53 protein-coding genes, 5 tRNA genes and 1 other RNA gene (1 of these 59 running past the window's edge) are annotated in these 57671 nt (G+C 50.1%); 52 read left to right on the top strand and 7 right to left on the bottom strand.

All coding sequences use genetic code 11. The annotated features are described in order from the left end of the window. On the bottom strand, positions 1-950 hold the 5' portion of the coding sequence (gene ackA / locus M979_RS11105) for an acetate kinase (protein WP_034458822.1). 253 nt of this gene lie to the left of the window's left edge; only the first 950 of its 1203 coding nucleotides appear in the window; it begins with the start codon at positions 948-950; its stop codon lies off the left edge, out of view. Positions 951-1286: 336 nt separating this feature from the next. Between ackA and yfbV the strand changes: the two genes are divergently transcribed. The 4 genes from yfbV (at position 1287) to M979_RS11085 (ending at position 4953) form a co-directional block, all read left to right on the top strand. Beyond that, complete coding sequence (gene yfbV / locus M979_RS11100; protein ID WP_034458820.1) at positions 1287-1742, top strand: terminus macrodomain insulation protein YfbV; 456 nt, start codon at positions 1287-1289, stop codon at positions 1740-1742. Between the two features lie 72 nt (positions 1743-1814). Beyond that, positions 1815-2309, top strand: a complete 495-nt coding sequence (locus M979_RS11095) for a YfbU family protein (protein ID WP_034458818.1) — start codon at positions 1815-1817, stop codon at positions 2307-2309. Continuing rightward, a complete protein-coding gene (locus tag M979_RS11090; RefSeq protein WP_157093236.1) occupies positions 2302-2982 on the top strand; it encodes a sugar phosphatase in 681 nt (226 codons plus the stop codon). Before M979_RS11095 ends, M979_RS11090 begins: the two co-directional genes overlap by 8 nt. Positions 2983-3120: 138 nt before the next feature. Continuing rightward, positions 3121-4953, top strand: coding sequence for an SLC13 family permease (locus tag M979_RS11085; protein WP_064554962.1), 1833 nt, complete (start codon positions 3121-3123; stop codon positions 4951-4953). An 82-nt stretch (positions 4954-5035) separates the two neighbouring features. On the opposite strand, the gene yfbR is transcribed toward M979_RS11085, so the two are convergent. Together yfbR and alaA are read right to left on the bottom strand one after the other, a co-directional pair. After that, positions 5036-5635, bottom strand: a complete 600-nt coding sequence (gene yfbR, locus M979_RS11080; RefSeq protein WP_064554961.1) for a 5'-deoxynucleotidase — start codon at positions 5633-5635, stop codon at positions 5036-5038. Positions 5636-5713: 78 nt separating this feature from the next. Then, complete coding sequence (gene alaA / locus M979_RS11075) at positions 5714-6928, bottom strand: alanine transaminase AlaA (RefSeq protein ID WP_064554960.1); 1215 nt, start codon at positions 6926-6928, stop codon at positions 5714-5716. Positions 6929-7940: 1012 nt separating this feature from the next. Between alaA and lrhA the strand changes: the two genes are divergently transcribed. From lrhA to M979_RS23610, 20 genes are all read left to right on the top strand, one after another. Then, positions 7941-8876 (top strand): transcriptional regulator LrhA, encoded by a 936-nt coding sequence (gene lrhA / locus M979_RS11070; protein ID WP_034458808.1) that lies wholly within the window; start codon positions 7941-7943, stop codon positions 8874-8876. Positions 8877-9504: 628 nt separating this feature from the next. Beyond that, positions 9505-9951 (top strand): NADH-quinone oxidoreductase subunit NuoA, encoded by a 447-nt coding sequence (nuoA, locus tag M979_RS11065; protein WP_034458806.1) that lies wholly within the window; start codon positions 9505-9507, stop codon positions 9949-9951. A 15-nt stretch (positions 9952-9966) separates the two neighbouring features. Then, positions 9967-10641 (top strand): NADH-quinone oxidoreductase subunit NuoB, encoded by a 675-nt coding sequence (nuoB, locus tag M979_RS11060; RefSeq protein ID WP_034458804.1) that lies wholly within the window; start codon positions 9967-9969, stop codon positions 10639-10641. An 89-nt stretch (positions 10642-10730) separates the two neighbouring features. Further along, positions 10731-12542, top strand: a complete 1812-nt coding sequence (gene nuoC, locus M979_RS11055) for an NADH-quinone oxidoreductase subunit C/D (RefSeq protein WP_157093235.1) — start codon at positions 10731-10733, stop codon at positions 12540-12542. Between the two features lie 2 nt (positions 12543-12544). Continuing rightward, complete coding sequence (gene nuoE / locus M979_RS11050; protein ID WP_034458801.1) at positions 12545-13045, top strand: NADH-quinone oxidoreductase subunit NuoE; 501 nt, start codon at positions 12545-12547, stop codon at positions 13043-13045. Beyond that, positions 13042-14382 (top strand): NADH-quinone oxidoreductase subunit NuoF, encoded by a 1341-nt coding sequence (gene nuoF / locus M979_RS11045; RefSeq protein ID WP_034458799.1) that lies wholly within the window; start codon positions 13042-13044, stop codon positions 14380-14382. The genes nuoE and nuoF overlap by 4 nt, the downstream gene beginning before the upstream one ends. Before the next feature lie 62 nt (positions 14383-14444). Further along, positions 14445-17168, top strand: coding sequence for an NADH-quinone oxidoreductase subunit NuoG (gene nuoG / locus M979_RS11040; protein WP_064554964.1), 2724 nt, complete (start codon positions 14445-14447; stop codon positions 17166-17168). Next, positions 17165-18142 carry an NADH-quinone oxidoreductase subunit NuoH gene (nuoH, locus tag M979_RS11035; protein WP_034458797.1) on the top strand — a complete coding sequence of 326 codons (978 nt, stop codon included), beginning with the start codon at positions 17165-17167 and terminating at the stop codon, positions 18140-18142. Before nuoG ends, nuoH begins: the two co-directional genes overlap by 4 nt. A 14-nt stretch (positions 18143-18156) precedes the next feature. After that, positions 18157-18699, top strand: a complete 543-nt coding sequence (nuoI, locus tag M979_RS11030; RefSeq protein WP_064554958.1) for an NADH-quinone oxidoreductase subunit NuoI — start codon at positions 18157-18159, stop codon at positions 18697-18699. Between the two features lie 12 nt (positions 18700-18711). Further along, entirely contained in the window at positions 18712-19269 is a 558-nt protein-coding gene (gene nuoJ, locus M979_RS11025) for an NADH-quinone oxidoreductase subunit J (protein WP_064554957.1), read from the top strand. Next, entirely contained in the window at positions 19266-19568 is a 303-nt protein-coding gene (nuoK, locus tag M979_RS11020; RefSeq protein WP_034458791.1) for an NADH-quinone oxidoreductase subunit NuoK, read from the top strand. Before nuoJ ends, nuoK begins: the two co-directional genes overlap by 4 nt. Beyond that, the gene (gene nuoL / locus M979_RS11015; protein WP_064554956.1) at positions 19565-21406 is read left to right on the top strand and encodes an NADH-quinone oxidoreductase subunit L; all 1842 of its coding nucleotides are present in this window, start codon (positions 19565-19567) and stop codon (positions 21404-21406) included. The genes nuoK and nuoL overlap by 4 nt, the downstream gene beginning before the upstream one ends. A 79-nt stretch (positions 21407-21485) precedes the next feature. Beyond that, positions 21486-23015: an NADH-quinone oxidoreductase subunit M gene (gene nuoM / locus M979_RS11010; protein ID WP_034458788.1), complete on the top strand. Its 1530-nt coding sequence runs from the start codon at positions 21486-21488 to the stop codon at positions 23013-23015. Between the two features lie 6 nt (positions 23016-23021). Then, positions 23022-24479, top strand: coding sequence for an NADH-quinone oxidoreductase subunit NuoN (gene nuoN, locus M979_RS11005; protein ID WP_034458787.1), 1458 nt, complete (start codon positions 23022-23024; stop codon positions 24477-24479). A 145-nt stretch (positions 24480-24624) separates the two neighbouring features. Continuing rightward, on the top strand, positions 24625-26064 hold the full coding sequence (phrB, locus tag M979_RS11000) for a deoxyribodipyrimidine photo-lyase (protein WP_064554955.1): 1440 nt from the start codon (positions 24625-24627) through the stop codon (positions 26062-26064). Beyond that, positions 26054-26797, top strand: a complete 744-nt coding sequence (locus tag M979_RS10995) for a type 2 GTP cyclohydrolase I (RefSeq protein WP_064554954.1) — start codon at positions 26054-26056, stop codon at positions 26795-26797. Before phrB ends, M979_RS10995 begins: the two co-directional genes overlap by 11 nt. Before the next feature lie 20 nt (positions 26798-26817). Continuing rightward, the gene (gene pxpB, locus M979_RS10990; protein ID WP_034458784.1) at positions 26818-27474 is read left to right on the top strand and encodes a 5-oxoprolinase subunit PxpB; all 657 of its coding nucleotides are present in this window, start codon (positions 26818-26820) and stop codon (positions 27472-27474) included. Then, positions 27468-28400 carry a 5-oxoprolinase subunit PxpC gene (gene pxpC / locus M979_RS10985; RefSeq protein ID WP_034458783.1) on the top strand — a complete coding sequence of 311 codons (933 nt, stop codon included), beginning with the start codon at positions 27468-27470 and terminating at the stop codon, positions 28398-28400. Before pxpB ends, pxpC begins: the two co-directional genes overlap by 7 nt. 17 nt (positions 28401-28417) lie before the next feature. Then, on the top strand, positions 28418-29209 hold the full coding sequence (gene nei / locus M979_RS10980; protein WP_064554953.1) for an endonuclease VIII: 792 nt from the start codon (positions 28418-28420) through the stop codon (positions 29207-29209). Between the two features lie 103 nt (positions 29210-29312). Then, positions 29313-30008 carry a hypothetical protein gene (locus M979_RS23610; protein WP_064554952.1) on the top strand — a complete coding sequence of 232 codons (696 nt, stop codon included), beginning with the start codon at positions 29313-29315 and terminating at the stop codon, positions 30006-30008. Between the two features lie 145 nt (positions 30009-30153). On the opposite strand, the gene M979_RS10970 is transcribed toward M979_RS23610, so the two are convergent. Next, complete coding sequence (locus M979_RS10970) at positions 30154-31443, bottom strand: citrate synthase (protein WP_064554951.1); 1290 nt, start codon at positions 31441-31443, stop codon at positions 30154-30156. 334 nt (positions 31444-31777) lie between these two features. Next, positions 31778-31936 carry a hypothetical protein gene (locus tag M979_RS24040; RefSeq protein WP_422110230.1) on the bottom strand — a complete coding sequence of 53 codons (159 nt, stop codon included), beginning with the start codon at positions 31934-31936 and terminating at the stop codon, positions 31778-31780. Positions 31937-32214: 278 nt separating this feature from the next. On the opposite strand from M979_RS24040, the gene sdhC reads away from it, so the two are divergent. The 27 genes from sdhC to pnuC all read left to right on the top strand — a co-directional run bounded on the left by sdhC (position 32215) and on the right by pnuC (position 54827). Further along, positions 32215-32619 carry a succinate dehydrogenase cytochrome b556 subunit gene (gene sdhC / locus M979_RS10965; protein WP_034458776.1) on the top strand — a complete coding sequence of 135 codons (405 nt, stop codon included), beginning with the start codon at positions 32215-32217 and terminating at the stop codon, positions 32617-32619. After that, positions 32613-32960: a succinate dehydrogenase membrane anchor subunit gene (gene sdhD, locus M979_RS10960; RefSeq protein WP_034458774.1), complete on the top strand. Its 348-nt coding sequence runs from the start codon at positions 32613-32615 to the stop codon at positions 32958-32960. The genes sdhC and sdhD overlap by 7 nt, the downstream gene beginning before the upstream one ends. Continuing rightward, positions 32960-34726 carry a succinate dehydrogenase flavoprotein subunit gene (sdhA, locus tag M979_RS10955; protein ID WP_034458771.1) on the top strand — a complete coding sequence of 589 codons (1767 nt, stop codon included), beginning with the start codon at positions 32960-32962 and terminating at the stop codon, positions 34724-34726. Before sdhD ends, sdhA begins: the two co-directional genes overlap by 1 nt. A 15-nt stretch (positions 34727-34741) precedes the next feature. Beyond that, on the top strand, positions 34742-35458 hold the full coding sequence (locus tag M979_RS10950; protein WP_034458770.1) for a succinate dehydrogenase iron-sulfur subunit: 717 nt from the start codon (positions 34742-34744) through the stop codon (positions 35456-35458). A gap of 274 nt (positions 35459-35732) precedes the next feature. Continuing rightward, positions 35733-38540: a 2-oxoglutarate dehydrogenase E1 component gene (gene sucA / locus M979_RS10945; RefSeq protein ID WP_034458768.1), complete on the top strand. Its 2808-nt coding sequence runs from the start codon at positions 35733-35735 to the stop codon at positions 38538-38540. A gap of 14 nt (positions 38541-38554) precedes the next feature. Continuing rightward, on the top strand, positions 38555-39781 hold the full coding sequence (odhB, locus tag M979_RS10940) for a 2-oxoglutarate dehydrogenase complex dihydrolipoyllysine-residue succinyltransferase (RefSeq protein ID WP_034458766.1): 1227 nt from the start codon (positions 38555-38557) through the stop codon (positions 39779-39781). A 141-nt stretch (positions 39782-39922) separates the two neighbouring features. Continuing rightward, positions 39923-41089 carry an ADP-forming succinate--CoA ligase subunit beta gene (gene sucC, locus M979_RS10935; RefSeq protein ID WP_034458764.1) on the top strand — a complete coding sequence of 389 codons (1167 nt, stop codon included), beginning with the start codon at positions 39923-39925 and terminating at the stop codon, positions 41087-41089. Next, positions 41089-41961, top strand: a complete 873-nt coding sequence (sucD, locus tag M979_RS10930; protein ID WP_034458762.1) for a succinate--CoA ligase subunit alpha — start codon at positions 41089-41091, stop codon at positions 41959-41961. Before sucC ends, sucD begins: the two co-directional genes overlap by 1 nt. 1156 nt (positions 41962-43117) lie before the next feature. Continuing rightward, a complete protein-coding gene (gene cydA, locus M979_RS10925) occupies positions 43118-44686 on the top strand; it encodes a cytochrome ubiquinol oxidase subunit I (RefSeq protein WP_034458760.1) in 1569 nt (522 codons plus the stop codon). 15 nt (positions 44687-44701) lie between these two features. Further along, entirely contained in the window at positions 44702-45841 is a 1140-nt protein-coding gene (cydB, locus tag M979_RS10920) for a cytochrome d ubiquinol oxidase subunit II (protein ID WP_034458758.1), read from the top strand. Positions 45842-45855: 14 nt separating this feature from the next. After that, positions 45856-45969: a cytochrome bd-I oxidase subunit CydX gene (gene cydX, locus M979_RS10915; RefSeq protein ID WP_064512614.1), complete on the top strand. Its 114-nt coding sequence runs from the start codon at positions 45856-45858 to the stop codon at positions 45967-45969. After that, a complete protein-coding gene (gene ybgE, locus M979_RS10910; protein WP_034458756.1) occupies positions 45969-46262 on the top strand; it encodes a cyd operon protein YbgE in 294 nt (97 codons plus the stop codon). The genes cydX and ybgE overlap by 1 nt, the downstream gene beginning before the upstream one ends. Before the next feature lie 147 nt (positions 46263-46409). Next, positions 46410-46814: a tol-pal system-associated acyl-CoA thioesterase gene (gene ybgC / locus M979_RS10905; protein WP_064554950.1), complete on the top strand. Its 405-nt coding sequence runs from the start codon at positions 46410-46412 to the stop codon at positions 46812-46814. After that, positions 46811-47497: a Tol-Pal system protein TolQ gene (gene tolQ, locus M979_RS10900; RefSeq protein WP_072009447.1), complete on the top strand. Its 687-nt coding sequence runs from the start codon at positions 46811-46813 to the stop codon at positions 47495-47497. The genes ybgC and tolQ overlap by 4 nt, the downstream gene beginning before the upstream one ends. Positions 47498-47507: 10 nt before the next feature. Beyond that, a complete protein-coding gene (gene tolR / locus M979_RS10895) occupies positions 47508-47933 on the top strand; it encodes a colicin uptake protein TolR (protein ID WP_034458750.1) in 426 nt (141 codons plus the stop codon). A gap of 28 nt (positions 47934-47961) precedes the next feature. Continuing rightward, positions 47962-49266 carry a cell envelope integrity protein TolA gene (tolA, locus tag M979_RS10890; protein ID WP_064554949.1) on the top strand — a complete coding sequence of 435 codons (1305 nt, stop codon included), beginning with the start codon at positions 47962-47964 and terminating at the stop codon, positions 49264-49266. A gap of 128 nt (positions 49267-49394) precedes the next feature. Further along, positions 49395-50687 carry a Tol-Pal system beta propeller repeat protein TolB gene (gene tolB / locus M979_RS10885; protein WP_034458746.1) on the top strand — a complete coding sequence of 431 codons (1293 nt, stop codon included), beginning with the start codon at positions 49395-49397 and terminating at the stop codon, positions 50685-50687. A 26-nt stretch (positions 50688-50713) separates the two neighbouring features. After that, positions 50714-51235 (top strand): peptidoglycan-associated lipoprotein Pal, encoded by a 522-nt coding sequence (gene pal, locus M979_RS10880; RefSeq protein WP_034458744.1) that lies wholly within the window; start codon positions 50714-50716, stop codon positions 51233-51235. 9 nt (positions 51236-51244) lie between these two features. Then, positions 51245-52042, top strand: a complete 798-nt coding sequence (gene cpoB, locus M979_RS10875) for a cell division protein CpoB (protein ID WP_034458742.1) — start codon at positions 51245-51247, stop codon at positions 52040-52042. Between the two features lie 164 nt (positions 52043-52206). After that, positions 52207-52282 (top strand) — tRNA-Lys (locus M979_RS10870). Between the two features lie 44 nt (positions 52283-52326). Beyond that, a tRNA-Lys gene (locus M979_RS10865) sits at positions 52327-52402 on the top strand. 43 nt (positions 52403-52445) lie between these two features. After that, positions 52446-52521: transfer RNA gene (locus M979_RS10860), tRNA-Lys, on the top strand. A gap of 15 nt (positions 52522-52536) precedes the next feature. After that, a non-coding RNA gene (locus M979_RS10855) (RtT sRNA) lies at positions 52537-52662 on the top strand. Positions 52663-52686: 24 nt separating this feature from the next. Continuing rightward, positions 52687-52762, top strand: a tRNA-Val gene (locus M979_RS10850). Positions 52763-52765: 3 nt separating this feature from the next. Then, positions 52766-52841 (top strand) — tRNA-Lys (locus M979_RS10845). 185 nt (positions 52842-53026) lie between these two features. Further along, the gene (gene nadA, locus M979_RS10840) at positions 53027-54088 is read left to right on the top strand and encodes a quinolinate synthase NadA (protein ID WP_034458740.1); all 1062 of its coding nucleotides are present in this window, start codon (positions 53027-53029) and stop codon (positions 54086-54088) included. 22 nt (positions 54089-54110) lie between these two features. Then, a complete protein-coding gene (gene pnuC, locus M979_RS10835) occupies positions 54111-54827 on the top strand; it encodes a nicotinamide riboside transporter PnuC (RefSeq protein WP_064554948.1) in 717 nt (238 codons plus the stop codon). On the opposite strand, the gene zitB is transcribed toward pnuC, so the two are convergent. After that, the gene (gene zitB, locus M979_RS10830) at positions 54828-55769 is read right to left on the bottom strand and encodes a CDF family zinc transporter ZitB (RefSeq protein ID WP_064554947.1); all 942 of its coding nucleotides are present in this window, start codon (positions 55767-55769) and stop codon (positions 54828-54830) included. A gap of 120 nt (positions 55770-55889) precedes the next feature. After that, positions 55890-56261 carry a YbgS-like family protein gene (locus M979_RS10825; RefSeq protein ID WP_034458735.1) on the bottom strand — a complete coding sequence of 124 codons (372 nt, stop codon included), beginning with the start codon at positions 56259-56261 and terminating at the stop codon, positions 55890-55892. A gap of 325 nt (positions 56262-56586) precedes the next feature. Here M979_RS10825 and aroG point away from each other — a divergent pair, with 325 nt between their 5' ends. Further along, on the top strand, positions 56587-57639 hold the full coding sequence (gene aroG / locus M979_RS10820; RefSeq protein WP_064554946.1) for a 3-deoxy-7-phosphoheptulonate synthase AroG: 1053 nt from the start codon (positions 56587-56589) through the stop codon (positions 57637-57639). The last annotated feature ends 32 nt before the right edge of the window (positions 57640-57671 follow it).

Below are 57671 nucleotides of genomic sequence, written 5' to 3'. Positions count from 1 at the left end.
TAAGAACCGATGTACTTCGCCAGACGATGGCAGAACACATCCATTGCACGTTTAGCATCTTCTTTAGTAGCGTAGTTGTCTTCAACATAACGGCAGTCGCTGGTGACTTCAGTCAGACCCAACAGGCCAGACTCTTTAGTCAGCATTTTGTTGATGTCGTCAACGCTCATGCCCAGGGAGTCATGCAGGTGGAAGATGATAGCTGGATCGATGTCACCAGAACGGGTGCCCATGACCAGGCCTTCCAGCGGAGTCAGGCCCATAGAGGTGTCAACACATTTGCCGTTACGGATTGCAGAAACAGAACCGCCATTGCCCAGGTGGCAAGTGATGATGTTCACTTCTTCCACTGGCTTGTTCAGCATTTTCGCGGCTTCTTGAGTCACATAGAAGTGGCTGGTGCCGTGTGCGCCGTAGCGACGAACGCCGTGCTCTTTGTACAGTTTGTACGGCAGAGCATAAAGATAAGATTCTTCTGGCATGGTCTGATGGAAAGCGGTGTCAAACACAGCTACGTTTTTGTCAGCCAGTTTAGGGAAGGATTTTAGTGCTTCCGCGATACCGATCAGGTGCGCTGGGTTATGCAGCGGTGCAAAAGATGCGGTATCTTTGATACCCTGAATCACGGTCTCGTCGATAACGACGGAGCTGGTGTACTTCTCGCCGCCGTGAACAACACGGTGGCCGATAGCAGTCAGCTGCTCGGACAATTCAGGTTTTTGTGCCAGAATGGTATTAACCATAAAGTTAAGAGCTTCGCTGTGAGCGGCGCCTGCACCCAAAGCCGCTTCTTGTTTACCGCCATCCATTTTCCACTTGATACGTGCTTCAGGAAGATGGAAACATTCGGCTAAACCAGAAAGGTATTCGTCACCGTTTACTGCATCAATGATTGCAAATTTCAGTGAAGAGCTACCGCAGTTCAGAACCAGTACTAACTTACTCGACATGGAAGTACCTACTATTAATATGTGGCTAAAAAAACGTCAGTTAGTCTCTCAGCGTAGCGCATGATGAGACAGACATTTATGATTAACGTCATGCCAGAAGCGTTTTTTTGGCATGACGAATAAATACTCTAGAGTTTACGCCATGTTGCGCGTTTTTTCGGCAACGGCTGACTGAGCAAAAAATTGACAACCTGCGGTTTCCCTTCTACGGCCATCAAGGCCGGCACAGGATACCCGATTGCAGCAGCTAAAGACAAAAGATTTTGAACCATGTAATTTAGAGTTGTTGTTTTGCACAAAAATTTTATTTTTTATATGTGAAGTTGAGGTAAAGCCATGTCGACACCCCTAAATAGCCACGCCAGCTGGTTTAGCATGTTCAGCCGTGGGCAACACTATTCTAAGACCTGGCCTGTCGATAAACGCCTCGCGCCAGTCTTTATAGAAAATCGTGTTATCCGAGCTACACGTTTTGCCATCCGCTTTATGCCACCACTTGCTGTGTTTACGCTCACCTGGCAGATTGCCCTTGGCGGCCAACTTGGCCCAGCGGTCGCAACCGCGTTATTCGCCTGTAGCTTACCAATGCAAGGTTTATGGTGGCTGGGTAAGCGCTCAGTTACGCCACTGCCGCCGACCATTTTGAGTTGGTTCTACGAAGTGCGTGGCAAATTACAGGAAGCAGGGCAGGCGCTAACACCGATTGAAGGTAAGCCAGACTACCAGGCGCTAGCTGAAGTACTGAAACGTGCGTTTAAGCAGTTGGATAAAACTTTTCTCGATGATTTGTAAAATCCCTGCCGTTACGCATATATAGAAGGATATTTTTTCGCAGGAGTGATTCTGCGCAACAGGAGCTAAGAAATGGAAATGACTAACGCCCAGCGTCTGATTTTATCTAATCAGTACAAAATGATGACCATGCTCGATCCAGACAACGCCGAGCGTTATCGTCGCCTGCAAACGATCATTGAGCGCGGTTACGGCCTGCAAATGCGCGAACTGGATCGTGAGTTCGGTGAGTTGACGGAAGAAACTTGCCGCACTGTCATCGACATTATGGAAATGTACCACGCGCTGCACGTCTCCTGGACGAACCTAAAGGATAACCAGGAAATTGACGAGCGCCGTGTCACATTCCTCGGCTTCGATGCGGCAACTGAAGCCCGGTTCCTGGGATATGTACGGTTCATGGTGAATATTGAAGGCCGTTACGCGCATTTTGACGCGGGCACTCATGGCTTTAACGCGCAGACCCCAATGTGGGAAAAATATCAGCGTATGCTGAAAGTGTGGCAGTCCTGCCCACGTCAGTATCATTTAAGTGTGAACGAGATCGCGCAGATTATTAATGCCTGAGGGGAGACGCGTCGTGAAGTGCAAAGGTTTCTTGTTTGATTTGGATGGGACTTTGGTTGACTCCCTGCCAGCTGTCGAGCGTGCATGGATTAACTGGGCTAAGCGTTTCGATATTTCCCCGCAAGAAGTACTCGGTTTTATTCATGGTAAGCAGGCGATAACGTCGCTGCGTCATTTTATGGCGGGTGCGTCTGAAGAGGATATCCAACAGGAGTTTTTGCGCCTTGAGAAAATCGAGTCTGAAGACACCGACGGTATTGTGGCATTGCCAGGGGCTGTGGAGTTGTTAACTCATCTGAACGAAGCGGGTATTCCATGGGCTATCGTGACCTCTGGTTCATTACCTGTGGCTTCAGCTCGTCGTGCAGCAGGCGGATTGCCAGAGCCTGAAGTGCTTGTTACTGCTGAACGTGTTGCCCGAGGGAAACCTGAACCGGATGCTTACTTACTTGGTGCGCAATTATTGGGTTTCGAGCCTGAGGAATGCGTGGTTGTGGAAGATGCGCCTGCGGGTGTGCTTTCTGGCCTTGCTGCGGGCTGCCATGTTATCGCGGTCAATGCTCCGGCCGATACGCCACGGCTTGAGCACGTCGACTATGCTCTGTATTCGTTGACTGAGCTTCTGGTTCAGAAGCTGCCAGATGGTACAGTTGAAGTACTGAGAAAACACTAAACACATGATTTAGCCCCGCGATAGTGGGGCTTTTTTATGGCATGATTTTATACCCATCATCCTTCAAGCTGCACGGGTGCTAGCTGCAACTTGAGTACTAACGGGTATAACCCTGAGACAACTGCATAAGGATTTGTTTTGAACTCAGAACTCATTTGGGTTTTATCACTATTAGCGATTGCGGTGGTGTTATTCGCCACTGGAAAAGTGCGTATGGATGCAGTCGCTTTATTTGTCATTATTGCTTTTGTCCTCAGTGGCACACTCACTCTCAGCGAAGCCTTTTCTGGCTTTAGCGATCCCAACGTTATCCTCATTGCTGCACTCTTCATTATTGGTGACGGTCTTGTGCGCACCGGTGTTGCCACAAAAATGGGTTCCTGGCTGGTGGATGTTGCAGGCAGCAGTGAAACCAAAATGCTGGTTTTACTGATGCTCACCGTTGCGGGGCTTGGCGCATTTATGAGTTCAACGGGTGTGGTCGCAATATTTATACCCGTGGTACTCAGTGTTTCAATGCGTATGAAAACGTCGCCATCGCGCCTAATGATGCCGCTCAGTTTTGCCGGGTTGATTAGCGGCATGATGACGCTGGTCGCAACACCACCCAATCTGGTCGTAAATAGTGAATTGCTGCGCGAAGGGTTGCAGGGGTTCCATTTCTTTAGCGTAACCCCAATCGGCCTGGTGATTTTGTTGCTGGGTATTGGTTACATGCTGATTGCGCGCTTTGCACTAAAAGGGCAGAACAAAGACGTTGGCAAGCAAGATTGGCGTCGTCGTACTTTTCGTGACCTGATTAAAGATTATCGTCTGACCGGCCGTGCGCGTCGCCTCGCAATCCGTCCGGGTTCACCGATGGTGGGCCGACGTTTAGATGATTTAAAACTGCGTGAGCGTTATGGTGCCAACGTCATCGGCCTTGAGCGCTGGCGCAAATTCCGCCGGGTTATCGTTAATGTCACTGGCGTTACTGAATTTCGCGCACGCGACGTCCTGTTGATTGATATGTCTGCTTCTGAAGTCGATCTGCGTGAGTTTTGTAGCGAGCAGATGCTTGAGCCAATGATTCTGCGCGGCGAATATTTCTCGGACCAGGCGCTGGACGTAGGTATGGCCGAAGTTTCGTTGATCCCCGAGTCCGAGCTGATAGGGCAGACATTGCGCGAGATAGGCTTTCGTACCCGCTACGGCCTAAATGTTGTTGGGCTGCGTCGTAATGGCGAGGCGATGGAAGGGCTGTTGGTCGATGAGGCTCTACAGCTTGGCGATATTTTACTGGTTGTTGGTGACTGGAAACTGATTAGTCAGTTGCAGCAAAAAGGCCGCGATTTCCTGGTACTCAATTTGCCAGTGGAAGAAGGGGAAGCCTCTCCTGCACATAGTCAGGCACCACATGCGATCTTCTGTCTGGCATTGATGGTTGCCTTGATGCTGACCGATGAGATTCCTAACCCAATCGCTGCGATTATTGCCTGTTTGCTAATGGGGAAATTCCGTTGTATCGACATGGAAAGCGCCTATAAAGCGGTGCACTGGCCAAGCATTATCTTGATTGTTGGCATGATGCCGTTTGCTCTTGCGCTCCAAAAAACGGGTGGTGTGGATTTGATTGTAAACGGGTTAATGAACCTGGGTGGCGGCTATGGCCCACACATGATGTTGATTTGCCTGTTCGTGATGTGTGCCGCGATTGGCTTGTTTATTTCAAATACGGCGACTGCGGTGTTAATGGCGCCTATTGCGTTGGCTGCGGCAAAATCGATGGGCGTTTCCCCTTATCCCTTTGCAATGATCGTTGCACTTGCCGCCTCTGCTGCCTTTATGACACCGGTATCATCGCCGGTTAATACGCTGGTTCTGGGGCCTGGAAATTATAAGTTCAGCGATTTTGTGAAGATGGGTGTGCCGTTTACCGTGATTGTGATGGTGGTTAGTGTAGTGATGGTGCCGATGTTGTTTCCGTTTTAGTGTTTAAATGTTGGATGGCGCTTCGCTTATCCGACCTACGAAAGACGATGTAGGATGGATAAGCGAAGCGCCATTCGCCAGATTAAAGCGGAGAATCCTGGCTAATCTCGTCGAGCGACAGTTGAAAACTCGGCACAAACACAGTCATGAAATAGTCCATTTCTTCGCTATGGCGGTCTGCCAGCGTTTTCTCTAAACGGCCTTTCGCCAGTAAAAACTCATTGTTCCCAGCAGAAAGTTCTTCCAGGCATTTCAGATAGGCGCACAACGCATCCGCCTGTTTAACAATGGCCCTTTCTTCATCGCTGCTTTGATGTTCATCAATAAGCGGCGCCCAGATATCACGCAAATCTTCCGGCACCATGTCGATGAGTTTTTGCTGCGCGATCTTCTCAATGGCTTTGTATTCGTGAGCAATTTGCGAATTGAAGTATTTCACTGGGGTGGGCAAATCCCCGGTCAACACCTCACTGGCATCGTGATACATCGCAAGCAGAGCGACATGTTCGGCATTAATTTGCCCGTTAAATTTACGATTCTTAATCACGGCCAATGCATGCGCGACCATTGCAACTTGCAGGCTATGCTCCGAAACATTTTCGGTACGCACATTACGCATCAGCGGCCAACGATTGATTAATTTCAGGCGTGAAAGGTGGGCAAAGAAATGGCTTTGGCTCATAGATACACTCAGTACGTAAGCAAAGAAAACCATTGTGCGGGGAGTTGGGGGAAGATGCAAACATCTCCCCCGTGAGAATTATTGGTGGTAATGACCGAGGAAACGACCAAATTTATTGATAGCCATTTCCAGCTCATCTACGCGCGGTAAGGTCACGATACGTACGTGATCAGGCCACGGCCAGTTAAATGCTGTTCCTTGAACCAAAAGCACTTTTTCTTGCAATAAGAAATCCAGCACCATTTTTTGGTCATCGTGGATGTTAAAACGTTTTGCATCGATTTTCGGGAACATATAGAGCGCGCCCTGAGGTTTCACACATGAAACACCCGGAATATCGTTAATCAACTCCCACGCGCGGTTACGCTGTTCATACAGACGCCCGCCTGGTGCTATAAATTCACTGATACTCTGATAGCCGCCAAGTGCAGTCTGAATCGCATGCTGAGCAGGTACGTTTGCGCATAAACGCATTGACGCAAGCATCTCCAGCCCTTCGATATAACCTTTAGCATGCTTCTTCGGCCCATTAAGAACCATCCAGCCCTGACGGAACCCGGCAACACGATAAGTTTTGGACAGACCATTAAAGGTAACTGTCAGCAGATCTGGAGCCAGTGCCGCAATTGAATGGTGTTGTGCCGCGTCGTACAGAATTTTGTCGTAGATTTCATCAGCAAAAATAATCAAATTATGCTGACGCGCAATTTCTACAACTTCCAGCAACAACTCTTTAGAGTAAACCGCACCGGTTGGGTTGTTCGGGTTAATAATCACGATGCCGCGAGTACGTGGTGTGATTTTAGCGCGAATATCGTCAAGGTCCGGGAACCAGCCTGCCGACTCATCACACAAATAGTGAACAGCTTTACCACTTGAAAGCGAAACTGCCGCAGTCCACAGAGGGTAATCAGGGGCTGGTACTAGCATCTCATCGCCACTGTTCAGTAATGCTTGCATCGATTGAACAATCAGCTCAGAAACACCGTTGCCGATGTAAATATCTTCAACTGTCACGTCCCGCATTTCACGAGCCTGATAATGCTGCATGATGGCTTTACGTGCGGAGTAGAGTCCTTTCGAGTCGCAGTAACCCTGAGCAGTAGGCATATTACGAATCACATCGACAAGAATTTCATCCGGGGCATCAAAGCCAAATGGCGCGGGGTTGCCAATATTCAGCTTAAGGACTTTATTCCCTTCTTCTTCAAGGCGTTTCGCCTCTTTAAGTACTGGGCCACGAATGTCATAACAGACGTTATCAAGTTTGCTGGATTTTTCGATAGGGGACATGAACCTGACCTTAAATGTTAACGCCGCTTCCTGCCGTGGAAGCGACCAGGCAACAAATGTACTCCTGCCACGTCCAGATTTGAAGGCAGTCTGAGCGCCAGACAGTAATTTATCTTTCAATTTAGGACTAAGCAGAAAAACCAATTGAATAGCTAATGATTGGTATAAAGTTTCGATTATTTGATTTAATTCAGACAAAAATATAAATAATTAACCATTTTGCAATTCCATTAACTGCTATGGTGGTTGTGTTGTAGTGGGTAATGCTGAGTGAATTGAGAATTAATTTGAGTGATAGTTAAGGGAAATTGAATGTTTATGCTTGAGTTTAAAAGAAGCTCGCTAATGTGAGTTAATAATATGTATATAAAAATAACTGTGAGTGTCATTAATATAACTGAAGAATAGAGTTAAGTTACTTCTCTTTTGCCTTGTATCGCTTCAGGGATTTTTATGAATAACCCGCTGAAGTGTTAAATGAAAAAGGAGAATGAGATCAGATAATTCGCAACAAAACTTATGGAGTGGCATGATTTGCGGTAAGATATGCCATTGAAAATGACGAGTGTCGTTTTTTGGACATTATGAAACTCTATGTTTTACTGCGGGTTAGTATATAACCATTGTACTTTGGTAATTGTCCGTACTGCAAAAATGGCATAGAGAAAACTTTCATCGCACTTACCCTCGTAACCACAAAAAGTTGAATAAATAAAACTCAGTGCTGAAGCAGGCTTACAATAATTACTCAGTTTTAATTTAAGTGACTAGAACAATAAGACGAATGTTTGTATGTTGGTTATGGCGGTATAATATTCCTGGAATATGTGAACTACATTATTGGTTCGTATACACAGGGATGCATGAAAAATAAAAAATCAGAACGACTGTCAGGATGACGGTTTGGTCCCTCGGGAGACGTTCTGTAAAAGGGAATTGCTTTATCTTTTTGATAAATCACAGCAATAAAACTAAGGCAGACTCGTAAGAGCAACCTACTAGTGAAAAAATTATGATTAACGCAAATCGTCCGATACTAAATCTCGACCTCGATCTGCTAAGGACCTTTGTTGCCGTAGCGGATTTGAATACTTTTGCTGCGGCGGCAGTTGCGGTTTGCCGTACGCAATCGGCTGTAAGCCAGCAGATGCAGCGTCTTGAACAGTTAGTAGGAAAAGAGCTCTTTGCCCGACATGGTCGAAATAAATTGCTGACCGAACATGGCATTCAGCTTCTGGGTTATGCACGAAAAATTCTGCGTTTTAATGATGAAGCATGTACATCACTAATGTTTAGCAATTTGCAGGGTGTGCTCACGATTGGTGCATCTGATGAAACAGCCGATACCATTCTGCCATTCCTGCTTAACCGAATAAGCTCGGTTTACCCAAAGCTGGCGTTGGATGTGCGAGTTAAACGTAATCCATTTATGGTTGAAATGCTTAATCAGCAGGAAGTTGATTTGGTTGTCACCACATCAAAACCCGCGCATTTTGAATCCATTGTGTTACGTACTTCGCCAACTTTATGGTATTGCGCATCGGATTACGTTTTCCAGAAAGGTGAAACCGTACCTTTAGTCATGCTCGACGATCCGAGTCCTTACCGGGATATGATGCTTGAGCATTTGAATGCAGAGCGCATTCCCTGGCGTATTGCGTATGTTGCTTCCACTCTTTCGGCAGTGCGTGCCGCAGTGAAAGCGGGCCTTGGTGTAACTGCCCGGCCTGTTGAAATGATGAGCCCTGAATTACGTGTACTGGGTAATGCTGATGGCTTACCGGTTATGCCAGATACCCAATACTTGCTCTGCCGTAATTTGCAGACCAGTAATGATTTGGCTCAGGCTATCTTTAGCGCTCTGGAATCAAACCCTAATCCATATCGTTACATGGCTTCGTCAGATGAAGATGATGACACTGTGCTCATGGAGCGTGATTTCGAGTAGCGCCTTCGGTTTGTTAGTAACAAAATATGAAATTCGAAAATAGGTCATTGAGGTCATTTTTTGGCTCAATGGCCTATTTTTTAATCATGGCAAGCTGTCATTATTACTAATTTGTAAAAACATGTTTTAAAACAATCTGCTTCACAGCGCCCTAGATACCTACCTTCTACGTACTTTCTTCGAGTCAACACTCGGTTAATTGTTAAAAAATACGCTGCAATGTTGTTGGTTTCCTGGATGGATTAACAGAAGCGTGTCTCAGATCAAGAAAATACTCCCTTCAGGGGGGATGAATAGTTGAGATTTCCTGCCAAAATAGAACGGTAGATATTTTTTTCCTCGTTAATGGACACGATTCACCTTCATTAAAATAGGGTTAATAATTCGGCATTACTGATTTTTAACGCACTAAATGTTAATGAAACTAGGTTCATGTAAATTAATGTGTGGATACTTTTGTTAAAGTTGACAAAAGGTTATAGAAAGGAGTAAAAAACCCCATCAATTTGCTGGTAAAGTTTTGATTCCAGCAGTTATTGTAAGGTTTATTGTTCCTCCCCATGAATCGATGTGGTGTTCATCTGCCAGCAAGAGCAGAGACTTTGGCGCCACTTTTGATGAGTAAGCAATGAGTATGTCAACATCCACTGAAGTTATCGCTCACCATTGGGCGTTCGCAGTCTTTCTTATTGTTGCCATAGGCCTGTGTTGCGTAATGCTTCTCGGGGCCTGGTTCCTTGGCGGGAGAGCTAAGGGCCGGCACAAAAACACTCCCTTCGAGTCAGGTATCGACTCAGTTGGTACAGCGCGCTTACGCCTTTCCGCGAAGTTTTACCTGGTTGCCATGTTCTTCGTTATCTTTGACGTGGAAGCCTTGTATCTCTATGCGTGGTCAGTTTCTATCCGTGAAAGCGGATGGGTAGGCTTCGTCGAGGCCGCAATTTTCATTTTAGTGCTACTGGCAGGCCTGGTGTATCTGGTGCGCATTGGCGCGCTTGATTGGACTCCTGCGCGTTCGCGCCGCGCCCAAATCAACCCGGAAACCGACAGTATTACTAACCGTCATACGCAGTGATAATGAGGCAATAAGATGGACTATACGCTCACCCGCATAGACCCCGACGGTGAGAACGACCGTTACCCCCTGCAAAAACAGGAGATCGTAACCGATCCCCTTGACCAAGAAATCAACCGCAGTGTGTACATGGGCAAGCTCGAACATGCTATGCACGATATGGTGAACTGGGGTCGTAAAAACTCAATCTGGCCTTATAACTTTGGCCTTTCGTGCTGCTACGTTGAGATGGTGACCTCGTTTACCGCCGTGCATGACGTTGCGCGTTTTGGTGCCGAAGTTCTGCGTGCTTCCCCGCGTCAGGCTGACCTGATGGTTATTGCAGGAACCTGCTTTACCAAAATGGCTCCCGTTATTCAGCGTCTGTATGACCAAATGCTTGAGCCAAAATGGGTTATCTCGATGGGTGCCTGTGCCAACTCAGGCGGTATGTACGACATCTATTCTGTAGTCCAAGGCGTGGATAAATTCCTGCCGGTAGATGTTTACATCCCAGGCTGTCCACCGCGCCCGGAAGCCTACATGCAGGCTCTGATGTTGCTGCAAGAATCTATTGGTAAAGAGCGTCGTCCACTGTCTTGGGTGGTTGGCGATCAAGGTGTATATCGCGCCAACATGCAATCAGAGCGCGAGCGCAAACGTGGCGAGCGTATTGCTGTCACCAACTTGCGGACACCAGACGAGATTTAATTTGCGCCTGTAGGCAGTGTGAGTTTACTTCGCATATTAATAATACTAGCGCGGAGTCACTGCTGACAGTCACCACAGTACCATTTGCAATGGTGAGAATTATGACCGATTTAACTGCGCATGATGCCAACCAGGAAGCCTGGCAAACCCGTGACCATTTAGATGATCCGGTTATTGGCGAACTGCGTAACCGTTTTGGGCCGGATGCTTTTACTGTTCAGCCAACCCGCACTGGAGTTCCGGTGGCCTGGGTTAAGCGTGAACAATTACTGGAAGTGGTCGATTTCTTAAAGAAATTACCGAAGCCCTACGTCATGTTGTTCGATTTACACGGCATGGACGAACGTCTCCGTACCCACCGCAACGGTTTACCGGCTGCGGATTTTTCCGTTTTCTACCACCTGATTTCCATCGACCGCAACCGCGATATCATGCTCAAGGTGGCGCTGTCTGAAAACGACCTGAACGTGCCAACGATAACCAAACTCTTCCCGAACGCTAACTGGTATGAGCGTGAAACCTGGGAAATGTTTGGCATCACCTTTAATGGTCACCCGCACCTGACGCGCATCATGATGCCGCCAACGTGGGAAGGCCATCCGCTGCGTAAAGATTACCCGGCGCGTGCCACCGAGTTCGATCCGTTTGAATTAACCAAACAGAAAGAAGACCTCGAGATGGAAGCGTTGACCTTCAAGCCTGAAGATTGGGGCATGAAGCGCAGCAGCGAGCATGAAGATTTCATGTTCCTGAACCTTGGTCCAAACCACCCATCCGCGCACGGTGCATTCCGTATTGTCCTGCAACTCGATGGTGAAGAAATTGTCGATTGCGTTCCGGACATCGGTTACCACCACCGTGGTGCTGAGAAGATGGGTGAGCGTCAGTCCTGGCACAGCTACATTCCGTATACCGACCGTATCGAGTACCTCGGCGGCTGCGTAAACGAAATGCCATACGTGCTGGCGGTTGAAAAGCTGGCGGGTATCAAGGTTCCTGAACGTGTTGACGTTATCCGCGTCATGCTGTCCGAACTATTCCGTATCAACAGCCACCTGCTTTACATCTCCACGTTTATTCAGGACGTGGGCGCAATGACTCCGGTGTTCTTCGCCTTTACCGACCGTCAGAAAATCTACGATCTGGTCGAAGCGATTACCGGTTTCCGTATGCACCCGGCATGGTTCCGTATCGGCGGTGTAGCACATGACTTGCCAAACGGTTGGGAACGTCTGCTCAAAGAGTTCCTCGACTGGATGCCAAAACGTCTGGATTCCTACGAGAAAGCTGCGCTGCGCAACACCATCCTGAAGGGTCGTTCTCAGGGCGTTGCGGCTTACGGTAAGAAAGAGGCGTTGGAGTGGGGCACCACGGGTGCTGGCCTGCGTGCAACCGGTATCGACTTCGATATCCGTAAAGCACGTCCTTACTCAGGTTATGAAAACTTTGACTTCGAAATTCCGGTCGGCGGTGGCATCAGTGACTGCTACACCCGCGTGATGCTGAAAGTTGAAGAACTTCGCCAGAGCTTGCGCATTCTTGATCAGTGCCTGAAAAACATGCCTGCTGGCCCGTTCAAAGCTGACCACCCGCTGACAACGCCGCCACCGAAAGAGCGCACGCTGCAACATATCGAGACCCTGATCACTCACTTCCTGCAAGTTTCGTGGGGCCCGGTTATGCCGGCTAACGAATCCTTCCAGATGATTGAGGCGACGAAAGGGATTAACAGTTACTACCTGACCAGCGACGGCAGCACTATGAGCTACCGTACCCGTATTCGCACCCCGAGCTTTGCGCACTTGCAGCAAATCCCGTCAGCGATTCGTGGCAGCCTGGTTTCTGACCTGATTGTCTATCTGGGTAGTATCGATTTTGTAATGTCTGATGTGGATCGCTAACTATGCACGATAAACAACAACCCCAGGCAGAAGCCTTTGAGCTGAGTCAATTCGAGCGTGATGCGATTGAGCAAGAAAAACATCATTACGAAGATGCTCGCGCAGCCTCTATCGAAGCGCTGAAGATTGTTCAGAAGCAGCGTGGTTGGGTGCCAGACGGCGCTATTTATGCCATCGCTGAAGTTCTGGGCATTCCAGCAAGCGACGTAGAAGGTGTTGCCACATTCTATAGCCAGATTTTCCGCCAGCCGGTAGGCCGCCACGTTATTCGCTATTGCGATAGCGTGGTTTGCCACATTACAGGTTACCAGGGCATTCAATCTGCTATTGAAGCAAAACTGAACATCAAACCGGGTCAAACCACGTTTGATGGACGCTTTACCCTGCTGCCAACCTGCTGTCTGGGTAACTGCGACAAAGGGCCGACCATGATGATTGATGAGGACACTCATAGCCATCTGACGCCGGAAGCGATCCCTGATTTGCTGGAGCAGTACAAATGAAAACCATTATTCGTACTGCCGAAACCCATCCGCTGACATGGCGGTTGCGCGATGATAAACAGCCGGTCTGGCTGGATGAATATCGCAGTAAAAACGGCTACGAAGGTGCGCGTTTGGCTCTGACTGGCCTCGCACCAGATGAAGTCGTCAACCGTGTTAAAGACGCTGGCCTGAAAGGGCGTGGCGGCGCGGGCTTCTCCACCGGGCTTAAGTGGAGCCTGATGCCGAAAGACGAGTCCATGAACATCCGTTACCTGCTATGTAACGCCGATGAAATGGAGCCGGGCACCTACAAAGACCGCCTGCTGATGGAACAGCTGCCGCACCTGCTGGTGGAAGGCATGCTGATTTCTGCATTCGCGCTGAAAGCGTATCGCGGCTACATCTTCCTGCGTGGCGAATACATCGAAGCGGCAGTGCATTTGCGCCGTGCGATTGCTGAAGCAACAGAAGCGGGCTTGCTGGGCAAAAACATTCTCGGTTCAGGTTTTGATTTTGAGCTAATCGTGCACACCGGTGCCGGGCGTTATATCTGCGGTGAAGAAACTGCGCTGATTAACTCCCTCGAAGGCCGTCGTGCGAACCCGCGTTCAAAACCACCATTCCCTGCATCAAGCGGCGTATGGGGCAAACCAACTTGCGTAAACAACGTTGAAACGCTGTGTAACGTACCTGCGATTCTGGCGAACGGCGTGGAGTGGTACCAGGGTATTTCGACCAGTAAAGATGCTGGCACCAAGCTGATGGGCTTCTCCGGTCGCGTGAAAAACCCAGGTGTCTGGGAATTACCGTTCGGCACTACCGCACGTGAAATTCTCGAAGATTACGCGGGTGGCATGCGCGATGGACTGAAATTTAAAGCCTGGCAACCGGGTGGGGCAGGGACTGACTTCCTGACCGAATCGCATCTTGATCTGCCGATGGAATTCGAAAGCATCGGCAAAGCAGGCAGCCGTTTAGGTACCGCACTGGCGATGGCCGTAGACCATGAAATTGGTATGGTTCCGCTGGTTCGTAACCTGGAAGAGTTCTTTGCCCGCGAATCTTGCGGCTGGTGTACACCGTGCCGTGATGGTTTGCCGTGGAGCGTAAAAATTCTGCGTGCGCTTGAGCGTGGCGAAGGCCAGCCAGGGGATATCGAAACACTTGAGCAACTGTGTCGATTCCTTGGTCCAGGTAAAACCTTCTGTGCGCATGCGCCAGGTGCGGTTGAACCATTGCAGAGCGCGATTAAATATTTCCGCGAAGAATTCGAAGCAGGCATTGCCAAACAAGATTTCGGTAACACCCGTGCCATTAGTGGCATTCAACCGAACTTGTTAAAAGCACGCTGGTGATATCTGCGCCGATAAAGGCGCAGGTAAGAAAAATTTTATAATTAACTGGAAGCATGCTGACTATGGCTACGATTCATGTAGACGGCAAAGAATATGAGGTAAACGGGTCAGACAACCTGCTACAAGCATGTCTATCACTCGGCCTCGATATTCCTTATTTTTGCTGGCACCCGGCGCTAGGCAGCGTCGGTGCTTGCCGCCAGTGCGCGGTGAAGCAATATCAGAACGCAGAAGATCTTCGCGGCCGCCTGGTGATGTCTTGTATGACACCGGCCTCGGACGGCACGTTCATCTCTATTGATGACAGCGAAGCCAAAGAGTTCCGTGAAAGCGTCGTGGAATGGTTGATGACCAACCACCCACACGACTGCCCGGTTTGTGAAGAAGGCGGCAACTGCCATTTGCAAGATATGACGGTAATGACCGGTCATAGCTTCCGTCGCTATCGTTTCACAAAACGTACTCACCGTAATCAGGATCTTGGCCCGTTCATCTCTCACGAAATGAACCGCTGTATCGCCTGTTACCGCTGCGTGCGTTACTACAAAGATTATGCTGACGGCACCGATTTAGGTGTTTATGGCGCGCACGATAACGTCTACTTCGGTCGCCCGGAAGACGGCACGCTTGAGAGCGAATTCTCCGGTAACCTGGTTGAAATCTGCCCGACCGGTGTGTTCACGGATAAAACTCATTCCGAGCGTTATAACCGTAAGTGGGACATGCAGTTTGCACCAAGCATTTGCCAGCAGTGCAGCATCGGCTGTAACACCAGCCCTGGTGAGCGCTACGGTGAATTGCGTCGTATCGAAAACCGCTACAACGGCACCGTGAACCACTACTTCCTGTGTGACCGTGGGCGCTTTGGTTATGGCTACGTCAACCTGAAGGATCGTCCACGTCAGCCGATCCAACGTCGTGGCGACGATCTGATCACCCTGAATGCAGAACAAGCGATGCAGGGCGCGGCGGATATTCTGCGCCAGTCGAAGAAAGTGATCGGTATCGGATCCCCACGTGCAAGTGTTGAAAGCAACTTTGCGCTACGTGAGCTAGTGGGTGCGGACAACTTCTACACTGGTATTGCAACCGGTGAGCAAGCACGTCTGCAACTGATGCTCAAATTGTTGCAGGAAAGCGGCATTCACACTCCGGCACTGCGTGAAATCGAAACCTACGATGCGGTTCTGGTGCTCGGCGAAGACATTACTCAGACCGGCGCACGCGTTGCGCTGGCTGTGCGTCAGGCTGTGAAAGGCAAATCACGTGAAATGGCAGCAGCGCAGAAAGTCGCTGACTGGCAGATTGCGGCGATCATGAACATCGGCCAGCACGCAAAACATCCGCTATTCGTCACCAACATTGACAGCACTCGTCTGGATGACATCGCCGCATGGACTTACCGTGCTCCGGTTGAAGATCAAGCGCGTCTGGGCTTTGCGATTGCCAATGCGCTGGATAGCAACTCCCCGGCAGTTGAACTTGATCGTGACTTGAAAAACAAAGTCGACGTGATCGTTCAGGCGCTGGCGGGTGCGAAAAAACCATTGATCGTCTCCGGTACTAACGCGGGTAGCGAAGCGGTGATTCAGGCGGCAGCAAACGTTGCTAAAGCACTGAAAGGTCGTGGTGCCGATGTTGGTATTACGATGGTTGCGCGTGCAGTCAACAGCGTTGGCCTTGGCCTGATCGGTGGCGGCTCGCTTGAAGAAGCGTTGAGTGAACTGGAAAGCGGTGCTGCCGATGCGGTAGTGGTGCTGGAAAACGATCTGCATCGCCATGCTTCTGCGGCACGCGTTGACGCAGCACTTTCTAAAGCGCCGCTGGTGATGGTTATCGACCATCAGCGCACTGCTATTATGGACAAAGCCCATCTGGTGCTTTCCACCGCAAGCTTCGCTGAAAGCGATGGCACGGTTATCAACAATGAAGGCCGCGCACAGCGTTTCTTCCAGGTCTATGACCCGGCTTACTACGACCATTCCGTTGTGATGCTGGAAAGCTGGCGCTGGTTGCATTCTCTGCACAGCACGGTTGAAAGCCGTGAAGTGGACTGGACGCAGCTTGATGATGTTATCGATGCCTGTGTGAAAGCGCTGCCACAACTGGCCGGGATTAAAGATGCGGCACCTGATGCCAGCTTCCGCATCCGTGGTCAGAAATTGTCGCGTTCTCCAATCCGCTCCAGTGGTCGTACGGCTATGCGCGCCAACATTAGCGTGCACGAACCGCGTCAGCCACAGGATAAAGACACGATGTTCGCCTTCTCTATGGAAGGGAACAACAGCCCGTCAGCAAATCGTCAGCAAATCCCATTCGCATGGGCACCAGGCTGGAACTCACCTCAGGCGTGGAACAAATTCCAGGCTGAAGTGGGTGGCAAACTGCGTCACGGCGATCCAGGTGTGCGTCTGATTGAAGCGTCCGAAACGGGCATCGATTACTTCACCGACGTGCCAGAAATCTTCCAGGCAGAAGAAGGGAAATGGCGTATCGCGCCTTACTACCATCTGTTTGGCAGCGACGAAATGTCACAGCGTTCGCCGATCTTCCAGAGCCGTATGGCCGAGCCATATATCAAACTGAACCCGGCTGACGCAGCAAAACTGGGCGTTAACGCAGGTAGCTTGATTTCGTTCAGCTATGAAGGGCAAACACTGAGTCTGCCGCTGCAACTTTCCGAAGGGCTGGCAGCAGGGCAGGTTGGTTTACCGATGGGTATGCCTGGCATTGCCCCGGTACTGGCGGGTGCTCGTCTTGAAAATCTTCAGGAGGCTGGCCAATGAGTTGGTTAACACCGGATGTTATCGACATTCTGCTGAGCATTCTCAAAGCGGTCGTTATCCTGCTGGTCGTGGTGACCTGCGGCGCGTTCATGAGTTTTGGTGAGCGTCGCTTGCTGGGCCTGTTCCAGAACCGTTACGGGCCAAACCGTGTTGGCTGGGGCGGCTCGCTCCAGTTAGTCGCGGACATGATCAAGATGTTCTTTAAAGAAGACTGGACGCCGCGTTTTGCGGACCGCGTCATCTTCACCCTGGCTCCGATGATTGCCTTTACCTCGCTGTTGCTTGCCTTCGCTATTGTGCCGGTAAGCCCAGGCTGGGTTGTTGCAGATCTGAACATTGGTATTTTGTTCTTCCTGATGCTGGCGGGCCTTGCGGTGTATGCCGTTTTGTTTGCAGGCTGGTCAAGTAACAACAAATACTCGCTGTTGGGGGCGATGCGTGCATCAGCACAAACCCTTAGCTACGAAGTGTTCATTGGTCTTTCAATGATGGGCGTTGTCGCACAGGCGGGGTCGTTCAATATGAGCGATATCGTTAATAATCAGGCTGATTTGTGGAACGTGATTCCACAGTTCTTTGGCTTTATTACTTTCGCTATCGCAGGCGTTGCGGTTTGTCACCGTCACCCATTCGACCAACCAGAAGCCGAGCAGGAACTGGCCGACGGCTATCACATCGAATATTCCGGCATGAAATTTGGCCTGTTCTTCGTGGGTGAATACATCGGTATCGTGACGGTTTCTGCACTGATTGTGACGCTGTTCTTTGGTGGCTGGCATGGCCCTTGGTTACCACCGTTCATCTGGTTTGCGCTGAAAACCGCGTTCTTCATGATGATGTTCATTTTGATCCGTGCAGCGTTGCCTCGTCCTCGTTATGACCAGGTGATGTCGTTTGGCTGGAAAGTATGCCTGCCACTGACACTGGTCAATCTGCTGGTGACCGCCGCGGTCATTCTCTATCAGGCACCATAAGGGGTGAAAAAACCATGACATTGAAAGAGTTAGCGGTTGGTTTCGGCACCCAGGTACGCAGTATCTGGATGATCGGTCTGCACGCGTTTGCCAAACGCGAAACGCAGATGTATCCGGAAGAACCCGTATATTTACCGCCACGTTACCGTGGCCGCATCGTGTTGACGCGCGATCCCGACGGTTCCGAGCGCTGCGTTGCCTGTAACCTGTGTGCGGTAGCTTGCCCTGTAGCCTGTATCTCTTTGCAAAAAGCAGAAACGAAAGATGGCCGCTGGTATCCAGAGTTCTTCCGCATCAACTTCTCACGCTGCATCTTCTGTGGCCTGTGCGAAGAAGCGTGCCCAACAACTGCTATTCAGCTCACGCCAGATTTCGAACTGGGTGAGTTTAAGCGCCAGGATTTGGTGTACGAAAAAGAGGACCTGCTGATCTCCGGTCCGGGTAAATACCCGGAATATAACTTCTACCGGATGGCAGGTATGGCAATCGACGGCAAAGATAAGGGCGAAGCGGAAAATGAAGCCAAGCCTATCAACGTCAAAGGCCTATTACCTTAAAGGAGCAAGGCAATGGAATTCGCTTTTTATATTTGCGCACTCGTCGCGGTTGGGACCACCCTCAGGGTGATCACGCATACCAACCCGGTGCATGCCTTGCTGTATTTGATCATCTCGTTGTTGGCTATTTCCGGGGTGTTCTTCTCGCTGGGGGCTTATTTTGCCGCTGCGCTGGAGATTATCGTTTACGCCGGTGCCATCATGGTGTTGTTCGTCTTTGTGGTGATGATGCTGAACCTCGGTGGTTCGGTCATTGAACAAGAGCGTCAATGGTTGAAACCGCAGTTGTGGATTGGACCAGGGATTTTGTCAGCCATCCTGCTTTCAGTACTGATTTACGCGATCCAGGGTCTGAACGACCAGGGAATTGACGGTACACCTGTAAGTGCAAAAGCGGTGGGTATTGCGCTGTTCGGACCGTATGTTCTGGCAGTGGAATTAGCCTCAATGCTGCTGCTGGCAGGTCTGGTTGTTGCCTTCCACCTCGGCCGTGAAGACCGTCCGGGTGAAGTGCTGAGCAACCGCCAGGCTGACGCAGCCGCGAAAAGAAAAACGGAGGAGCACGTATGATCCCGCTGCAACATGGACTAATCCTCGCTGCCATTTTGTTCGTATTGGGGCTGACGGGGCTTGTGATTCGTCGCAACCTGCTTTTCATGCTGATTAGCCTGGAAGTGATGATTAACGCTGCTGCCCTCGCGTTTGTGGTCGCTGGCAGTTACTGGGGCCAGGCTGATGGCCAGGTGATGTATATTCTCGCGATTAGCTTAGCTGCAGCAGAAGCCAGTATTGGCCTCGCACTGTTATTGCAGCTTCATCGTCGTCGCCAGAGCCTGAATATCGATTCAGTAAGTGAGATGCGTGGATGAACCTTCTCTGGTTAACCATTCTTTTGCCTTTTATTGGCTTTTTATTATTGGCGTTCTCTCGCGGTCGTTGGTCAGAAAACCTTTCTGCAACGGTTGGCGTTGGCTCGGTGGGGCTGGCGGCGTTAGTCACCGCGATTGCCGGAGTTGATTTCTTTAACAACGGAAGAGAAGCTTTTAGCCAGCCGCTCTGGACCTGGATGTCAGTTGGTGATTTCAACATCGGCTTTAATCTGATCCTCGATGGTTTATCGCTGACAATGCTTTCTGTGGTAACGGGTGTTGGCTTCCTGATCCACATGTACGCATCCTGGTATATGCGTGGAGAAGAGGGCTATTCCCGTTTCTTCGCTTACACCAACTTGTTTATCGCAAGCATGGTTGTTCTGGTGCTTGGCGATAACCTGCTGCTGATGTACCTCGGCTGGGAAGGCGTGGGTCTGTGCTCATACCTGCTGATTGGTTTCTACTATACCGATCCGAAGAACGGCGCTGCAGCGATGAAAGCGTTTGTCGTGACCCGCGTGGGCGATGTGTTCCTCGCTTTCGCACTGTTCATTCTTTACAACGAACTGGGCACGCTGAACTTCCGCGAAATGGTTGAACTGGCTCCGCAGCACTTTGCGGCCGGTAACCAGATGCTGATGTGGGCAACTCTGATGCTGTTAGGCGGCGCGGTAGGTAAATCTGCTCAGTTGCCATTGCAGACCTGGCTTGCAGATGCGATGGCTGGCCCAACGCCAGTTTCAGCGCTGATCCACGCAGCGACCATGGTTACCGCAGGTGTCTACCTGATTGCGCGTACTCATGGCCTGTTCCTGCTGACGCCTGAAGTGCTGCATTTAGTCGGCATAGTCGGTGCGGTGACGCTGGTGATGGCAGGCTTTGCGGCACTTGTGCAAACCGATATCAAACGTGTGCTGGCGTACTCGACCATGAGCCAGATCGGCTACATGTTCCTTGCGCTGGGCGTACAAGCGTGGGATGCGGCGATTTTCCACCTGATGACGCACGCGTTCTTTAAAGCGTTGCTGTTCCTGTCATCCGGTTCGGTGATTCTTGCCTGCCACCACGAACAAAACATCTTCAAAATGGGTGGCCTGCGTAAGTCCATTCCGCTGGTGTATATCTGCTTCCTGGTCGGCGGTGCTGCATTGTCTGCGCTGCCACTCATTACTGCGGGCTTCTTCAGTAAGGATGAGATTCTGGCCGGGGCGATGGCGAATGGTCATGTGAACCTGATGGTTGCAGGTCTGGTCGGTGCGTTTATGACCTCACTGTATACCTTCCGTATGATCTTCATCGTCTTCCACGGTAAAGAGCAGATTCACGCTCATGCGCTGAAAGGCATTACTCATAACCTGCCGCTGATTGTGCTGCTGGTGCTGTCCACTTTCGTTGGCGCAATGATTGTTCCGCCGCTTGCAGGCGTTCTGCCAGCGACGACAGAACTTGCGCACAGTAGCGTGCTTGCACTTGAGATAACTTCAGGCGTTGTCGCCATCGCCGGTATCCTGATTGCAGCATGGCTGTGGCTGGGCAAACGTACCCTGGTAACGGCGATTGCCAATAGCGCACCGGGCCGCTTCTTCGGTACCTGGTGGTTCCATGCCTGGGGCTTCGATTGGCTTTATGACAAAGTGTTCGTTAAGCCATTCCTGGGTATCGCCTGGCTTATCAAGAGCGATCCGTTGAATTCACTGATGAACATTCCGGCAGTTCTTTCACGCTTTGCAGGTCGCGGCCTGTTGGTGAGCGAGAACGGTTATCTGCGCTGGTATGTGGCATCAATGAGTATCGGTGCGGTCGTGGTTGTAGGCTTGCTGCTGGTATTGCGCTAATTCAACATTCCCTCCTCTCGCTAAGGGGAGGGAATGTGAGTGATGTTTTGGTTTATTTTGACTTAGGGACACAAATGCCATGCTATTACCCTGGCTGATACTAATCCCCTTTATTGGCGGCTTCTTCTGCTGGCAAACAGAGCGCTTCGGCGTAAAAGTGCCACGTTGGATTGCGCTGGTAACGATGGGACTGACACTGGCTCTCTCGCTGCAACTGTGGTTAGCCGGTGGCTATTCACTGACGCAATCCGCTGGTTTGCCGCAGTGGCAGTCTGAATTTATCCTCCCGTGGATCCCACGCTTTGGGATAACCATCCACCTTGCGCTGGACGGTTTATCTTTACTGATGGTGGTGCTCACCGGTCTGCTCGGCGTGCTGGCTGTACTGTGCTCATGGAATGAAATCGAAAAATATCAGGGCTTTTTCCACCTCAACCTGATGTGGATCCTCGGTGGCGTTATCGGCGTGTTCCTTGCCATCGATATGTTCCTGTTCTTCTTCTTCTGGGAAATGATGCTGGTGCCGATGTACTTCCTGATAGCACTGTGGGGCCACAAAGCCTCCGACGGGAAGACACGTATTACCGCCGCAACCAAGTTCTTCATCTATACGCAGGCAAGCGGCCTGGTGATGTTGATTGCAATTCTTGGTCTGGTGTTCGTGCACTACAATTCAACCGGTGTGTGGACGTTTAACTACGAACAACTACTGCATACCGAAATGTCCCATGGTGTTCAGTGGCTGTTGATGCTGGGCTTCTTCATTGCGTTTGCAGTGAAAATGCCAGTTGTTCCATTGCATGGCTGGTTGCCAGATGCACATTCCCAGGCACCAACGGCAGGTTCTGTTGACCTCGCAGGTATCTTGCTGAAAACCGCAGCCTACGGTCTGTTGCGTTTTGCACTGCCACTGTTCCCGGAAGCGTCCGCTGAATTTGCACCGATTGCCATGTGGCTGGGTGTTATCGGCATCTTCTACGGTGCGTGGATGGCCTTCGCACAAACTGATATCAAACGTCTGATTGCTTACACTTCCGTTTCCCACATGGGCTTTGTATTGATTGCCATTTATACCGGCAGCCAACTGGCTTATCAGGGTGCGGTGATTCAGATGATTGCTCACGGTCTTTCTGCGGCTGGTATGTTCATCATCTGTGGTCAGATTTACGAGCGTTTGCACACGCGTGATATGCGTCTGATGGGCGGCCTGTGGAACAAAATTAAATGGCTGCCAGGTCTGTCGTTATTCTTTGCAGTGGCAACGCTGGGTATGCCGGGCACCGGTAACTTCGTTGGCGAATTCATGATTCTGTTCGGCAGCTACCATGTCGTGCCAATGATTACCATTATCTCGACCTTCGGTCTGGTCTTTGCCTCAGTTTATTCTCTGGCGATGATTCATCGTGCTTACTTCGGTAAAGCTAAAAGCGAAATCAGTGATAAACAACTGGCAGGTATGTCGCTGCGTGAGTTCTTTATCATCCTGTTGCTGGTGGTGTTGTTAGTCCTGCTGGGCTTCTACCCGCAGCCAATTCTGGATACTTCGCATGCCGCGATGAGCAATATTCAGCAGTGGTTTACCAGTTCAATTCCAACTACAAGGCCGTAATTCGCCATGACTATAACTCCTCAACAATTGATCGCGCTGCTACCGCTGCTCGTCGTCGGATTGACGGTGGTGGTTGTGATGCTCTCCATAGCGTGGCGACGCGACCATTTTGTCAATGCAACACTGGCTGTTGTCGGCCTTAACGCCGCACTGGTTTCGCTCTGGTTTGTGGGCCAGGCGGGCGCGATGGATGTCACGCCGCTGATGCGCGTTGATGGCTATGCGATGCTCTACACTGGACTGGTTCTGTTGGCGAGCCTTGCGACTTGTACGTTTGCTTATCCGTGGCTTCAGGGTTATACCGACAACCGCGAAGAGTTTTACCTGCTGGTGCTGATTGCAGCCCTGGGTGGGATTCTGCTGGCAAACGCAAACCATCTGGCGGCATTGTTCCTCGGTATCGAACTGATTTCCCTGCCGCTGTTTGGCTTGATTGGTTATGCCTTCCGCCAGAAACGGTCGCTTGAAGCGAGTATCAAATACACCATCTTGTCTGCGGCAGCCTCTTCGTTCCTGCTGTTCGGTATGGCGCTGGTGTATGCAGAATCAGGCGACCTGTCGTTTGTGAGCCTCGGTAAGAGCCTGGCAGACAACATGCTGCACGAGCCTCTGCTGCTTGCGGGTCTGGGTCTGATGATTGTTGGCCTTGGCTTTAAACTGTCACTGGTTCCATTCCATTTGTGGACACCAGATGTTTACCAGGGTGCTCCGGCTCCGGTTTCCACTTTCCTGGCAACCGCCAGCAAAATCGCTATCTTTGGTGTGGTAATGCGTCTGTTCCTCTACGCGCCAGTTGGCGATAGCGAAGCAGTTCGTGTGGTACTGGGGATTATCGCCTTTATCTCCATCATCTTCGGTAACCTGATGGCATTGAGCCAGACCAACATCAAGCGTCTGCTTGGTTACTCGTCTATCTCACACCTCGGTTACTTGCTGGTGGCATTGATTGCGCTGCAAAGCGGAAACATGTCGATGGAAGCGGTAGGTGTTTATCTGGCAGGTTATCTGTTCAGCAGCCTCGGCGCGTTCGGCGTGGTTAGCCTGATGTCCAGCCCGTACCGTGGCCCGGATGCAGACTCGCTGTACTCCTACCGTGGTCTGTTCTGGCACAAGCCGATTTTGTCAGCGGTCATGACCGTGATGATGCTCTCACTTGCGGGTATCCCAATGACGCTGGGCTTCATCGGTAAGTTCTATATCATTGCCGTTGGTGTGCAGTCTCACCTGTGGTGGCTGACCGGTGCTGTGGTGCTGGGTAGTGCTATTGGTTTGTACTACTACCTGCGTGTGACGGTGAGTTTGTACCTGAACGCACCGCAACAGCCGGGCCGTGATGCACCAACCAACTGGGCATTCACCGCTGGCGGTGTAGTGGTTCTGATCTCTGCCGTGCTGGTGTTGTTGCTGGGTGTTTACCCGCAACCGCTTATCACGCTGGTGCGTCTGGCAACACCAATGATGTAATAGTCAGATTTGTCGGGTTGCTTCCCGACTAACCCGACTTACGTAAAGGCTACCCAATCGGGTAGCCTTTTTGATTTACGGCTTTGCTACACTTAGTTAAATGCCGCATCAATAATTGTATTCTGTTAATTAAACATGGAGTTGTATGGCCACGCATCTGGTCTGGTTTCGTAATGATTTACGGGTGAATGACAATCTGGCGCTGGCTGCGGCGTGCCGTGACCCTCATGCACATGTGATAGCCATCTTTATCGCAACTCCGCGTCAATGGCTGCAACATGAAATGTCGCCACGGCAGGCTGAATTCATATGGCAGCATTTGCAGTGCTTGCATACCTCTCTTGCTGAGCGTGGCATCGAACTGTCTATTCACCAGGTGGATGGCTTTGATGAGTCAGTCGAATATCTGAAAAACTTCTGTGAAGCGCGGAAAGTCGACGCCTTGTTTTACAACTATCAATATGAGCTCAATGAGCGGCGACGTGATGCGGCTGTAGAAAAGATGCTGGGCCGCGAAGTGGTTTGCCAGGGCTTTGATGATAGCGTTTTACTGCCGCCGGGAAGCATTACCACCGGTAATAACGAGATGTACAAAGTCTTTACGCCATTTAGTAAAGCGTTCATCAAGCGGCTGCATGAAGGGTTGCCGGAATGTGTATCGGCGCCGAAAGCTCGCGAAGGCATGTTGACTGAACCTGACAAACTGACGGCGTTTGATTATCCGCTCCAGCCCGTAGACGTAAACCTTTTCCCGGTTGGCGAACAGCAGGCTATTCACCAACTACGCCAGTTCTGCGGCCAGCCGGTGGTTGATTACGCAGAGCAGCGTAATCTCCCCTCAATCGACGGGACCAGTCGTCTATCGGCATATCTGGCTATTGGCGTACTTTCGCCACGCCAATGTTTGCACCGCTTGCTGAGAAATCATCCTCAGTCTCTGGATGGAGGTACAGGTTCGGTCTGGTTAAATGAGCTTATCTGGCGTGAGTTTTACCGCCATTTGCTGGTCGCATGGCCGAAACTTTGCCGCCATCAGCCGTTTATCCCATGGACAGATAACGTTGTCTGGCGGCAAGATGAAACACAGCTTATGGCCTGGCAACAAGGCCGCACAGGTTTCCCCATTGTCGATGCGGCAATGCGGCAGTTGAACACCACGGGATGGATGCATAACCGTCTACGTATGGTAGTGGCAAGTTTTTTGGTTAAAGACTTACTCATCGACTGGCGGTGCGGTGAACGCTACTTTATGTCACAACTGATAGACGGCGACCTGGCCGCAAACAATGGTGGCTGGCAATGGGCGGCCTCGACCGGCACCGATGCCGCGCCTTATTTTCGTATCTTCAACCCAACGACTCAGGGGGAGCGGTTTGATGTAAAAGGTGAGTTTATACGCCAGTGGTTGCCTGAACTCAGCTCTGTACCTGAAAAATATATTCATACCCCCTGGATTTGGGCTGATAAACAGCCCCTGACGCTGGACTATCCGCGCCCCATTGTTGACCATAAACAAGCACGTATCGCGACACTTGCCGCTTATGAGGCGGCCCGTAAACCTCAAGAGAAAGATGATGAAAAATAGCGAACTGGAACGCCTTATTAACGAAAAACTCAACAGCGCTGCTATCAGTGATTATGCGCCTAATGGCTTGCAGGTCGAAGGGCGCGAAGAAGTCCGCAAAATCGTTACCGGTGTGACCGCAAGCCAGGCGCTGATTGACGAAGCAGTGCGCCAACAGGCCGATGCGGTGATTGTTCACCATGGCTACTTCTGGAAAGGTGAGTCTCCGGTGATTCGTGGTATGAAACGCAACCGCCTGAAAGCGCTGCTCAGCAATGACATCAATTTATACGGCTGGCATTTGCCGCTTGATGCGCATCCGCAGCTCGGCAATAACGCTCAATTAGGCGCGTTGCTAGGGATTGAAACCAAAGGTGAGATTGAACCCCTGGTGCCATGGGGGGAGTTTCCAACTCCGCTTTCGGGCGTAGAGCTGGCTTCGTGGATTGAGATGCGTCTTGGTCGTACACCGCTGTGGAGCGGTGATACTGGTCCTGAACAAATTCGCCGTGTCGCCTGGTGTACTGGCGGTGGGCAAAGTTTCATTGATAGCGCGGCACGTTTTGGCGTTGATGCGTTTATTACCGGTGAAGTTTCAGAGCAGACGATTCATTCTGCACGTGAACAAGGTCTACATTTCTATGCAGCCGGGCATCACGCTACGGAACGTGGCGGTATTCAGGCATTGAGTGACTGGCTCAATAGCGAGACAGATTTGGAAGTGACCTTTATCGATATTCCGAACCCGGCATAACGTCAGACCGAGGAGCAAAAGTGCAAAGAGCGCGGTGTTATCTGTTAGGCGAAAGTGCAGTAGTTCTTGAATTGGAACCACCTTTATCACTGGAAAGCCAGCAACGAATCTGGGGGTTAACCCAGCGTCTACTGGAATCTCCCGCTGTTTCAGAAGTGATTCCGGGAATGAACAATATCACTGTGGTGCTCCGTGAACCGCAAAGCCTGGCGCTGGATGGTATTGAGCGGCTCCAGCGCTGGTGGGAGGAGAGCGAGGCAATGGTGGTTGAATCCCGCCGCATTGATATTCCGGTAATTTATGGTGGCAGTTTTGGCCCTGATTTAGACGAAGTCGCAGGGCATTGCGGCTTATCGGCACGCCAGGTTGTGGAGCTGCATTCATCCGTTGATTACATTGTCTATTTTCTCGGTTTTCAACCGGGGTTTGCCTATCTTGCAGGCCTTGCTCCCACTCTTTCCACCCCACGTCGTGCTGAGCCACGTCTGATGGTTCCTGCAGGCTCATTAGGTATTGGTGGCAGCCAGACGGGTATTTATCCGCTAGCAACGCCCGGTGGTTGGCAGCTTATCGGCCAGACGTCGTTGAGATTATTTAATCCTGCTGATGACGTGCCCACATTATTGGTGCCAGGAGATACAGTCCGCTTCGTGCCTCAAAAGGAGGGCGTATGCTGAAAATAATCCGTGCTGGAATGCATATGTCGATACAAGATGCAGGGCGTTTTGGTTATCGGCAATTGGGCGTTAGCCGCTGTGGTGCTCTTGACACCCCAGCATTAAAAATTGCGAATTTGCTGGTGGGGAATGCCCCAGATAGTGCTGCGCTGGAAATCACGCTCGGTCATTGTGTTGTTGAATTCACCAGGGATGGCTGGTTTGCGTTAACAGGCGCAGGAAGCCACGCGGAACTGGATGGCCATGCGGTCTGGACTGGCTGGCGGCTGCCAGTGAAAGCAGGGCAGCAATTAAGGCTCAAAGCGCCTGAGCGAGGTATGCGTAGCTATCTTGCTGTCGCAGGTGGGCTGGATGTTCCAGAAATACTGGGCTCTTATAGTACCGATCTCAAAGCGAAAATTGGCGGTATCGAAGGGCGTTTACTCAAAGATGGCGATGAAATTCCACTATTACCGTCAACCCGACGGTTCCGGGAGTCACGCGGCGTAAAGCAGCTCTTGTGGGGGAATCGTATTCGTGCGCTGGCGGGCCCGGAATATCAGGAGTTTACTCACACCTCGCAAGATGCATTCTGGCGTTTGCCGTGGCAGCTAAGCCCACAAAGTAACCGTATGGGTTATCGCATGCAGGGACAACGGCTTGAGCGCACTACCGATCGCGAGTTGTTGTCGCATGGTTTGCTGCCGGGAGTAGTACAGGTGCCGCATAATGGGCAGCCTATTGTGCTTATGAACGATGCGCAGACGACCGGTGGTTATCCAAGGATTGCCTGTGTGATCGAAGCTGATATGTTTAACCTTGCGCAATTGCGCTTAGGAGAGCCGGTTCATTTCGTGCAATGCACGCTGGAAGAGGCGCTGAAAGCGCGTCGTGAGCAGCAAATCTATCTTGAGCAACTGGCCTGGCGGCTGAATAACGAAGACTAATTTTCAAGGGCAAAGAGATGCCAGAAGGTCCAGAAATAAGGCGAGCGGCGGATAAACTTGAAGCTGCCGTTTTAAATAAAGCGCTAACCGAAGTCTGGTTTGCATTTCCTGAGTTGAAACCGTTTGAATCCATGCTGATTGGCGAAAAAGTCGAACGAATAGAAACTCGAGGCAAAGCGTTGCTGACGCACTTTTCCAACGGCAAAATCCTGTATAGCCATAACCAGCTTTATGGTGTCTGGCGTGTGATTGATAGCGGTGAGATCCCACAAACCACGCGTGTGTTGCGCGTAAAGTTACAAACTGCCGATAAGACTATTTTGCTCTACAGCGCTTCGGACATCGACATACTCGACCAGGAACAATTGGCGGAACATCCATTTTTAAAACGAGTGGGACCAGATGTATTGGATATGACGCTGACAGCTCCACAAGTCAAAGAACGTTTATTATCTGCGCGATTTCGTAATCGTCAATTCAGCGGATTATTGCTTGACCAGGCGTTTCTTGCAGGGGTTGGAAACTATCTGCGGGTAGAAATTCTTTGGGTTGTTGGATTGCTGGGGCACCGCAAAGCCCGGGATTTAACGTCTGATCAGCTCGATAAACTGTCTCACGCGCTGCTGGATATTCCGCGTTTGTCATACAACACGCGTGGTCATGTGGATGAAAACAGACATCATGGGGCGATTTTTAGCTTCAGGGTGTTTCATCGTGCAGGGGAGAAATGCGAGCGCTGTGGCAGCACCATTGAAAAAACCATGCTCTCATCGCGGCCTTTTTACTGGTGTCCTGGCTGTCAGCATTAAATTATCCGGAAGATACCGATTATCTCACAGGGCGGAGATCGGGTATATTGCCACCCAGATCACAAAAATCCCTTAAAAATCCCTTAAAGGAAGACGCCGTACTATGAGTTATCGTTTCACCCTGACTACCCTGGCAGCCGTTTTTGCCCTGACGGGATGCGCAAAATCAAATACCGCCGAGCAGGCACCGGCTTTCGATTTTGGCTCCTCGCGGGTGACCGTGACCCATATCCCGACGAAAACCGACGATGGCACCCAAATCTATGTGACCGTTGACGACAAAGATGCCGGTGCGCTGGGGACTGGTGAGAGTCTTGAGCTTCAGTTGCCAGAGGGCAAACATAAAGTCGGCGGCTATGCCCGTACGTTGATTGGTCGCGTAACCATATCGCCTGTCGAAGTGTCGACATCAAGCGATGTTATCAGCCATGTGACGTATTCTATTGCGAATAGCAAACCGACATTTATCGTCCGTGCGTCAACTCCGGTTCCGAAACCGAAGTCAGAAACGATTCCGGTAGAATCTGTTCCGGTTATTGAGCAGCAAATTGAAGAACCAGCTACGGCCGAGCAAACCCATGCTGCCGAACCAGTGGCGGCTCAAGCAATGCCAACAGTAACACCTGCAGCAGCTCAAGAAACGCCAGTTGTCACACCTGACACGCAAGCAACAACGCAGGAAACTCAGACGCCGAAAGTCACCGAACTGACCCCAACAACTCCGTCGCAGACAGAAACCCAAACATCGACACCGCAGGGTGTGAGTATTACGAATCTGACGGATACCCCGCAGGCATAACGCTGACAAATTCCTGGATTGCAGCTCAGGCAACGATCTCTACACTAAAAAAAAACAATAAACTTTGCTCTAAAAGACAAAACCCCGCGTTAAACGCGGGGTTCATCAACTGCGTTAAATTCTCCCGGAAGGAGAGAGTTTACGATTACTTTTTCTTCAAATCAGATTTGAAATCACGCTGGTCGTAGCCAGTATACAACTGACGTGGACGGGCAATTTTAATGCCGTCATCGTGCATTTCATTCCAGTGCGCAATCCAGCCAACAGTACGCGCCATCGCGAAGATAACGGTAAACATGGAAGATGGAATACCCATGGCTTTCAGGATAATGCCTGAGTAGAAGTCCACGTTCGGGTAGAGTTTCTTCTCAATGAAGTACGGGTCGTTAAGCGCGATATGCTCAAGTTCCATCGCCACTTCAAGCAGATTGTTATCTTTCAGATTCAGCTCTTTGAGAACTTCATGGCAGGTTTCACGCATCACTGTGGCACGCGGGTCGTAGTTTTTGTACACGCGGTGGCCAAAGCCCATCAGGCGGAAAGAGTCATTCTTATCTTTCGCACGACGAACGAATTCAGGAATGTGTTCAACACTGCTGATCTCTTCAAGCATCTTCAGTGCTGCTTCGTTAGCACCACCGTGCGCAGGCCCCCACAGGGATGCGATACCGGCTGCGATACAAGCAAATGGGTTAGCGCCACTTGAGCCAGCAGTACGAACGGTTGATGTGGACGCGTTTTGCTCGTGGTCTGCATGCAGGATCAAAATGCGGTCCATTGCACGTTCCAGAATTGGGTTAACTTCGTATTTCTCACACGGTGTGGAGAACATCATATTCAGGAAGTTACCAGCATAAGACAGGTCGTTGCGTGGATAAACGAACGGTTGTCCTATTGAATATTTGTAGCACATTGCTGCCATGGTTGGCATTTTGGACAACAGGCGGAACGCGGCAATCTCACGATGGCGCGGGTTATTCACGTCCATGGAGTCATGATAAAACGCCGCCAGCGCACCGGTCACACCACACATCACAGCCATCGGGTGGGAGTCACGACGGAAACCGTGGAACAAACGAGTGATTTGTTCGTGGATCATGGTGTGACGAGTGACGGTGGTTTTAAATTCTTCGTATTGTTCCTGAGTCGGTTTTTCGCCGTTTAGCAGGATATAGCAGACTTCAAGATAATTGGAGTGTGTTGCCAGTTGATCTATCGGGAAACCACGATGCAGCAAGATACCTTCATCACCGTCGATAAAGGTGATTTTTGATTCGCACGATGCGGTAGAGGTAAAACCCGGGTCAAAAGTAAACACGCCTTTAGAACCAAGACTACGGATATCAATTACATCCTGACCGAGAGTGCCTTTTAGCACATTCAGTTCCAGAGCATCATCACCGTTATAGGTGAGAGTTGCTTTTTTATCAGACATTTACGGTCTCCTTAGCGCCTTATTTCATAAGACTGCGGGTGCCCGACTTGCTTTCAAACCAACCGTGACGCTTACCAGTTTTTTATTTGGCTCTCAGCTCTGTTTTGATATCAGTGTAACGCAGGGTACAGAGCAATGGGCGCTTGCAGGTAACACGAGTCACGCAGGCGAAAAAACAGCAAATCAGGGTGTTAGCAGTCCATATCATTCAAATCTGTTTCCCCGTCATACTTGAAGCTGTATCTGCGCTGATTTCACTCACTCAAACCAGTCACTTACTTAAGTAAGCTCCCGGCTATTCCTGAGCTTGCCGCCTTGCTACAGCTCCTATTATTTAGGAGAAAGTACCACTAATAACGGTCCTGATTGATTGGGTCAATACCGATACACTGTTACATAACTTATTCTCAGGTGAAAGGCTGACCCTATAACTTTTGCGAATTATACGGCTTTTCTGGCATCGTTTGTAACAAGAATGTTTAACTTTTGTCAAATCAGATGATTAAAATTTAAAATAATGTTGTTATCGTGATCCTGCTCACTGTTCCGACCAAAACCCTTCAAACTATATGTAGGTTAATTGTAATGAATTTGTGAAGCGCCTATACTGCCGCCAGGTCTCCGGAATACCCTGCCACCGGGCGCCACCCAGCGTTGTAGCCAGTTTTTTGGCATCTGGATGTAGCTGTTTTTGCATGACGCACAGTTATAGAAAGTTCACGCTGTCTGACCCCGCCTGCAGATCCGGAGGAAGGAAACTATAAGAACAGCATGTGGGCGCTATTCATGATAAAAAATGCGAAAAAACAAAGACCTGTAAACCTCGATCTCACAACGATGAGGTTCCCCGTCACTGCAATCGCTTCCATCCTCCATCGTGTATCCGGCGTGATCACCTTTGTGGCTGTAGGCATCCTACTTTGGTTATTAGGCCAGTCACTCTCATCTCCAGAAGGCTTTCTTGTTGCATCAGCAATAATGAGTAGCTTCTTTGTTAAATTCATTATGTGGGGCATCCTCACAGCACTGGCTTATCACGTCGTTGTGGGTATCCGCCACATCATGATGGATACCGGTATGCTGGAAGAAACCCTGATAGCGGGCAAACGATCCGCGATGATTTCCTTTGTTATTACTGTCGTGCTTTCACTTCTCGCAGGAGTCCTCGTATGGTAAGCAATGCCTCCGCATTAGGTCGCAATGGCGTGCATGACTATATATTGGTCCGTGCCTCCGCCATCGTCATCACCCTGTACATCATTTATATGATCGGGTTCTTCGCTGTTACCGGCGATTTAACCTACGAGGTCTGGAGTGGTTTCTTCGGCTCTGCCTTCACCAAAGTGTTCACCCTGCTGACATTGTTCTCAATTTTGATCCATGCCTGGATTGGCATGTGGCAGGTGTTGACCGACTACGTTAAACCAGTGGCGATTCGTCTTGGGCTGCAACTCGTGATTGTTGTAGCACTGCTGGTTTACGTCATTTATGGATTCGTTGTGGTGTGGGGTGTGTAATGAGTTTACCAGTCAGAGAGTTTGATGCAGTCGTGATCGGTGCTGGTGGTGCAGGTATGCGCGCCGCACTGCAAATTTCGCAAGGCGGCCAGACATGTGCCTTGTTGTCTAAAGTTTTCCCAACCCGTTCCCATACCGTGTCTGCGCAAGGCGGTATCACCGTCGCACTGGGTAATACCCACGAAGACAACTGGGAATGGCATATGTATGACACGGTAAAAGGTTCCGACTATATCGGTGACCAGGACGCCATTGAATATATGTGTAAAACCGGCCCGGAAGCGATTCTGGAACTGGAGCATATGGGTCTGCCGTTCTCCCGTCTTGAAGATGGCACTATTTATCAGCGTCCGTTTGGCGGCCAGTCGAAAAACTTCGGTGGCGAACAAGCGGCACGTACAGCAGCAGCAGCTGACCGTACTGGTCATGCCTTATTGCACACCCTGTATCAACAAAACCTGAAAAACAAAACCACGATCTTCTCCGAATGGTATGCGCTTGATCTGGTTAAAAACGCTGATGGCGCGGTGGTGGGTACGACTGCGCTGTGTATCGAAACGGGCGAAGTGGTTTACTTCAAAGCGAAAGCGACCATTCTGGCAACCGGTGGTGCGGGCCGTATCTATCAGTCCACTACTAACGCGCACATTAATACCGGTGATGGTGTTGGTATGGCGCTGCGTGCCGGTGTTCCGGTACAGGATATGGAAATGTGGCAGTTCCACCCAACCGGTATCGCCGGGGCTGGGGTTCTTGTCACAGAAGGTTGTCGTGGTGAAGGCGGTTATCTGCTGAACAAACACGGCGAGCGTTTCATGGAGCGTTATGCGCCGAACGCTAAAGATCTGGCGGGCCGTGACGTTGTTGCGCGTTCCATCATGATTGAAATTCGCGAAGGTCGCGGTTGTGACGGCCCATGGGGTCCACACGCGAAACTGAAACTCGACCACCTGGGTAAAGAAGTTCTTGAGTCCCGCCTGCCGGGCATCCTCGAGCTTTCTCGTACCTTCGCCCACGTTGACCCGGTTAAAGAGCCAATTCCGGTTATCCCAACCTGCCACTATATGATGGGCGGGATCCCGACCAAAGTAACCGGCCAGGCACTGACTGTGAATGAGCAGGGCGAAGACGTTCTGATTCCTGGTCTGTTTGCCGTGGGTGAAATTGCGTGTGTATCCGTTCACGGCGCAAACCGTCTGGGCGGTAACTCTCTGCTTGACCTTGTTGTATTTGGTCGTGCGGCGGGCATGCATCTGCTGGAGTCTATCGAAGAACAAGGCGAACTGCGTGATGCGACTGAAGACGAAATCAATGTTGCGCTCGAACGTCTGAACCGCTGGAACGGCAACCGTAACGGCGAAGACCCAGTACAAATTCGTAAAGCGCTTCAGGAATGTATGCAGCACAACTTCTCGGTATTCCGTGAAGGTGACGCTATGGCCAAAGGCCTTGAGCAGCTGAAACAAATTCGCGAGCGCCTGAAAAACGCCCGTCTGGATGATACTTCAAGCGAGTTCAACACCCAGCGTGTTGAGTGTCTGGAACTTGATAACCTGATGGAAACCGCTTTTGCGACCGCCGTTTCCGCTAATTTCCGCACCGAAAGCCGTGGCGCGCATAGCCGCTTCGACTATCCGGACCGTGACGATGCGAACTGGCTGTGCCACAGCCTGTATCTGCCAGAGTCGGAAAGCATGACGCGCCGTGAGGTGAACATGCAGCCGAAACTGCGTCCGGCATTCCCACCGAAAGTGCGTACTTATTAATAGCGGAGCAAAGTGATGAAACTCGAATTCTCTATTTATCGCTACAACCCGGATGTTGACGATGCTCCGCGTATGCAGGAGTACACCCTGGAAGGGGAAGAAGGGCGCGACATGATGTTGCTTGACGCGCTGATGCAACTGAAAGAAAAAGATCCAACACTGTCGTTCCGTCGTTCATGCCGTGAAGGGGTTTGTGGCTCCGATGGTGTCAACATGAATGGCAAGAATGGCCTGGCTTGTATCACGCCAATCTCAGCATTGGGTAACGGAAAGCAGAAGATTGTCATCCGTCCACTGCCTGGATTACCGGTTGTGCGCGATCTGGTTGTGGACATGGGGCAATTCTATGCTCAATATGAGAAGATTAAGCCTTACTTGTTGAATAATGGGCAAAATCCACCTGCTCGTGAGCATTTACAATCACCTGAGCAACGTGAAAAACTGGATGGTCTGTACGAGTGTATTCTTTGCGCCTGTTGCTCGACTTCCTGCCCGTCGTTCTGGTGGAACCCGGATAAGTTCATCGGCCCGGCAGGCTTACTGGCTGCGTATCGCTTCTTAATTGATAGCCGTGATACAGAAACCGCCAGTCGTCTTGACGGTATGAGTGATGCTTTCAGCGTATTCCGCTGCCATAGCATTATGAATTGCGTCAGTGTTTGTCCTAAGGGATTGAACCCGACGAAAGCCATCGGTCACATTAAGTCGATGTTGCTACAAAAGAGTGCTTAGTACGTAAACAAATGGCGGATGACGTAGGTTTATCCGCCCTACGATGCAAAAATGTAGGGTGGATAAACGAAGTGCCATCCACCGCCTGGCTCCCGGATGGGAGCTATGCAGGAAACCTTTAAAAACTGCCCAGTTGCGACAGTTTTTAAAGGTTCCTTCGCGAGCTACCTGATAAGTGAATAGCTCGTTGTTGTGAACCCCGGTAATGCGTACAAATTTTGTACGTAATAGTTATTCACGGCGAAATAAGCATAAAAATGCTTAAGGGATCACGATGCAGAACGGCGAAATGAAAGCCTGGCTGGATTCCTCTTACCTGGCAGGTGCAAACCAGTCCTGGATAGAGCAGCTCTATGAAGACTTCTTAACCGATCCTGACTCTGTTGATGCGCACTGGCGCTCAATGTTCCAGCAATTACCTGGAACCGGGGCCAGACCGGATCAATTCCATTCCAAAACACGTGATTATTTCCGTCGTCTGGCGAAGGATGCCTCACGTTATTCCACCGCAATTACCGACCCTGACACCGACGTTAAGCAAGTCAAAGTGTTGCAGCTCATCAATGCATGGCGTTTCCGTGGCCATCAGGCAGCAAACCTTGATCCGCTTGGCTTGTGGAAACAGGACGCGGTTCCCGATCTTGACCCAGCATTCCACAATCTGACTGAGGCCGATCTTCAGGAAACCTTCAATGTAGGTTCATTTGCCAGCGGCAAAGAGACCATGAAGCTTGCTGACTTGATTGATGCGCTCAAGCAGACGTATGGCGGTTCGATCGGTGCGGAATATATGCACATCACCAACACTGAAGAGAAACGCTGGATCCAGCAGCGCATTGAATCAGTGGTTGGGCATTCAACGTTTACCGTTGAAGAAAAGAAACGCTTCCTGCAAGAACTGACCGCAGCAGAAGGCCTTGAGCGTTACCTGGGTGCAAAATTCCCCGGCGCAAAACGCTTCTCGCTGGAAGGTGGTGATGCGCTGGTGCCAATGCTCAAAGAGATGATCCGCCATGCGGGCAAGAGCGGCACTCGTGAAGTGGTTCTGGGTATGGCGCACCGTGGCCGCCTGAACGTACTGATCAACGTACTCGGCAAGAAACCGCAGGAACTGTTCGACGAGTTCGCCGGTAAGCATAAAGAACATCTCGGCACAGGTGATGTGAAGTACCACATGGGCTTCTCATCTGATGTTGAAACCGAAGGCGGCCTGGTTCACCTGGCGCTGGCGTTTAACCCGTCGCACCTGGAAATCGTAAGCCCGGTGGTTATTGGTTCTGTGCGCGCACGTCTGGATCGTTTAGATAAACCAGGCAGCAACCAGGTTCTGCCAATCACCATTCACGGTGACGCAGCGGTTGCGGGGCAAGGTGTTGTTCAGGAAACCCTGAACATGTCCAAAGCGCGTGGTTACGAAGTGGGCGGTACCGTTCGCATCGTTATCAACAACCAGATTGGTTTCACTACGTCCAACCCACTGGATGCTCGTTCCACGCCTTACTGTACCGATATCGGTAAGATGGTGATGGCACCGATTTTCCACGTGAATGCGGATGACCCGGAAGCGGTGGCGTTTGTCACTCGTCTGGCGCTGGATTTCCGTAACACCTTTAAGCGCGACGTGTTTATCGACCTGGTTTGCTACCGTCGCCATGGTCATAACGAAGCTGATGAGCCAAGTGCAACTCAGCCAGTGATGTACCAGAAAATTAAGAAACACCCGACGCCGCGTAAGATCTACGCAGACCGTCTGGAGCAGCAAAAACTGGCAACGCTTGAAGATGCCACCGAAATGGTGAATCTCTACCGCGATGCGCTGGATGCTGGCGAGTGTGTGGTGGAAGAATACCGCCCAATGAACATGCACTCCTTTACCTGGTCGCCATACCTCAACCACGAGTGGGATGAGAGCTATCCGAACAAGGTAGAGATGAAGCGTTTGCAGGAGCTGGCTAAGCGTATTAGCAGTACCCCTGAAACTGTTGAGATGCAGTCACGCGTAGCGAAAATCTACAGTGACCGTATGGAAATGGCGAACGGCGCGAAGAAATTTGACTGGGGCGCGGCTGAAAACCTGGCGTACGCAACACTGGTTGATGAAGGCGTTTCTGTGCGTTTGTCGGGTGAAGACGTAGGACGTGGGACATTCTTCCACCGTCATGCTGTGATTCACAACCAGACTAACGGTTCAACTTACACGCCGCTGCAACACGTTCACAACAGCCAGGGCGAGTTCAAAGTCTGGGACTCCGTACTGTCTGAAGAAGCCGTTCTGGCATTCGAATACGGTTATGCCACTGCGGAACCTCGCACGCTGACTATCTGGGAAGCTCAGTTCGGCGACTTCGCCAACGGCGCTCAGGTTGTGATTGACCAGTTCATCAGCTCCGGCGAGCAGAAGTGGGGACGTATGTGTGGCCTGGTGATGTTGCTGCCACACGGTTACGAAGGTCAGGGCCCGGAGCACTCCTCTGCGCGTCTGGAACGTTATCTCCAGTTGTGTGCTGAGCAGAACATGCAGGTTTGTGTGCCTTCGACTCCAGCACAGGTTTACCACATGCTGCGTCGTCAGGCGCTGCGCGGTATGCGCCGTCCGCTGGTGGTGATGTCACCGAAATCTTTACTGCGTCATCCACTGGCGGTTTCCACCATGGATGAACTGGCTAACGGCACCTTCCTGCCTGCGATTGGCGAAGTTGACGAGCTGGATCCTGCTGGCGTGAAACGCGTGGTAATGTGTTCTGGTAAGGTTTATTACGATTTGCTGGAACAGCGTCGTAAGAACGGCCAGAAAGATGTGGCGATTGTGCGCATCGAACAGTTGTATCCATTCCCGCATCAGGCGATGCAGGAAGTGTTGAAACCATTTGCTCACGTACATGATTTTGTCTGGTGCCAGGAAGAGCCGCTTAACCAGGGCGCCTGGTACTGCAGCCAGCACCATTTCCGTGAAGTAGTTCCATTTGGATCAGGTCTGCGTTACGCAGGTCGTCCAGCCTCCGCATCACCTGCGGTAGGGTACTTGTCCGTTCACCAGAAGCAGCAGCAAGATCTGGTTAATGACGCGCTGAACGTCGATTAATTAAAGGATAAAAAATGAGTAGCGTAGATATTCTAGTTCCTGACCTGCCTGAGTCCGTTGCCGATGCAACCGTTGCAACCTGGCATAAAAAACCGGGTGACACCGTTACCCGTGACGAAGTGCTGGTGGAAATCGAAACTGACAAAGTGGTACTGGAAGTACCGGCGTCGGCAGATGGTGTTCTGGATGCTGTACTGGAAGATGAAGGTACAACCGTAACTTCTCGTCAAATTTTGGGCCGCCTGCGTGAAGGTAATAGTTCCGGTAAAGAGACTTCTGCGAAAACAGAAAGCAAAGAGTCTACCCCGGCACAGCGCCAGCAGGCTTCTTTGGAAGAGCAGAGCAATGACGCACTCAGCCCGGCTATTCGCCGCCTGATTGCAGAGCATTCTCTGGATGCTAATGCCATTAAAGGCAGCGGCGTCGGTGGCCGTATTACCCGTGAAGATGTTGATAAGCATCTGACCCAGGCGAAAGCGGCTCAACCGGCGGCAGCGAAAACAGCTGTTGAAACTAAAGCTCCGGTTGCCCCAATTGCTGGCCGTAGCGAAAAACGCGTTCCAATGACTCGCCTGCGCAAACGCGTTGCTGAGCGTCTGTTGGAAGCGAAAAACTCCACCGCCATGCTTACCACTTTTAACGAAGTGAACATGAAGCCAATCATGGATCTGCGTAAGCAATACGGTGACTCTTTCGAAAAACGCCACGGTGTGCGTCTGGGCTTCATGTCCTTCTACATCAAAGCGGTGGTTGAGGCGCTGAAACGCTATCCAGAAGTGAACGCTTCTATCGATGGCGAAGACGTGGTTTACCACAACTACTTCGACGTTAGCATCGCGGTTTCAACGCCACGTGGCCTGGTGACTCCGGTACTGCGTGATGTTGATACCCTGGGTATGGCTGACATCGAAAAACGCATCAAAGAACTGGCAGTGAAAGGCCGTGACGGCAAACTGACTGTTGAAGATTTGACTGGCGGTAACTTCACCATCACCAACGGTGGTGTGTTTGGTTCCCTGATGTCAACGCCGATCATCAACCCGCCGCAGAGCGCGATCCTCGGTATGCACGCTATCAAAGATCGTCCAATGGCGGTTGACGGTAAAGTTGAGATCTTACCAATGATGTATCTGGCACTGTCTTACGATCACCGTTTGATCGATGGTCGTGAGTCAGTGGGTTATCTGGTAGCAATCAAAGAATTGCTCGAAGACCCGACTCGTCTGCTGCTGGACGTTTAGTAATTTTTAATATCACCTGCCCCGTAGGTCGGATAAGGCGTTCACGCCGTCATCCGACGTAATGTCAGATGGCGACGCTGCGGCGTCTTATCAGACCTACGGGTAAAAGATAACGATTACCCTGAAGGATGGATAGAACTCATGAACTTACACGAGTATCAGGCGAAACAGTTGTTTGCGCGATATGGCCTGCCGGCTCCAGTCGGTTACGCCTGTAACACACCGCGTGAAGCGGAAGAAGCAGCATCAAAAATTGGTGCAGGTCCGTGGGTGGTGAAATGTCAGGTTCATGCTGGTGGCCGCGGTAAAGCGGGCGGCGTGAAAGTGGTCAACAGCAAAGAAGATATCCGTGCTTTTGCTGAGCACTGGCTGGGCAAACGCCTCGTAACCTACCAGACAGACGCAAATGGCCAGCCGGTTCACCAGATTCTGGTTGAAGCTGCGACTGACATTGATAAAGAACTGTATCTTGGCGCGGTGGTTGATCGTAGCTCTCGTCGCGTAGTGTTTATGGCGTCTACCGAAGGTGGCGTGGAAATTGAGAAAGTTGCGGAAGAAACTCCGCACCTGATCCACAAAGTTGCACTGGATCCGCTGGCAGGCCCAATGCCTTATCAGGGCCGTGAACTGGCCTTCAAACTGGGTCTGGAAGGTAAACAAGTTCAGCAGTTCACTAAGATCTTTATGGGTCTGGCGAATATCTTCCTTGAGCGCGACCTGGCACTTATCGAAATCAACCCGCTGGTTATCACTAAGCAGGGTGATCTGGTGTGCCTGGATGGCAAACTGGGCGCTGATGGCAACGCACTGTTCCGCCAGCCAGAGCTGCGCGAAATGCGCGACCCAAGCCAGGAAGATGCGCGTGAATCTCAGGCTGCACAGTGGGAACTGAACTACGTTGCGCTTGATGGCAACATCGGTTGCATGGTTAACGGTGCGGGCCTGGCAATGGGCACCATGGACATCGTTAAACTGCACGGCGGCGAACCAGCAAACTTCCTGGACGTTGGCGGCGGCGCAACCAAAGAACGCGTAACCGAAGCATTCAAAATCATTCTGTCTGACGACAAAGTGAAAGCGGTTCTGGTTAACATCTTCGGCGGTATCGTACGTTGCGACCTGATCGCAGACGGCATCATTGGTGCGGTTGCAGAAGTCGGTGTTAACGTTCCAGTGGTCGTTCGTCTGGAAGGTAACAATGCGGAACTGGGTGCGAAAAAACTGGCAGATAGTGGCCTGAATATTATTGCAGCGAAAAGTCTGACGGATGCAGCACAGCAGGTTGTTGCTGCCGTGGAGGGGAAATAATGTCCATTTTGATCGATAAAAATACCAAGGTGATTTGCCAGGGTTTCACCGGCAGCCAGGGGACTTTCCACTCCGAGCAGGCGATTGCATACGGTACGCAGATGGTTGGCGGTGTTACGCCAGGTAAAGGCGGCACTGAGCACCTCGGCCTGCCAGTATTTAATACCGTGCGTGAAGCGGTAGAAGCAACCGGTGCAACAGCATCTGTTATCTACGTCCCAGCTCCGTTCTGCAAAGACTCCATTCTGGAAGCTATCGATGCAGGCATTAAGCTGATTATCACTATCACTGAAGGCATCCCGACGCTGGATATGCTGACGGTGAAAGTGAAACTGGACGAAGCTGGCGTGCGCATGATCGGGCCAAACTGCCCAGGTGTTATCACTCCAGGCGAGTGCAAAATCGGTATCATGCCAGGCCACATTCACCTGCCGGGCAAAGTGGGCATCGTTTCCCGCTCCGGTACGTTGACTTATGAAGCGGTTAAACAGACCACTGATATCGGTCTGGGCCAGTCTACTTGCGTAGGCATCGGCGGTGACCCGATCCCTGGATCTAACTTCATCGATATCCTGAAAATGTTCCAGGAAGATCCGAAGACTGAAGCTATCGTGATGATCGGCGAGATCGGCGGTAGCGCTGAAGAAGAAGCTGCAGCTTACATCAAAGAGCATGTCACCAAGCCAGTTGTTGGTTACATCGCAGGTGTCACTGCGCCGAAAGGCAAGCGTATGGGCCACGCAGGCGCCATCATCGCGGGCGGTAAAGGGACTGCGGATGAGAAATTCGCAGCACTGGAAGCCGCAGGCGTGAAAACTGTTCGCAGCCTGGCTGATATCGGTGACGCACTGAAAGCTATTTTGCCTCAGTAAGCAAAGAGATAAGAGTAAGTCCCCTGAGCAGTTGGAGTTGTAGCAAGACAGCAAGCGAGCTTATCCCGTGAGCGTAATTTACGGGTAAGTGAGAGCAGCTAACGCTGTTACGGCTCCTGGTGCGAAGGAGATAAATGTTCGACATGGTTGGCCGCCCACTGGGCGGCCTTTTTTATGGGCAAAATTTGCGGTTATTGATTGGAGTCTTCCCTTAACAGCCACTTATGACACCTTGAGCGATTTGGCAGCCTCAGTAGCTTAAAAAGCCGAAAACCTTTCACTTCTACTGTTAGCATCGATGTTGGAGCATCATGACCGGTGTGTTGGTTATCAAAAAGGGAAAATGGATGAAAATTCACTGTAACAACAATCAGCAAGGGCAGGGGAGTCCAAACCTTTCCGCTTTCACATACCGTCAAAATCGTATCTGGTAATGGCTCGTCGGGCGTAATTCTGCGGTTTTTTTTAAGGTCAGTTTTTAAATGTTTTATGTTTTTAAGGACTAGACTACTTACGACTAACCTTATCAAAAACAGTGTCTTGTTAAATAATAAAACATTAAAAGTAAATTAATTGTTAGTTTAAGGTAGGGAAAGAAACAGCCCCATGAAAATAGCGAGAGCAGATAAAAAACGATCGCTGTTAATGCTCGGAATTTATTTTTTAACTTCTCTGCAATAAATAATTTTTGTTTATGGGTGTCATTTTTCTATTAACCTTAGTGATATGTTCAAAACATATCATTAACATCAGCTTTACTATTAATTTAAGTGGGAAACTAAATTAACAACCATGGAATAAATTGCGCTAGATCAATATCTAAAACTGGCTAGTGGTATGCAAAACAGCGTAAATTGTTGCAGATCAAACTGGCTGTTGAGGGACATTTTCGCTATAAATTGATCACTGTCGAGAAACGTAAATAACACTAAGCAATTACCTATTTATTGTAGGGAAATTGCAGGGTAATATATTTGCGGATTATTTTTGGTTTTTATTAACGTGTTTGTAACCTTTCATCTTTCTTCGTCACATGCAAATAAAATGACGAAGGGATGAAGTCTGGAAGCGAATGTTTTTGTATTAGGGCATGCGTTGTGGTTTTCCTTACGGTGAGCCACGGTCGGAGTCTTCATGCGAAGAGCAAGGAGTCAAGATGTTTGATATTGTCGAACTGTCGCGCTTACAGTTTGCCTTGACCGCGATGTACCACTTTCTGTTTGTGCCACTAACGCTCGGTATGGCGTTCTTGTTGGCCATTATGGAAACTGTGTACGTTCTGTCAGGTAAGCAAATTTATAAAGATATGACCAAGTTCTGGGGCAAGTTGTTTGGTATCAACTTTGCTTTGGGCGTGGCTACCGGTTTAACCATGGAGTTCCAGTTCGGTACAAACTGGTCTTACTATTCACACTACGTGGGTGATATTTTTGGTGCCCCACTGGCCATCGAAGGCCTGATGGCATTCTTCCTTGAATCCACCTTTGTAGGTCTGTTCTTCTTCGGTTGGGATCGTCTGGGCAAAGTTCAGCACATGGCGGTAACCTGGCTGGTGGCACTTGGCTCCAACCTTTCTGCATTGTGGATTCTGGTCGCAAACGGCTGGATGCAGAACCCGATTGCTTCCGACTTCAACTTCGAAACGATGCGTATGGAGATGGTCAGTTTCTCTGAACTGGTCCTTAACCCGGTTGCGCAGGTGAAATTCGTTCACACCGTAGCGTCTGGTTACGTATGTGGTGCGATGTTCATCCTCGGTGTGAGCTCTTACTACTTGCTTAAAGGCCGTGACGTTGCATTTGCGAAGCGTTCTTTTGCAATCGCTGCAAGCTTTGGTATGGCGGCAATCCTGTCTGTAATCGTGCTGGGTGATGAATCTGGTTACGAGATGGGTGACGTACAGAAAACCAAACTGGCTGCTATTGAAGCAGAGTGGGAAACTCAACCAGCTCCAGCAGCATTTACGCTGTTTGGTATCCCGAACCAGGACAAGCAAGAAAATAGCTATGCGATCCAGATCCCATACGCGCTTGGCATCATCGCCACCCGCTCTGTGGATAAGCAAGTTATTGGTCTGAAAGACTTGATGGTGCAACACGAAGAACGTATTCGTAACGGCATGAAGGCTTATAGCCTGCTGGAACAATTACGTGCTGGCTCTAAAGACCAGGCGGTTCGCGATAACTTTGAGTCCGTCAAAAAAGACTTAGGTTATGGTTTGCTGCTAAAACGCTATACCCCTAACGTCTCTGACGCGACGGAAGAGCAGATTCAGAAAGCAACTAAGGATTCTATTCCTCGTGTCGCTCCGCTGTACTTTGCATTCCGTATCATGGTGGGTTGTGGCTTCCTGATGCTGTTCATCATCGCCGCTTCGTTCTGGACTGTGACGCGTAATGCAATCGGCTCGAAAAAATGGCTGTTGCGTGCGGCGCTGTATGGTATCCCACTGCCGTGGATTGCGATTGAATCTGGTTGGTTTGTTGCCGAATACGGTCGTCAGCCATGGGCTGTTGGTGAGGTATTGCCAACTGCGGTTGCTAACTCCTCTCTTACTGTGGGCGATCTGATCTTCTCCATGGTACTGATTTGCGGCCTTTATACGCTGTTTATGGTGGCGGAACTGTTCCTGATGTTTAAATTTGCTCGCCTTGGGCCGAGCAGTCTGAAAACAGGTCGCTATCACTTTGAGCAGTCCAATGTGACCTCTCAGCCGGCACGCTAAGACAGGAGTCGTCAAATGATCGATTATGAAGTATTGCGTTTTATCTGGTGGCTGCTGGTTGGCATTCTGCTGATTGGTTTTGCAGTTACTGATGGCTTTGATATGGGCGTAGGTATGCTGTCCCGTATCATTGGCAAAACAGACGTTGAACGCCGCATCATGGTGAACTCCATCGCCCCTCACTGGGACGGTAACCAGGTATGGCTCATTACTGCTGGCGGTGCATTGTTTGCTGCCTGGCCGATGGTTTATGCAGCTGCGTTCTCCGGTTTCTATGTGGCAATGATTCTAGTGCTGGCTTCATTGTTCTTCCGTCCGGTAGGTTTTGACTACCGTTCGAAGATTGAAGACATGCGTTGGCGTGGCATGTGGGACTGGGGCATTTTCATTGGTAGTTTTGTGCCGCCGTTGGTTATCGGTGTGGCGTTCGGCAACTTGCTGCAAGGCGTGCCGTTCCACGTTGATGAGTATCTGCGTCTGTACTACACCGGAAACTTCTTCCAGTTGCTGAACCCGTTTGGCCTGTTGGCTGGTGTCGTGAGCGTCTCCATGATCCTTGCTCAGGGAGCAACTTACCTGCAAATGCGTACTGTGGGTGAATTGCATCTTCGCGCTAAAGCCGCTGCGCAAATTTCAGCGCTGGTGATGATGGTGTGCTTCGCACTTGCTGGTGTTTGGGTGATTTACGGCATCGATGGTTACGTTGTGACTTCAGAGTTGAACCACCATGCAGCATCGAATCCGCTGACTAAAGAAGTCGCTCGTCAGGCTGGTGCCTGGATGGTGAACTTCAATAATATGCCGATTCTGTGGCTCATTCCGGCTCTGGGTGTGGTTCTGCCTCTATTGACTGTGTTGATGTCTCGTCTTGAGAAAGGCGCGATGGCATTCGTGTTCTCCTCATTGACTTTGGCTTGTGTGATTCTGACTGCTGGTGTGGCGATGTTCCCGTTCGTGATGCCTTCAAGCACCATGTTGAATGCTAGCCTCACTATGTGGGATGCAACATCCAGCCAGTTAACTCTGAATGTGATGACCTATGTTGCTGCGGTATTTGTACCGATCATTCTTATCTACACCACCTGGTGTTACTGGAAAATGTTCGGTCGAATCACCAAAGAGCATATCGAAAGCAACACCCACTCTCTGTACTAAGTAAGGAGCTGATTATGTGGTACTTTGCATGGATTCTGGGGACGCTTCTTGCCTGTGCTTTTGGCATCATTACCGCCCTGGCACTTGAGCACGTTGAAGCTGCTAAAGCCGGTAAAGAAGAAATTTGATGGAAGCAATTATCGCGAAGCTCTATGCGGTAATGGATAAGAGCCCTTTAAGGGCTCTTTCCTTGATAATGGCATTAGTTCTTGCTGTGTGTATATTTTGGGACCCGTCCCGCTTTGCGGCGAAAACCAGTAGCCTCGAAATCTGGCATGGTTTTTTGTTGATGTGGGCTGTATGCACTGGTGTGATTCATGGCGTGGGTTTTCGCCCTCGTAAAGTGCTGTGGCAGGGGGTTTTTAGCCCGTTACCTGCACAATTAGTCTTGCTGGCAGGACTGGCTATTTTCTTCTTCTGATGCTTCTTTAACCTCAAAGATTTTCATAGAATATTTATGGGCTTTAACAAGCCCATAAATATTTACCTAACGTTTAATGCAACCCATTCCCAACCCCCATCCTCTTGCGTATAGTAGCAACGTTAAATTGCATTACCGGGATGTATTGTGAGTACAACGCTGTTTCGATGGCCGGTTCGTGTCTATTACGAAGACACTGACGCCGGTGGTGTGGTATACCACGCCAGTTATGTTGCTTTCTATGAAAGAGCACGCACTGAAATGTTGCGCCATCACCATTTTAGCCAGCAAGATTTGTTGGCAGAGCGCGTCGTCTTTGTTGTCCGCAGAATGACGGTGGATTATTTGGCGCCTGCCCGACTCGACGATTTACTCGAAATCCAAAGTGAAATTACATCGATGCGTGGTACCTCTATGGTATTTACACAGCGAATCGTCAATGCCGATAATCAGGTACTCAATGAAGCTGAGGTCCTGATCGTCTGTGTTGATCCACACCTAATGAAGCCTCGTGCGCTTCCCAAGTCTATTGTCGCGGAGTTCAAGCAGTGACTGACATGAATATCCTTGATTTGTTCCTGAAGGCAAGCCTTCTGGTCAAATTCATCATGTTGATTTTGATTGGTTTTTCCATTGCATCATGGGCAATCATTATTCAGCGAACGCGAATCCTCAATGCTGCTACTCGTGAAGCAGAAGCCTTTGAAGATAAGTTCTGGTCGGGCATTGAATTGTCCCGTCTCTATCAAGAAAGCCAGGGCCGCCGTGACAATCTTGCTGGCTCTGAACAAATTTTCTATTCAGGCTTTAAAGAGTTTGCCCGACTGCATCGTGCAAACACACACGCACCTGAAGCGGTCGTTGAAGGGGCATCTCGCGCCATGCGTATTTCCATGAGCCGTGAATTGGAAACGCTGGAAACGCACATTCCTTTCCTTGGAACCGTGGGTTCCATCAGCCCGTATATCGGTCTGTTTGGTACGGTTTGGGGGATCATGCACGCCTTTATCGCACTAGGTGCGGTGAAACAAGCGACATTGCAGATGGTTGCTCCAGGTATCGCAGAAGCACTGATTGCAACTGCAATCGGCCTGTTCGCTGCAATCCCTGCTGTTATGGCGTATAACCGCCTGAACCAACGTGTGAACAAACTGGAATTGAATTACGACAACTTCATGGAAGAGTTCACGGCTATCCTGCACCGTCAGGCTTTTACCAGCAGCGATAAGCAGTAAGGGGTAAGTCATGGCCAGACGTACACGTGGTCGTCGTGAACTAAAGTCAGAAATTAACATCGTTCCTCTTCTGGACGTGCTGCTGGTGCTGTTGCTTATCTTTATGGCAACGGCACCTATCATCACTCAAAGCGTTGAAGTCGATCTACCTGATGCGACAGATTCGCAGACGGTGAGCAGTAACGATGAACCGCCGGTTATTATTGAAGTGTCCGGGGTAGGGCAGTACAGCGTGGTGGTTGAGAAAGACCGTATGGACCAGTTGCCATCTGAACAGGTTATTGCGGAAGCACAGCGTCGTTTACAGGCAAACCCGAAAACGGTCTTTTTGATCGGTGGTGCTAAAGATGTTCCTTACGAGGAAATTATCAAAGCACTTAACATGCTGCATAGCGCAGGTGTGAAATCCGTCGGTCTGATGACGCAGCCAATCTGATCCATCTCGCGATATTTGGGAACCGATAGTGTCAAAGGCAACCATAGAAAACGATAAGCTCAAGCGCGCGATAATCGTCTCAGTGATCCTGCATATCATTTTGATTGCAGTCCTGATTTGGAGTTCGTTTGACGAGCACATCGACGCCAGTGCTGGCGGCGGTGGGGGTTCGGCTATTGACGCGGTCATGGTCGACCCGGGTGCTGTTGTTCAGCAGTATAATCGTCAGCAACAGCAGCAGGCGAGCAGTAAACGTGCGGCTGAGCAACGCGAGAAACAGGCGCAGCAACAGGCTGAAGAGCTTCAGGAAAAACAGGCTGCTGAACAACAGCGTCTGAAGCAACTGGAGAAAGAACGCCTGGAAGCGCAGGAACAAGCGAAGCAACAAGCAGACCAGCAGAAACAGGCGCAAGAAGCCGCTAAAGAAGCACAGGAGCAACAGAAGCAAGCTGAAGCAGCGGCGGCGAAAGCCAAAGCAGACGCCAAAGCCCAGGCTGATGCTCAGGCAAAATCTCAGGCTGACGCCCAGGCGAAGGCTGCGGAAGAAGCGGCGAAGAAAGCTGCAGCTGATGCGCAAAAGAAAGCCACTGAAGAAGCAGCTAAAAAAGCCGCCGATGCAGAGAAAAAAGCAGCTGCTGAAGCCGCTGCTGCGGCGAAAAAATCTCAGCAAGAAGCCGAGAAGAAAGCCGCAGATGCTGCAGCGAAGAAAGCTCAGCAAGATGCTGAGAAGAAAGCTGCCGCTGAAGCCGCTAAAAAGGCTGCTGATGCTGAGAAGAAAGCAGCAGCAGCAGAAGCTGCCGCTGCCGAGAAAGCTGCCTCTGAAAAAGCTGCGGCCGATAAGGCTGCTGCTGCAAAAGCAGCCGCTGATAAGAAAGCTGCTGCAGATGCTAAGAAAAAGGCTGCTGCTGAGAAAGCCGCGGCCGATAAAGCTGCCGCTGCGGGTGTTGACGATCTGTTTGGCGACTTGAGCTCAGGTAAGAATGCACCGAAAACTGGCGCAGGAGCGAAAGGTAATAGCGCAGCTGCGGCTGGAAAAGGGAATACTAAAAATAATGGCGCTTCTGGTGCTGAAATCAGTGGTTACGCAGGTCAGATAAAAGCAGCAATAGAAAGTAAGTTTTACCAGGACCCTGCCTTCAGTGGCAAGACCTGTTCATTGCGCATAAAACTGGCTCCTGATGGTTTACTTCTTGATATCAAATCAGAAGGTGGCGATCCGGCTCTGTGTCAGGCTGCCATTGCGGCAGCACGTCTGGCGAAGATTCCAAAGCCGCCAAGCCAGGACGTTTATGAAGCTTTCAAAAACGCACCTATAGACTTTAAGCCACAGTAAAATTTTCCTCGCGAAAGTGGGGAAAACTAACCAGGCTGTGTCACAGGGTTTTGGTAGTTTTGTGTATTTGAGTTTGTTAACATTCTGCTAAATTATCGTGGGCTTTGGGTCCAGATAAGGGAGATATGATGAAGCAGGCATTTCGAGTAGCTTTAAGTTTTTTAATGCTGTGGGCAGCAGTACTGCACGCAGAAGTTCGTATTGAGATCACCCAAGGGGTGGACTCAGCACGTCCAATTGGTGTTGCGCCATTTAAATGGGGAGGCCCTGGTGCCGCGCCAGAAGATATTGGTGGCATCGTTGCTGCTGACTTACGTAATAGTGGCAAATTCAATCCACTTGATCGTTCACGCTTACCGCAGCAGCCTGGCTCCGCTCAGGAAGTGCAACCGGCCGCGTGGACTGCTCTGGGTATTGATGCCGTTGTTGTAGGCCAGGTTACACCAAACGGTGATGGCAGCTATACCGTTGCTTACCAGTTGGTTGATACTTCTGGTGCGCCTGGTACTGTGCTTGCGCAGAACTCCTACAAGGTGAACAAACAGTGGATTCGCTATGCTGGCCATACCGCAAGTGATGAAGTGTTTGAGAAGTTGACAGGCATTAAAGGTGCGTTCCGTACGCGTATCGCTTATGTAGTGCAGACTAACGGCGGCCAGTTCCCGTATGAACTGCGCGTATCTGATTACGACGGCTACAACACCAATGTTGTCAAACGTTCTCCTGAACCGTTGATGTCACCAGCATGGTCTCCAGACGGCAGCAAACTGGCTTATGTAACTTTTGAAAGCGGCCGTTCTGCTCTGGTTATCCAGACTCTGGCGAATGGTGCAATTCGTCAGGTAGCTTCTTTCCCTCGTCATAATGGTGCGCCAGCGTTTTCTCCAGACGGTAGCAAACTGGCCTTCACGCTATCTAAAACCGGTAGTATGAACCTGTATGTTATGGACATTGCTTCTGGTCAGATTCGTCAGGTGACTGATGGACGCAGCAACAATACAGAACCAACGTGGTTCCCGGATAGTCAGAATGTAGCTTATACATCTGACCAGGCTGGGCGCCCGCAGATTTATAAAGTGAATATCAACGGTGGTGCTCCACAGCGTCTGTCCTGGGAAGGTCCTCAGAACCAGAATGCTGATGTGAGTTCCGACGGTAAGTTTATGGTGATGGTGAGCTCCAATAGTGGGCAGCAACACATCGCCAAACAGGATCTGGTAGCGGGTGGCGTACAAACTTTATCGTCAACGTTCCTGGATGAAACGCCAAGTCTGGCACCTAACGGCACGATGGTAATCTACAGCTCTTCTCAGGGGATGGGATCTGTGCTGAATCTGGTCTCAACAGATGGGCGTTTCAAAGCGCGTCTTCCGGCAACCGATGGTCAGGTTAAATCTCCTGCCTGGTCGCCGTATCTGTGATAATAAAATATTAAAGGATCAACGAAATGCAACTGAACAAAGTGCTGAAAGGGCTGATGCTGGCACTGCCTGTTATGGCAATTGCTGCGTGTAGTTCTAACAAGAGCGCCAACAACGAGAGCGGCGAAGGTATGCTGGGCGCCGGCACTGGTATGGACGCTAACGGTAGCAATGGCAACATGTCATCTGAAGAACAGGCTCGCCTGCAGATGCAACAGCTGCAACAGAACAACATCGTATACTTCGGTCTGGATAAATATGATGTTTCTTCTGAATTCGCTGCAATGCTGGATGCGCACGCTAACTTCCTGCGTAGCAACCCATCTTACAAAGTGACTGTAGAAGGTCATGCGGACGAACGTGGTACCCCGGAATATAACATTGCCCTGGGTGAGCGTCGTGCTAGCGCTGTTAAGATGTACCTGCAAGGTAAAGGCGTTTCTGCGGACCAGATCTCCATCGTTTCTTACGGTAAAGAAAAACCAGCTGTACTGGGTCATGACGAAGCGGCTTACGCTAAAAACCGTCGTGCCGTACTGGTTTACTAAGAGAACTGCATGAACAGTAACCTCAGACATCACTTGTTGAGTCTGTCGTTACTGGTTGGCATAGCGGCCCCCTGGGCCGCTACTGCTCAGGCGCCAATCAGTAGTGTCGGCTCAGGCTCGGTCGAAGACCGTGTCACTCAACTCGAGCGTATTTCTAACGCTCATAGTCAACTTTTAACCCAACTCCAACAACAACTCTCTGATAATCAAAATGATATTGATTCCCTGCGTGGTCAAATTCAGGAAAGCCAATACCAATTGAATCAGGTTGTTGAGCGTCAGAAGCAAATTTTATTGCAGATAGACAGCCTTGGTAGTGGTGGTGCAGCAGGACAAGCGGCCGGTAGCACCGATCAGGGAGCGGCAGCGGCAGCTACTCCTGATGCTGGAGCGGCCGCTGAAACACCAACTGCAGCCGCTCCAGTGCAAGGTGGTGACGCTAACAGTGACTACAATGCGGCTATTGCCATGGTGCAGGATAAGTCCCGTCAGGATGAAGCCCTTGCTGCATTTCAGAGTTTTGTTAAGAAGTACCCGGATTCAACTTACCAGCCAAATGCAAATTACTGGTTAGGTCAGTTGAATTACAACAAGGGGAAAAAAGATGATGCGGCGTTTTATTTTGCCTCTGTGGTGAAAAATTACCCGAAATCACCTAAGGCTCCAGATGCCATGTATAAAGTCGGTGTGATCATGCAAGACAAAGGCGATACTGCAAAAGCGAAAGCTGTGTATCAGCAAGTGATCAAACAATTCCCAAATACCGATGGCGCAAAGCAGGCTCAAAAACGTCTGAATGCGATGTAGCGTGTACGGCCTGACCAGATATTGCTGCTTTTCTGGTCAAGCCGAACAAAACACCAGCCATTAGGTGATCTTGATCGAAATTCTTGTTGCGTCAAAATCTTAAATCAGTAATATATGCCGCCGTTGCCAAGGGATATCAAACAAACCGAAAGTGACACGAAATTGGGTCGTTAGCTCAGTTGGTAGAGCAGTTGACTTTTAATCAATTGGTCGCAGGTTCGAATCCTGCACGACCCACCAATTTCGATTCAGTAAGTATTTGAAGAAGCAGTAAACCGCATTGCGGGGCGTTAGCTCAGTTGGTAGAGCAGTTGACTTTTAATCAATTGGTCGCAGGTTCGAATCCTGCACGCCCCACCAATTTCGATGCAGTAAGTGTTTGAAGATGTAGTAACCGCATTGCGGGGCGTTAGCTCAGTTGGTAGAGCAGTTGACTTTTAATCAATTGGTCGCAGGTTCGAATCCTGCACGCCCCACCACTTTATAAGTGGAATGCAATAAGTAAAGCGTGAAGGGTTTGAACCTGCAGCAGGTTCGAGTGGAGCAAAGCGAAACAGCGTTGCTTTAGTAACGACCCGAAGGGCGAGGCCACAGGCCGAGTAATCCTGCACGCCCAACCAGTTTTTAAAGTAGTACCGAAGTTTGGGTGATTAGCTCAGTTGGTAGAGCACCTCCTTTACACGGAGGGGGTCGGCGGTTCGAGCCCGTCATCACCCACCATTCGGGTCGTTAGCTCAGTTGGTAGAGCAGTTGACTTTTAATCAATTGGTCGCAGGTTCGAATCCTGCACGACCCACCAATGTAGAAAGGCGCCCTAAAGGCGCCTTTTTGCTATCTGCAATTCCAGGTTGAAATTAAATTCTCCACGACAATCCCGCCGTAATTCGCTATCTTGTTTAGCATACAAAACAACCGTGGCCATTTCTGGTAGATCTTCGCCAGAATAGTGCTAATTTGGTTAAGTCAGTCAAACGAGAAAGCACTATGAGCGTAATGTTCGATCCAGAAGCAGCGATTTATCCCTTCCCACCTAAACCACAGCCTTTGAGCGCGGATGAAAAGCAATTTTACCGTGAGAAAATCAAGCGTCTGCTGAAAGAGCGGAATGCTGTGATGGTGGCTCATTACTACACTGATCCTGAAATTCAGGCTCTTGCTGAAGAGACGGGAGGCTGTATCTCCGATTCTCTGGAGATGGCCCGTTTTGGGGCCAATCACCCAGCAACCACGTTATTGGTAGCCGGGGTGCGTTTTATGGGGGAGACCTCGAAAATCCTGAGCCCGGAAAAAACCGTTCTGATGCCAACTTTGAATGCAGAGTGCTCTTTGGATCTCGGCTGTCCAATTGAAGAGTTCAATGCTTTCTGCGATCAACATCCTGATCGCACAGTGGTGGTCTATGCTAATACTTCCGCAGCGGTAAAAGCGCGTGCAGATTGGGTTGTGACTTCCAGCATTGCAGTTGAATTAATTGAACATCTTGACAGTCTGGGCGAGAAAATTATCTGGGCACCGGACCGCCATTTGGGAAATTACGTTCAAAAGCAGACTGGTGCTGATGTGTTGTGCTGGCAAGGTGCGTGTATCGTGCATGACGAGTTTAAAACTCAGGCATTGACTCGCATGAAAGCGCTTTATCCTGACGCTGCAGTGCTTGTACATCCTGAATCCCCACAAGCCATTGTTGATTTAGCTGATGCGGTTGGTTCTACCAGCCAGTTGATTGCGGCGGCGCAAACATTGCCGCATAAGCAACTCATTGTGGCCACGGATCGCGGTATTTTCTACAAAATGCAGCAGGCGTGCCCGGATAAAGAATTGTTCGAAGCGCCGACAGCAGGAGAAGGTGCAACGTGCCGTACCTGTGCACATTGCCCGTGGATGGCAATGAACGGCCTTAAAGCCATCGCTGAGGGGCTGGAGCATGGCGGAGCGGCACACGAGATCCATGTTGATGCTGCGCTGCGTGAGGGAGCGCTGGTGCCTTTAAATCGAATGTTAGATTTTGCCGCTGAGTTGCGACGCAATATTAAGGGTAATGCGTAAGGGTATACCTTCAGGAGCGAATATGGACTTTTTTAGCACGCAGAACATTTTGGTTCACATACCCATCGGAGCAGGCGGGTATGATTTATCGTGGATTGAAGCGATCGGGACACTGGCGGGTTTACTCTGTATCTGGCTGGCAAGTCTTGAGAAAATTAGTAATTACGCATTTGGTTTAATTAACGTTACCCTATTTGCGATTATTTTCTTCCAGATTCAACTCTATGCGAGCCTGTTGCTACAGCTGTTCTTCTTTGCGGCTAATATTTATGGCTGGTATGCCTGGTCGAGACAAACCAGTGACAACCAGGCTGCACTTCATATCCGCTGGTTACCCTTACCTAAGGCGCTGGCCTGGATTGTATTCTGTGTCGGCGCGATTGGGCTGATGACGATATTCATCGACCCGGTATTTGCTTTCCTGACGCGTACGGCAGTTTCAGTTATGCAGGCGCTGGGCCTGAATGCCACGATGCCTGATCTTCAGCCTGATGCGTTTCCATTCTGGGATTCTTGCATGATGGTGCTGTCCATTGTGGCGATGATTCTGATGACTCGTAAGTACGTCGAAAACTGGCTGCTTTGGGTGATCATTAACATGATTAGCGTAGTTATCTTTGCCTTACAGGGCGTCTATGCAATGTCGCTGGAATATTTGATCCTGACATTTATTGCGCTCAACGGTAGCCGCATGTGGATCAAAAGTGCGCATGAACGTGGTTCACGCGCGTTTTCCTAATCAGTGGTGATGATGAGCATGGCCATGATGGTCATGTTCATCATGCTCGTTTAAATCACAATCCTGCCCATGACAAAGCTGATACTCCATCTGTACCGTGGCATGCTCAATCTGATATTCCTCTTTTAAAAAATGGTGGATGCGCTCCAGCAGAGCATCGTGATCGTGCGGCGGTACCACCTGAACGTGCAAAGTCATCAACGGCTTCTCACCCACTAGCCAGATATGGACATGATGAACATTCCGTACTTCCGGAATGGTTCTGGTAAGTTTGCGTTTCAGTATCGGAATATCAAAAGCATGAGGTGCGCCTTCGAGAAGTTCATTAACGCTCTCTTTAAGCAAATTCCATGCGCTACGTAGCACCAGACACGAAACCAGGATGGAAAGGATAGGGTCAATAGGTGTCCAGCCTGTCCAAAGAATGATCAGTGCCGCAGCAATGGCTCCTACCGAACCTAACAAATCTCCCAAAACGTGCAGGGCTGCGGCGCGAACGTTAATATTTTTTTCTTCGTTTCCGCGATGCAAAATCCAGAACGAAAATAGATTCGCCAGTAACCCGGCAAACGCAATAATCAGCATCGTCCAGCCCGCTATGGGTTGCGGATGATAAAAACGGACTACTGCCTCCCAGACAATCAGAATGGTAATCACTACCAGAGCAATTGCATTCACAAAGGCTGCAAGTGTCGTCAATCTTAACCAGCCAAAGGTATGGCGAGTATTTGGTGGACGGCGCGCAAACTGTACTGCCAGCAAAGCCACCAGTAATGCCGCTGCATCTGTCAGCATATGACCCGCGTCAGCGAGCAGGGCAAGCGAGCCAGAAAGCACACCACCGATGACTTCGGCCACCATAAAAAGCGCTGTGACAGCAAAGGCCCACAGAAGGCGCCTGGAGTTGGAATCACTCGGGGTATGTTGATGTGTATGCGCCATGGTTCCTCTATATCCGTAAGGCAATAATGCGCTAATTATAACCACTAACATTGTTAACTTGCTGAATAACGCTCATAAAAAAGGAGAGCCTAAGCTCCCCCTTATCTTTCCGGGCTTAATTTACTGCGAGGTGCCGTCCACTTTTGTGTTCACGTCATCTCCGCTACCGGTTTCTACCTTTTTGTTCATATCCGGGCATTTCCCGTCCTTACACATCGAATTTTTATGGATTTCATCTTTGCTCATTCCATCGTTGGTCATACCGCTGCTGCTGGTTGAGCCATTAGGATGAAGCATGGTGCCGCTATTATTGATATTGCTGTTATCGACGTTTTTCGGTGCGAGATTCTGATTTGCATCTGGTGCAACCTGGCCTGCTTCGGCACTTGCGTTTGCCTGGCCGTTATTGCTCCCGCTGGTTTCAGCGGCCATTGCCAGACTGCTTGCTACAGAAAGGGTTGCTGTCAGGAAAAGTGCAGTTAATTTATTCATTTAATGCTCCTGTTATGGTCGTTATTGCTGGATAACTTCTTCCAACAGTGCACTGACTTTATTCTGTGCATGGTGCTTTTATCGGCTAAATATGTTAGCCAGGAAAGCTGCATCAGAATACAATTTTGCTAATTCAGTGTTTTTCAGTGTTAACAATTAAAAATTGTAGCGGGAAACCGTGTTTTTACCATTTTTTGGCGCTTTTTAGGTCGTTTCCAGGAATATTCTGCCTGAAGTGTAAAAGCCCGTTTACACTTCCGGTCTGAAGCGATAGATTGAAGGGATTGCAACTAAGCTAAATCTCAAGGCCATTCCCGGAAATATCATGAATTATCAGAATGACGACTTACGTATTAAAGAAATCAACGAACTTTTACCGCCAGTAGCGCTGCTCGAAAAATTCCCCGCCACTGAAAAAGCCGCCGCAACCGTATCCGGCGCGCGCAAAGCGATTCATAAAATTCTGAAAGGAAATGATGATCGTCTGCTGGTTGTCATTGGCCCTTGCTCAATTCACGATATCAAAGCGGCGAAAGAGTATGGCGCGCGCTTGTTGACGCTGCGTGAAGAATTGCAGGGTGAGCTGGAAATCGTTATGCGTGTCTACTTCGAAAAACCACGCACAACGGTTGGCTGGAAAGGGCTGATCAACGATCCACATATGGACAGCAGCTACCAGATCAACGATGGCCTGCGTATTGCTCGTAAGCTACTGTTAGATATCAACGACTCAGGCCTGCCTGCGGCTGGTGAATTCCTGGATATGATTACCCCGCAGTACCTGGCGGACTTGATGAGCTGGGGTGCCATTGGTGCACGTACTACAGAATCTCAGGTTCACCGTGAACTGGCGTCTGGTCTTTCATGCCCGGTTGGCTTCAAAAATGGCACCGATGGCACCATGAAAGTTGCTATCGATGCTATCAATGCGGCTGGTGCGCCGCACTGCTTCTTGTCTGTGACCAAATGGGGCCACTCTGCCATCGTGACTACGAGCGGAAATGGCGACTGTCATATCATCCTGCGCGGCGGCAAAGAGCCAAACTACAGTGCGGCACATGTTGCTCAGGTGAAATCCGATCTGCAAAAAGCGGGTCTGCCTGCCCAAGTGATGATCGACTTCAGCCACGCGAACAGCAGCAAGCAATTTAAGAAGCAAATGGAAGTGTGCGCAGATGTTTGTCAGCAAATTTCTGGGGGTGATGCCGCAATTACCGGTGTGATGATTGAAAGTCACCTTGTTGAAGGCAACCAGAACCTCGAAGGCAGCGAGCCGCTGGTTTATGGTAAGAGCGTCACTGATGCGTGTATCGGCTGGGAAGATACTGAAACTGTATTGCGCCAGCTAGCAGATGCGGTAAAAGCACGCCGCGGCTAAGCTTTAACGCGATCTGACTAGTCCTGATATAA

It is taken from the genome of Buttiauxella noackiae ATCC 51607 (assembly GCF_001654865.1).
Taxonomy (GTDB): Bacteria; Pseudomonadota; Gammaproteobacteria; order Enterobacterales; family Enterobacteriaceae; genus Buttiauxella; species Buttiauxella noackiae.
The sequence above is the reverse complement of the archived record's forward strand: the minus strand, read 5'-3'. Positions and strand labels throughout refer to the sequence as shown.

Excerpts from the sequence above, each read along its gene's own strand:
- nadA (WP_034458740.1), top strand. The coding sequence starts at position 53,027 with ATGAGCGTAATGTTCGATCCAGAAGCAGCGATTTATCCCTTCCCACCT.
- nuoB (WP_034458804.1), top strand. The coding sequence starts at position 9,967 with ATGGACTATACGCTCACCCGCATAGACCCCGACGGTGAGAACGACCGT.
- nuoN (WP_034458787.1), top strand. The coding sequence starts at position 23,022 with ATGACTATAACTCCTCAACAATTGATCGCGCTGCTACCGCTGCTCGTC.
- nuoE (WP_034458801.1), top strand. The coding sequence starts at position 12,545 with ATGCACGATAAACAACAACCCCAGGCAGAAGCCTTTGAGCTGAGTCAA.
- nuoI (WP_064554958.1), top strand. The coding sequence starts at position 18,157 with ATGACATTGAAAGAGTTAGCGGTTGGTTTCGGCACCCAGGTACGCAGT.
- ybgE (WP_034458756.1), top strand. The coding sequence starts at position 45,969 with ATGGAAGCAATTATCGCGAAGCTCTATGCGGTAATGGATAAGAGCCCT.
- lrhA (WP_034458808.1), top strand. The coding sequence starts at position 7,941 with ATGATTAACGCAAATCGTCCGATACTAAATCTCGACCTCGATCTGCTA.
- zitB (WP_064554947.1), bottom strand. The coding sequence starts at position 55,769 with ATGGCGCATACACATCAACATACCCCGAGTGATTCCAACTCCAGGCGC.
- M979_RS10950 (WP_034458770.1), top strand. The coding sequence starts at position 34,742 with ATGAAACTCGAATTCTCTATTTATCGCTACAACCCGGATGTTGACGAT.
- pnuC (WP_064554948.1), top strand. The coding sequence starts at position 54,111 with ATGGACTTTTTTAGCACGCAGAACATTTTGGTTCACATACCCATCGGA.
- sucA (WP_034458768.1), top strand. The coding sequence starts at position 35,733 with ATGCAGAACGGCGAAATGAAAGCCTGGCTGGATTCCTCTTACCTGGCA.
- nuoA (WP_034458806.1), top strand. The coding sequence starts at position 9,505 with ATGAGTATGTCAACATCCACTGAAGTTATCGCTCACCATTGGGCGTTC.
- sucD (WP_034458762.1), top strand. The coding sequence starts at position 41,089 with ATGTCCATTTTGATCGATAAAAATACCAAGGTGATTTGCCAGGGTTTC.
- M979_RS10970 (WP_064554951.1), bottom strand. The coding sequence starts at position 31,443 with ATGTCTGATAAAAAAGCAACTCTCACCTATAACGGTGATGATGCTCTG.
- phrB (WP_064554955.1), top strand. The coding sequence starts at position 24,625 with ATGGCCACGCATCTGGTCTGGTTTCGTAATGATTTACGGGTGAATGAC.
- yfbR (WP_064554961.1), bottom strand. The coding sequence starts at position 5,635 with ATGAGCCAAAGCCATTTCTTTGCCCACCTTTCACGCCTGAAATTAATC.
- yfbV (WP_034458820.1), top strand. The coding sequence starts at position 1,287 with ATGTCGACACCCCTAAATAGCCACGCCAGCTGGTTTAGCATGTTCAGC.
- sucC (WP_034458764.1), top strand. The coding sequence starts at position 39,923 with ATGAACTTACACGAGTATCAGGCGAAACAGTTGTTTGCGCGATATGGC.
- tolR (WP_034458750.1), top strand. The coding sequence starts at position 47,508 with ATGGCCAGACGTACACGTGGTCGTCGTGAACTAAAGTCAGAAATTAAC.
- nuoJ (WP_064554957.1), top strand. The coding sequence starts at position 18,712 with ATGGAATTCGCTTTTTATATTTGCGCACTCGTCGCGGTTGGGACCACC.
- M979_RS23610 (WP_064554952.1), top strand. The coding sequence starts at position 29,313 with ATGAGTTATCGTTTCACCCTGACTACCCTGGCAGCCGTTTTTGCCCTG.
- nuoF (WP_034458799.1), top strand. The coding sequence starts at position 13,042 with ATGAAAACCATTATTCGTACTGCCGAAACCCATCCGCTGACATGGCGG.
- nuoK (WP_034458791.1), top strand. The coding sequence starts at position 19,266 with ATGATCCCGCTGCAACATGGACTAATCCTCGCTGCCATTTTGTTCGTA.
- M979_RS10995 (WP_064554954.1), top strand. The coding sequence starts at position 26,054 with ATGAAAAATAGCGAACTGGAACGCCTTATTAACGAAAAACTCAACAGC.
- pal (WP_034458744.1), top strand. The coding sequence starts at position 50,714 with ATGCAACTGAACAAAGTGCTGAAAGGGCTGATGCTGGCACTGCCTGTT.
- cydA (WP_034458760.1), top strand. The coding sequence starts at position 43,118 with ATGTTTGATATTGTCGAACTGTCGCGCTTACAGTTTGCCTTGACCGCG.
- nuoM (WP_034458788.1), top strand. The coding sequence starts at position 21,486 with ATGCTATTACCCTGGCTGATACTAATCCCCTTTATTGGCGGCTTCTTC.
- M979_RS11090 (WP_157093236.1), top strand. The coding sequence starts at position 2,302 with ATGCCTGAGGGGAGACGCGTCGTGAAGTGCAAAGGTTTCTTGTTTGAT.
- alaA (WP_064554960.1), bottom strand. The coding sequence starts at position 6,928 with ATGTCCCCTATCGAAAAATCCAGCAAACTTGATAACGTCTGTTATGAC.
- pxpC (WP_034458783.1), top strand. The coding sequence starts at position 27,468 with ATGCTGAAAATAATCCGTGCTGGAATGCATATGTCGATACAAGATGCA.
- cpoB (WP_034458742.1), top strand. The coding sequence starts at position 51,245 with ATGAACAGTAACCTCAGACATCACTTGTTGAGTCTGTCGTTACTGGTT.
- cydX (WP_064512614.1), top strand. The coding sequence starts at position 45,856 with ATGTGGTACTTTGCATGGATTCTGGGGACGCTTCTTGCCTGTGCTTTT.
- nei (WP_064554953.1), top strand. The coding sequence starts at position 28,418 with ATGCCAGAAGGTCCAGAAATAAGGCGAGCGGCGGATAAACTTGAAGCT.
- nuoC (WP_157093235.1), top strand. The coding sequence starts at position 10,731 with ATGGTGAGAATTATGACCGATTTAACTGCGCATGATGCCAACCAGGAA.
- nuoL (WP_064554956.1), top strand. The coding sequence starts at position 19,565 with ATGAACCTTCTCTGGTTAACCATTCTTTTGCCTTTTATTGGCTTTTTA.
- sdhC (WP_034458776.1), top strand. The coding sequence starts at position 32,215 with ATGTGGGCGCTATTCATGATAAAAAATGCGAAAAAACAAAGACCTGTA.
- aroG (WP_064554946.1), top strand. The coding sequence starts at position 56,587 with ATGAATTATCAGAATGACGACTTACGTATTAAAGAAATCAACGAACTT.
- sdhA (WP_034458771.1), top strand. The coding sequence starts at position 32,960 with ATGAGTTTACCAGTCAGAGAGTTTGATGCAGTCGTGATCGGTGCTGGT.
- odhB (WP_034458766.1), top strand. The coding sequence starts at position 38,555 with ATGAGTAGCGTAGATATTCTAGTTCCTGACCTGCCTGAGTCCGTTGCC.
- M979_RS11095 (WP_034458818.1), top strand. The coding sequence starts at position 1,815 with ATGGAAATGACTAACGCCCAGCGTCTGATTTTATCTAATCAGTACAAA.
- tolB (WP_034458746.1), top strand. The coding sequence starts at position 49,395 with ATGAAGCAGGCATTTCGAGTAGCTTTAAGTTTTTTAATGCTGTGGGCA.
- nuoG (WP_064554964.1), top strand. The coding sequence starts at position 14,445 with ATGGCTACGATTCATGTAGACGGCAAAGAATATGAGGTAAACGGGTCA.
- sdhD (WP_034458774.1), top strand. The coding sequence starts at position 32,613 with ATGGTAAGCAATGCCTCCGCATTAGGTCGCAATGGCGTGCATGACTAT.
- cydB (WP_034458758.1), top strand. The coding sequence starts at position 44,702 with ATGATCGATTATGAAGTATTGCGTTTTATCTGGTGGCTGCTGGTTGGC.
- M979_RS10825 (WP_034458735.1), bottom strand. The coding sequence starts at position 56,261 with ATGAATAAATTAACTGCACTTTTCCTGACAGCAACCCTTTCTGTAGCA.
- nuoH (WP_034458797.1), top strand. The coding sequence starts at position 17,165 with ATGAGTTGGTTAACACCGGATGTTATCGACATTCTGCTGAGCATTCTC.